We start from the raw sequence: 42,554 nt of genomic DNA on the forward strand, positions 1-42,554 counted from the left end.
CGCGGGCGCGCTTGGCGTAGAAGCTGATGATCTTGTAGCGCCCGCCCTTCCAGTCCTCAAAGGCCACGTTGAGGAGCCGACCCTTGAGCTTGGCCGGCTTGACCGACTTGAAGTATTCCTCGGACGCCAGATTGACCAGCACCGGCTCGCGGCCGGCGTCGGCCTCGGCGGCCAGCAGGCGGTTGAGGGCGTCGGTCTGGGTCATGCCCCAGAAGGCATAGAGATCCTTGCCGCGGCCGTTCCGGAAGCGGGTGCCCATCTCGAGGCGGTAGGCCTGCATCAGATCCAGCGGACGCAACAGGCCGTACAGCCCGGAGAGGATGCGCAGATGGCGCTGGGCGTAATCGAGCTGGGCCTCGGTGAGGGTGCGGGCGTCGAGGCCGTCGTACACGTCGCCGTTGAAAGCGAGCACCGCCGGGCGGGCGTTGTCGGGCGAGAACGGGCGCGACCACTCGGCGTAGCGGGCAACGTTGAGGGCGGCGAGCTGATCCGACAGGCTCATCAGCTCGGCCACCTGGGCGTGGGAGAGCTCACGCAGGCCGGCGATCAGCTCGGCGGCATCGTCGAGGTAGTCGGGCTGGGTGTGACGGGGCGTGGCGAGGGGCGACTCGTAATCGAGGGCCTTGGCGGGGGACAACACGAAAATCATGATGCAGGCGCAACCAGTTGAATTCAGGGAAGAGGTTCGAGGTGGGTCGTCACCTCGGTGCCGGGCAACACCCCGGCAAGGGCGGATTCTATTTCGTCCAGCAGCGAATGGCCTTCGCGCACCGTCCATTCGCCCGGCACCAGCACCGTGAGCTGCACGAAGGCCGACACGCCGGCCCGCCGGGTTCGCAGATTTCGGTAGCTCACGCCGCGGGCGCGAAAGTCTTCGAGCACGGCCTCGGCGCGGGCCAGCGCTTCGGGTTCGAGGCTGCGGTCCATCAGCCCATCGACGGATTCGCGCACCAGCCGCACGGCCTCGCGGGTGATGTTGAGGCCCACCGCAATGGCGATCAGCGGGTCGAGGATCAGCCAGCCAGTTAAAGCCACCAGCCCCACGCCGGCGATCACGCCGACGGAGGTCCATACGTCGGTCATCAAATGGCGCGAATCAGCCTTGAGGGCGATGGAGTTGAAGCGCTCGCCGGCCCGCCCGAGCACCCGGGCGACCACCAGATTGACCGCCGTCGCCACCGCCGACCACGCCAGGCCCCAGCCCGGCGATTCGATGTCCTTGGGCTGGATCAGCCTTTCGGCGCCCGCCCAGATGATGCCGACCGAGGCGCCGAGGATCAGGATGCCCTCGAAGCCGCTTGAAAAGTATTCGGCCTTGCCATGGCCGAACGGGTGCCGCCGGTCCGCCGGCGCCCGGGTGACGATGATCATCCACAGCGCAAACGACGCGCCGGCCAGATTGACGAAGGATTCCAGCGCATCCGACAGCAGCCCGACCGAGCCGGTGATCCACCACGCAAAGGCCTTGAAGGCGATGGTCGAGATGGCCGCCGCGATCGACAGCCACGCGAAGTGGTGGCGGTCCATGCCGGTGCTGCCGGTCATCGCTCAGCCGCGCTCCACGTCGGTCACGCCCTTCACTTCGCGGATCAGGGTGAGCGCCCGCTGAATCTGCTGCACGCCCTGCACTTCGAGGGTGAAGCGCATCCGCGCCGAGCCCTTGCGGCTGAGGGTGTTCACGGCGATCACGTTGAGCTTCTCCTTCGAGAGCACCTCGGAGATGTCGCGCAGGAGGCCCTGACGGTCCATCGCGTGCACCAGGATATCCACCGGGAACACGGCGTCCTTGGCGGCGCCAGCCCGGCCGGTGCCGCCCCACTCGGCGCTCACCAGACGCTCCGGATGGCGCTTGACGAGGGACTGGAAGTCGCGGCAGTCGACCCGGTGGATCGACACGCCGCGGCCACGGGTGACGTAACCCTGGATCGCGTCCGGTGGCGCCGGCTTGCAGCAGCGGCCCAGCGACGTCATCAGCTTGCCGACGCCGACGATGAGGATGGTGTCGCCCGCATCGCCCGCGTGGCTCTTGCCGATGACGACCTCGGGTTCTTCAGCCGCGATCTCATCCGCGTCAGCGCCGCGCAGGGCGGTCTGGATCGCCCGCGGGCCCACCTCTCCCCGCCCGGCGGCGATGAACAGCGCCTCGGCGTTCTTGAAGCCCAGGCGCGTGGCAAGCTCATCAATGTTGGCCTGGCCGTGGCCTTCGCGCTGGATTTCCTTGACCAGCACGCTGCGCCCGCGGACCAGCATCTCCTCTTCTTCGAGGGCGCTGAAGTACTGCTTGATCTTCTGCTTGGCCCGGGGCGTGGCCACGTAGCCCTGCTGGGGATTGAGCCAGTCGCGGGAAGGCCCGCCTTCCTTGGTGGACATGATCTCCACCGTCTGGCCGTTCTCGAGGGGCGTGTTGAGGGTGACCAGCTGGCCATTGACCTTGGCGCCCCGGCAGCGGTGGCCCAGATCGGTGTGCACCCGGTAGGCGAAGTCGATGGGCGTGGCGCCGCGGGGCATGTCGATCACGCGGCCCTGGGGCGTCAGCACGTAGATCGTGTCGTCCAGCGAGGCGCGCTTGAACTGCTCGACCCAGTCGGCCGCGTCGGTCACCTCGTCGCGCCACGACAGCAGGCTGCGCAGCAGCGCGATCTTCTCGTCGTAGTCGGCGTTGGTGGCGTTGCCGCTGCCTTCCTTGTAGCGCCAGTGGGCCGCCACGCCCAGCTCCGCATGGTTGTGCATGCCGTGGGTGCGGATCTGGACTTCCAGCGAGCGGCCGTCGGCGGCATACACCGCGGTGTGCAGCGACTGGTAGTTGTTGCCCTTGGGCATCGAGATGTAGTCGTCGAACTCCTTGGGGATCGGCGTCCAGATCTGATGCACGATGCCCAGCACGGCGTAGCAGTCCTTCACCTCCTGGACCAGCACGCGCAGCGCACGCACGTCGAAGATCTGCGAGAAATCCAGCCGTTTGGCGCGCATCTTGTTGTAGATGCTGTAGATGTGCTTGGGCCGGCCATAGACGTCGGCCTTGATGCCGATGGCGGCGATCTCGTTCTTGAGGCGCGCCACCGAATCGACGATGAACTGCTCGCGCTCCACCCGCCGCTCGTCGAGCATCCGGGCGATGCGCTTGTAGGTTTCGGGCTCGAGGAAGCGGAAGGACAGATCCTCCAGCTCCCACTTGAGCTGCCAGATGCCCAGCCGGTTGGCCAGCGGCGCGTAGATGTCGAGGCTCTCGCGGGCGATGGATTCGCGGATCACGCCCGGGTGATCGGTGAAGTAGCGCAGGGTTTGCGTGCGCGACGCCACCCGCAGCAGCACCACGCGGATATCCTCGACCATCGCCAGCAGCATCTTGCGCAACACCTCGCTCTGGGCGCGGATCTCCGGCGCACTGGTAGAGGTGTTCATGCGGGTGATGACACGCAGGCCGTTGAGACGGCGCAGGCCATCCACCAGCCGCGCGACGGTATCGCCAAACCGCAGCGTGATCTCGTCGGTGGGATGGAGCAGCACGTCACCCACCGCAAAGCACAGCGCGGCGATCCGCGCGTCGGCGTCGAGGCGCAGGGACGCCACGATGAGCGCCGTGCCGAGGGCGTGGGGCCACACGGGCTCGCGGGTGCCAAGGCTGCGATCGGCATACAGCGCCTGGGCCCACTCGTGGGCGTCGGCAACCCGGCGGACGTCTTCGGGGAGCAACCCTTCGCTCAGCAGCGCGAGGGCGGAGGATGGGGATGCGGACTGGGAAATCGAATGCGTAACGGCGACCATGCCGACATTATCCTATAGGCTGCCGTTGCAGCGTTTGATCTTGATCGTACCGGCGGTGACGGGCGGCACGCCCTTCCCGCCGAAAGCCAGCCCTTCGACCAGCGATTTCCCCCGATGTTCTCAGCCTTCCGAAAATGGCGCCGGCGCCGCGCCGCCAGCCGCATGCAGGTTCCGCCCAAGCAGTGGAACCGCGTCGAAGCCCGCCTGCCCTTCCTCGCCTACCTGCCGCCCGACGAGCGCCCCCGGCTGCGCCAGATGGCGCTGGAGTTCCTGACCGAAAAGGAAGTCCACGGCGCCGAGGGCCTCGTCGTCACCGACGACATGCTCCTCTCCATCGCCCTGCAGGCCTGCCTGCCGGTGCTGCACATCGGCCTCGACGCCTACGTCGGCTGGGTCGGGATCGTGGTGTATCCGGGCGATTTCGTGATCCCCCGCAGCATCGTCGACGAAGACGGCGTGGTGCACGAATACGACGACGAAGTGCTGGGCGAAGCCTGGGAAGGCGGGCCGGTGATCCTTTCGTGGTCCGAAGATACGGGCGCCATCGACGGCATCAACGTGGTGATCCACGAATTCGCCCACAAGCTCGACATGGGCAACGGCGAGGTGGACGGCTTCCCCGCCCTGCCCCCCGACATGAGCCCCGAAGCCTGGGCCGCGGCCTTCCAGCCGGCCTACGACGACTTCTGCCAGCGGGTGGACGACGGAGAGGACACCGCCCTCGACCCCTACGGCGCCGATCATCCGTCGGAGTTCTTCGCCGTGATGAGCGAGGCCTTCTTCGAGACGCCGGGCCTGCTCCGCCACGAATATCCGGACGTCTACGCCCAGCTTTCCCGTTATTACCGCCAGGAGCCAGCGACCCGCGAAGGGCAGCCCGGATCAGGTGAATAGCATTGCCGAAACAATTCTTTGCTAGTTGGCCGGGCGCTGTCTAAAGTGACTAGGCCGCTGTGGCATTTCCGACTATGTGGAGAGTGATTCATGGCCATTACGTGGATTCTGGTAGCCAACGCAAGCCTCGCCCGACTGTATGCAAACTTCGGTCCCAAGCAGGGACTCAAGCTCGTAAAGGAACTCGTCCATCCCGAAAGCCGCATGAAAAATGCCGAACTGTCGTCCGATCGCGCCGGCCAGATGCAGGCCAGCGGCAGCGGCCACGGCGCCCGGGAACAGCAGACCCCACCCAAGCTCAACGCCGCCAAGCAGTTTGCCCAGGCCCTGGCCAAGGAGCTCTACCTCGGCCGCAGCCGCAACGAATTCGCCCGCGCGATCCTCGTCGCGCCGCCGTCGTTCATGGGCATGATCAACGCCAATCTCGATGGCCCCACCGCCCAGATGATCACCGACCGCCTCGAGAAGGATTACACCAAAACCTCCGAACCCGACCTGCGTGGTCACCTCGGCAACTGCATGCTCGTTTGACCTCCCCGCGTGCTCCCTCGGGCTCCGGTGGCGTGACGCACCCCGGAACGCGCTTTTCAGCCTGAGGGAAACACCGCGCTTTCAGGCGGATGTGATACCCGTCGCATCCGCCTGTTCTTTGCCCCAAACCCACCCGTAATCCGTGAGGAAGTGCCGCAGTCATTGCCTGCCGCACACCTATTCTCGCCGCCATCCCATCCAGTTTGGTGTGCATCATGAGAAAGAACTTCCTCGCCGGCCTCGCCGTCACCTGTGCCCTCGCCGCCCCGTTTTCCGCTTCCGCCGCCAGCGTGACGATCGACGGCAACTTCACCGACTGGGGGATCACCAACAACGGCACCACCGCCGGCTGGACGCCCAAGACCGGCATCAACTACGCCGTCGAAGACCAGAGCGACGCCATGAGCGGCTTCCTCAGCCCCGGCTGGGGCGGCCAGGCCTACGACGCCGAAGCCATCTACGTCACCTGGCAGACCAAGGCCGACGGCAAGACCTACCTCGACGTGGGCGTCGTCACCGGCCACGACCCCAACACCGCCACCACCAGCAACAGCTACGGTCGTGGCGACATCGCCATCGACTTCGGCAAGAACGGCAGCTGGGATTTCGGCATCCTCACCGCCAACCGCAGCGCCACCCTGCTGCGCGGCGACGTGGTCGCCACCACCAACGCCAACTGGTCCACCGGCCTGTGGAGCTCGCCCGGCGTGTTTGCGCCTGAAGCCTCGCCCTACGTGACCAAGGTGGCCAGCGGCACCGACGTGGGCAACGCCAGCGTCGCAATCTCGAATGCCTTCACCAACATGGGCATCCTGGGTGGCAACCACTGGTTCTATGAAGTGGAGATTCCGGTGGATGCCTTTGGCAGCCACTGGCAGGGCATGAACCCGTCGGAAGCGTTCAGCGTCCAGTGGACGATGCTGTGCGCCAACGACATCGTGGCCCTCAACGTGGCCGCCTCGACGGTGCCCGAACCTGCGATTCCTGCCCTGGTGCTGGCCGGCCTCGCGCTGGCCGGCCTCGCCCGGCGCCGCCACAACGCATAAAAACAACGCTTGAAGAATTTGAAGCCGGCAGCCGCCGGCTTTTTTTACGCCAGCGGCCAGGCTGCAAGCTGAACGTAGGCCGGACCTTCCGGCGAGAGAGTCGACGCCACCAGCGCAAAACCGGCCACCGGCCAGTCGATGGGCGCGAAGTCCGGCAGCGCGGCAGACGGATGGGAATTGCGCAGCAGGGTGAGATGGGGAACGAAAGCCGCCTCGCCCGCGTGGGCAAAGCCGGCACCGGCCAGCGCCTCGCGCACGTCGGCGACCAGCCGCAGGAACTGCGGCGGCGTGCTGGAACAACCGCCCCACACGATGTGGTTGTGGGGCCAGTAACCGAGGCGGTCGATGCGCAGCGGAAACACCTCGCCCCGCACCGCCGCCATCGCCGCACACAACGCGGGAAGGCGACTTTCGGCCACGTCGCCGAGGAAAGCCAGAGTCAGGTGCAGTGTGTCGCGGCGCATCTGCCGCCCGCCGCAGGCCTGATGGACCTCAGCGGCAAGACCAGACAGGCGCTCCGCCACATCATCCCCCGGCCCCAGGGCCAGGAAGACGCGGCGCGTGGCTTCACCCATCCACCCGGGCGAGCAGCGCCACCGCCTGGGACGCGATGCCCTCGCCCCGGCCGGTGAAGCCGAGCTTCTCGGTGGTCTTGCCCTTCACGTTGATCGCCGCCGGCTCGACGCCCAGATCGGCGGCGATGTTGGCGATCATCGCCGGCACATGGGGCAGGATCTTCGGCGCGCGGGCGATCACGGTGGCGTCCACATTCACCGTCTGCCAGCCGGCGGCGCGGGCCGCGGCCGCAGCCTCGCGCAGCAGCACGCGGGAATCGGCGCCCTCGAAACGCGGGTCGGTGTCGGGGAAATGCCGGCCGATGTCGCCGAGGCCAGCGGCGCCGAGGATCGCGTCGGTGATGGTGTGCAGCAGCACGTCGGCGTCAGAATGGCCAAGCAGGCCGCGGGCGTAGGGAATCGTCACGCCGCCGATGATCAGCGGACGGCCGGGAACCAGGGCGTGGACATCAAAGCCCTGCCCGATGCGAAACGGAACATTCATTCTTTGCCCTCGCGGTGCTGGAGGATCCACTCGGCCAGATGCAGGTCGAGGGGATAGGTGACTTTGAGATTGGTGGGATCGCCCCGCACCAGCCGCGGGCGCAGGCCCATGGCCTCGATGGCGCTGGCCTCGTCGGTCACGTGGCGGGCGCTCTCGAGGGCGCGCTTGAGCATCACGTAACGGAACATCTGGGGCGTCTGGGCCTGCCACAGGCCGTCCCGCGCGACGGTGTCGGCGATGCGGTGGGTGCTGTCCTCGCGCTTCAGGGTGTCGGCGACGGGCACCGCCAGGATGCCGCCCACCTCGTCGTGGATGAGCTCATGCACCAGGGTTTCGATGTGCCAGGGCGCGAGGCACGGGCGGGCGGCGTCGTGCACCAACACCCAGTCGGATTCGGCGGTGTGCTCGGCGATCGCCCGGAGGCCGTTGAGCACGCTCTCGGCCCGGGACACACCGCCGCAGAACAGCGGCACCAGGCGGTCGCCGAACGGACGCCAGTCGTGGCGGTCCCATTCCTGGTCGCCCACCGACAGCACCACATAAACCCGGTCGATCACCGGCGAGGCGCACAGCACGCCGAGGGTGTGACGGATCAGGGGTTCGCCGAGCAGGGGCAGATACTGTTTGGGGTGTTCGCTCTTCATCCGGCTGCCGCTTCCGGCGGCGGGCACGATGGCGAAGCAACGGCTGGTGTGGGTTCGCATCGGCGCATTTTAACCTCAACTGCTGCCCCGCCTGCCCGGCCTGGCCCGCGACCGTGCCGGAAAACCGCATCAGGGCTTGATTCCGGGCTTCAGCTCGGGCCGTTCCTGCCGCAAAATGAAACATCGCCCCCGCCGAGGTCGCCATGCTGTTCTCCCTGCCGTTTGAACCGCGCCAGCTCGAAGCCCTCGCCCTCGCCACCGCAATCGGCCTCTTGATGGGTCTCGAGCGCGAACGCCGACCCGCAGCCCGCGCGGGCGTGCGCACCTTCGGCCTCACCGGCCTGCTCGGCGCCCTGTCGGCGCTGCTGGCCGAACTGCTGTCGACGCCCGCTTTCATCGTCGCCGGCTTTGTGCTGGTGGCGGTGATGATCATCTCCGCCAACCTCCGCCAGGCCGAGCCCGACGACGATCCCGGCACCACCTCGGTGATCGCGCTGCTGGTGTGCTACAGCCTGGGCGCGATGGTGTGGCTGGGCCACGGGCGGCTGGCGGTGATGGCTGCGGTGGGCTCGACGATGCTGCTCTATTACAAGTCGGAACTGCGCGGCGTCGCGGCCCGGCTCACCGCCCAGGACTGGCGCTCGATCCTGCAGTTTTCGGTGCTGTCGCTGATCGTGCTGCCCATCCTGCCCAACCAGGGTTTCGGCCCCTACGAGGCGATCAACCCCCATCAGGTCTGGTTGATGGTGGTGCTGATCGCCGGGGTCAGCCTGGCCGGCTATGCGGCGCTGCGCTTCGTGGGCGCCCGCTACGGCGCGCCGCTGCTGGGGCTGCTGGGCGGGCTGGTGTCGAGCACCGCCACCACGATGGTGTTCGCCCGCCACGCCCGCGAGAACCCGGCAATGGCCCCCACTGCAACGCTGGTGATCCTCCTCGCCAACCTCATCATGGTGGTGCGCATCCTCGGCATCGCCTGGGCCTTGTCCCAATCTGTGGTGCCGCTGCTCGCCGTGGGCTGCGGCCTGGCGGTTCTGATCGGAGGGGTGGTGATTGCGTTCAACTGGCGCCAGCTGGCCGGTCAGGGCGCGCTGCCGGTGCCGGAAACCCGCAACCCGACCGAACTCCGCGCCGCCCTCGGTTTCGGGCTGCTCTACGCCGGCGTGCTGCTGTGCGCCGCCTGGCTGTCGGACATCGCCGGGCGCGGCGGTCTTTACCTGCTGGCCTTCGTCTCCGGGCTCACCGACGTGGACGCCATCACCCTGTCCACCCTGCGCCTGCTGAGCGTGGGCAAGCTCGACGCTACCCCCGCCGCCGTGGCCATCCTTCTGGCGATGCTGGCCAATCTGGCGTTCAAGTCGACCCTCGCCTTCACCCTTGGCGGCAGCATCCTTGGCCGGCGCGTCGTGGGCGGGATGCTGGCCGTGGGCGCCGGAATCGCCGGTGGCATCGCATGGTTGGCGCACACCTCCCTATAATGGGATCAAGCTTCGCTCCAGCATTCAAGGCAAGAGGAAATCATGGCTCAAGCGTCACAGCGTCTGCCCGCCGTCGCCGGACTGTTCTACCCGGCCGATCCCCACAGTCTTCACGCCCAGATCTCGGGCTACCTGGCCAGCGCGATGCCCGCCGAAGTCGTGCATTCGCCCAAGGCCATCATCGTGCCCCACGCGGGCTACATCTACTCCGGCGCGGTCGCCGCCAGCGCCTACGCCGAGCTCGTCCTGCGCCGCGACGTGATACGCCGGGTGCTGATCCTCTGCCCCACTCACCGGGTCGCGGTGCGCGGGATGGCCGTCCCCGCCGCCCAATCCTTCGTCACGCCCCTGGGCGCCGTCGCCATCGACCGCGCCGCCTGGCTCGCCGCCCGCGAGCTGCCCGGCGTGCTGGTGGACGACCGCCCCCACGCCGAAGAGCACGCCATCGAAGTCCAGCTGCCCTTCCTGCAATCCACCCTCGATCACTTCGAGATCCTGCCGATCGCCGTCGGCCAGGTTGACCCGAACCTCGTCGCCCGGCTGCTCGAAACCCTGTGGGGTGGGCCCGAGACGCTGATCGTCATCAGCTCCGATCTCTCCCATTACCACCCCTACCGCCAGGCCCAGTGGCGCGACAAGGCCACCATCGCGATGATCGCCCAGCTCGATCCGCACCTGGACGGCGAGCAGGCCTGTGGCGCCGGCGCCATCAACGGGCTGCTGATCGCCGCCCAACGCCATCATCTCGCGCCCCACCTGCTTGATCTGCGCAACTCCGGCGACACCGCCGGTGACCGCGACCGGGTGGTTGGCTACGCATCCCTCGCCTTTGCCGAAGACCGCAACCATGCCCAGCACTGACAACCCCCTCGGCCGCGTCCTCCTCAGCCAGGCCCGCAAGGCCATCGCCGACGAACTCGGCCTACCTGCCCCGGCAACCTTCGACGATCCGCAGCTGGCCCAGCGCGGCGCCACCTTCGTCACCCTCACCATCGATGGCGAACTCCGCGGCTGCATCGGCAGCCTCAACGCCCACCGGGCGCTGGGTGTCGATGTGGTCGAGAACGCCCGCGCCGCGGCCTTCTCCGACCCGCGCTTCCCGCCCCTGTCGGCCGACGAGTTCGGCAAGGTGCGTGTCGAGGTGTCGCTCCTCAGCGCACCAGAGTTCCTCGAGTTCCGCGACGAAGCCGACGCCCTGGCCCAGATCCGCCCGGGCATCGACGGCGTGATCTTCTTCAACGGCTGCCAAAAGGCCACCTTCCTGCCCCAGGTGTGGGATCAGCTGCCCGACAAGGCCAGCTTCATGGCCGCCCTCAAGCAGAAGGCCCGGCTGCCCGTGGATTTCTGGGGGCCCAACGTGATGATCGCGGTTTATCAGGTCCAGAAGTGGTACGAGCCGCCACCCAGCCGGGAGTGACATCATGACCGACCATCCCGCCCGCTACTGGCATCCGCTGCCCGACGGCCGCCTCCAGTGCGACCTGTGTCCGCGGGATTGCCGGCTCCACGAGGGCCAGCGCGGCGCCTGCTTCGTGCGCCAGATGGTCGATGGAAAAATGGTGCTCACCACCTACGGGCGCAGCTCCGGCTTCTGCATCGACCCCATCGAAAAGAAGCCCCTCAACCACTTCTACCCGGGCAGCAGCGTGCTGTCCTTCGGCACCGCCGGCTGCAACCTGGCCTGCAAGTTCTGCCAGAACTGGGACATCTCCAAGAGCCGCGACATGGACCGGCTGATGGATTCCGCCGGCCCGGCCGACATCGCCAACGCCGCCGCCCGCCACCACTGCCGCAGCGTGGCCTACACCTACAACGACCCGGTGATCTTCGCCGAGTACGCCATCGACACCGCCCTCGCCTGCCGCGCGCAAGGCATCGCCAACGTGGCGGTCACCGCCGGCTACATCCACCCGGTCGCCCGGCGCGAGTTCTTCGCGGTGATGGACGCCGCCAACGTGGACCTCAAAGCCTTCACCGACGACTTCTACGTACACCAGTGCGGCGCGCATCTCACGCCGGTGCTCGACACCCTCGCCTGGCTGCATCACGACACCGACGTGTGGGTCGAGATCACCGCCTTACTGATCCCTGGCCTCAACGATTCCGAGGCCGAGCTCACCCAGCTCAGCCAGTGGATCGCCACCGAACTGGGCCCGGACGTGCCGCTCCACTTCACCGCCTTCCACCCGGACTACAAGCTCGACCAGATCCCCGCCACGCCGCCCGCCACCCTCACCCGCGCCCGGCGCATCGCCCGGGACGCCGGCCTGCGTTACGTCTACACCGGCAACGTGCACGACCCCGACGGCAGCTCAACCTACTGCCCCGGCTGCGGCCAGGTGGTCATCGAGCGCGACTGGTACGCCATCGGCGCTTACCGGCTCGACGCCCACGGCGCCTGTGCGGCTTGCGGCACGCCGGTCGCCGGGCGCTTTGCCGAATTCCGCGGGGCTTTCGGGCCGCGCCGTGTACCAGTGCACATCCACGCCCAGAACGGGTGACGCATTCCCTTGTCCACCGGCAAGGGCCCATGCGATCGTCCCGCCCATGATGAAACTGCGCCACACCGAACTCAGCATCCCGGCCGGCCCCGTCTGGCTGGAAGCGCTCCAGGCCCACGCGCCGGACAGCGCCGGGCTGATCGTCATCGCCCAGACCGCCGTGGGCAACCACCGGGAATCCCGCGAGGCCCACTTCGCCCAGCGCCTGCAGGACGCCGGTTACTCCACGCTGATCTTCGATCTGCTCACCCGCTACGAAGAAAACCGCGACCCGGACACCCGCTACAACACGCCGCTCCTCGGCCAGCGCATCAACGCCCTGTTTGAATGGCTGCGCCACCAGCCGCCGCTTGTCGAACTGCCCATCGGCCTCACGGCCAGCGGCACCGGCAGCGCCGCCGCCATCCGCGCCATCGCCCGCGAGCCCGAGATGATCGGCGCCTTCGTGTGCCGCGGCGGACGACCGGGCCTCGCCGGCATCACGCCGCTACGCCAGGTCGCCTGCCCGACCCTGATGATCGTCGGTAGCCACGACGAGAACCTACCCAACGTGCGCCAGGCCTTCGACCTGATCGGCGGCCGCAAGACGTGGCGCTCGATTGCCGGCACCGACGAATTCTTCCGCGAACCCGGCGCCCTCGACGCCGCAGCCACCCTGGCCATCGAGTGGTTCCGCGCCCATCTCGAACGCAAACCGGCCCAGCAGGGCGCAGCCTGAAGCCGCCGAACGCGTTGCCTTTAAAACCAAATTAGTTTTATTTGAAACAGACGATTCAAAGGCTGCGGCCCATCGTCCGGTGGGGCAAGCCGGCTTCTTCGTATTCCTCGCCTTCCGGCACGAAGCCGAAGCGCGCGTAAAAGCCCAGCGCGTGGGTCTGGGCGTTGAGCACCACCCGCGCCATGCCACGACGCTTCGCCTCGTCGATCAGCGCCTGCAGCAGCAGCGCGCCCACACCCCGACCGCGCCAGCCGGCCAGCACCGCCATCCGCCCGATGTGGCCATCGGGCAGCAGCCGGCCGGTGCCGACGGCTTCGTCGCCCGCCAGCGCCAGCGCGTGGCACGACAGCGGATCGAATTCGTCCAGTTCTAGCTCGACCGGCACCTTCTGTTCATCCACGAAAACCGTGAAGCGGATCGGCGAAGCCTGGGCCGACAGCTCGTCCCAGCTGCCCAGCCGGACCGCCAGCGCCGCGCTCACGCCAGGATCTCCACCGGCGTGCCGGCCGGCACCAGATCGAACAGCTCGGCCACCTCGCGGTTGCGCATCCGCACGCAGCCGATGGAAAGCGGCACGCCCATCGGTTCGGTATCCGGCGTGCCGTGGATGTAGATGTAGCGGCGCATGGTGTCCACGTCGCCCAGGCGGTTCACGCCCGGCTCCTTGCCCGACAGCCACAGGATGCGGGTGAGGATCCAGTCCCGCTCGGGCATCTGCGCGCCCACCTCGGGCGTCCACACCTCGCCGGTCGGGCGGCGCCCGCGGAAGGCCGCACCGATGGGCTGGCCGGCACCGATTTTGGCCCGCACCACATGCCGCCCACGGGGCGTGCGGTGGCTGCCAGTCTGCTCACCCGGGCCGTTCTTCGCGGTGGAGACCAGATAGCGGCGGACGCAGGCGCCGTCATCGCCGATGAGGTCGAGGGTCTGGGTGGGGATGTGGATTCGGATCAGCACGAGGGGGTCGCTCCCGCCGGCCGCTTGCGTCGGGCGGCAAAAAAACCGGACAAAAGTCCGCCGCAGGTGTCGGCAAGCACGCCTCCGGCCACCTCGGCGTGATGGTTTAGGCGTGTCTCACCGAAAAGATCGATTACGCTACCAGCGACACCCGTTTTGGGGTCGCTGGCGCCAAAGACCACCCGGGCGATCCGCGCATGCATAATCGCCCCTGCACACATGACACATGGTTCAAGGGTGACGTAAAGTGTGCAGCCCGGCATGCGATAGTTCGCCAGTGTCGCGGCTGCGTCGCGCAGGGCCATCACTTCCGCATGGGCCGTCGGGTCGTGCCGTCCGATCGGCTGGTTGAAACCTCGGCCGACGATCTGTCCGTCGGGCGCAACGATCACGGCGCCGACCGGCACTTCGCCGCAGCGGCCAGCCTCCTCGGCAAGATCGAGGGCAAGGCGCATGAATTGGGCGTCCGCTTCGGGACATGTAGGAGTCATGGTAAGGCTGAAACCGGCTCTCGGATCAAAAAAGACAGATTTTAAAGCACCAACGTGGAAACGCCCGCCCTGACAGCGATGACGGTAATCCCCACTGGAAAGGTCCCATGATTTCCGACCCAGGCCGCGAACCGATGCTCGACTCGCCCGCCACGCAAACCGTCGCCTCGCCGTCGGCCAGCCAGGCCGGCGGTGCGCTGCTGCGCGCCCATCCGGCCGCGCTGGCGGCACTCTACGCGGTGGCCGCCACGGTGCTGATGACCATGGCGGAGCAGCTCCTCCCTGCCAGCCTGTCGTGCTACGCAAGCGGTTTCCTGATCGGGCTCACCGCCATCCTGTTGTTCGTCCTGCACTCCCCGGCCCGGGCCACCCCTGCCCCCGCAGTCATCCAGCCGCTGGTCGCCACTGCACCGCCCCCCGCTACCGAATTCGGTGCCGGCCCCCTTCCTGCCGATCCCGACCCGCTGTTCCGCGAAGCGCTGAAGGACGTTCGGCACGTGCTTTACCGCTTCAACCCCACCCACGAGTCCTACGACTACATCTCGGACTGCGCCGAGAGCTGGCTTGGCACGCCGATCGACGCACTGTGCGCGCCGGGCGGCTGGCATCACTTCGCCCGCCGCGTACTCACCGATGACCTGGGCCGCGTCTGGGCGCAGATCGGCGACGCCCTCAAGACGCCGGGCACCGAGCCGGTCGGCATCACCGTCGAATACCGCCTCGAGACCGCCGCGGGCGAAGCCCTGTGGGTGCGCGACGCGATGACCCTGCTGCGCAAACCCGACGGCAGCCTCCGGGCCATCGTCGGCAACGCCACCGACCACACCGCCGAACGCGCCACCCACGAATACCTGCAGGTCACCCTGCGCAGCATCGGCGAGGCGGTGATCGCCACCGATCCGCAGAACCGCGTCACCCTCATGAACCCGGTGGCCGAGGCGCTCACCGGCTGGAGCGAGGGCGAAGCCCGGGGCCAGCGCCTCACCACGATCTTCCGCATCGAGGACGACGCCGATGGCCACACCCGGCTCATCAATCGCCGCGGAGAAAGCCGGCCGATCGCCCACAGCAGCGCGCCGATCCGCGTCACGCCCAACGACACCGCCGACGCCAGCCTCGGCGAGGTGCTGGTGATCCGCGACCAGGCCGCCGAACACGCAGCCCACCAGGCCGTTGTCGAGCAGCAGGCCCGCTACCGGGCGCTGGTCGAGAACGCGCCGGTGGGCATCTTCCACTACGGCAGCGACCTGCAGATCAGCTACTGCAACAACCGGCTGGCCGAAATCCTGCACTCCTCGCCCGAGCAGCTGCAGGGCGTCGATCTCCACTCCCTCGGCGACGAAGCCATCCTGTCGATCCTCCAGCGCGCCCTTACCGGCCAGCGCGGTGCCTACGACGGGCCCTTCGTCACCCCGCTGTCCACCGACGTCCATATCCTGTCGATCCGCGTCGCGCCCGAGTTCGACGCCACCGGCGAAGTGATCTTCGGCGGCGTGGGCATCGTCGAGGACCGCACCGCCTACCTCGAAGCCGAGGAGCAACTGCGCGACACCAAGGAGCGCTACGTCCTCGCCCAGCGCGGCACCAACGAAGGCCTGTGGGATTGGGACCCGAACACCCGCCACCTGTACCTGTCGTCGCGCCTGCTGTCGCTGCTGGGCCTCAAGAGCGACACCCTGCGCACCACCGGCGAGGAATGGCTCAAGCTGATCCACCCGGACGACCGCGCCCGCTACCGGGCCGACGTGGTCGCCCACCTGCGCGGCGAGACCGACCACTTCGAATCCGAATACCGGCTTGCCGACAAGGACGGCAAGTTCCACTGGGTGCTGGCCCGCGGTCTCGCCCACCGCAACCAGGAGGGCCGCGCCGTGCGCATCGTCGGCTCGATCGGCGACATCACCGCCCGCAAGCTCGCCGAGGAACAGCTCAAGGCCGAGCGCGACTTCTCCCGCGGCCTGATCGACAGCCTGCCGGCACCCTTCTTCCTGTTCGACCAGCAGGGCCGGCTGGTGCTGTGGAACCGCTTCGTCTCCGAGCTCACCGGCCTGCCCGACACCGAACTCCAGAACGCCGAGGCCGAAACCCTGGTCATCCCCGAGCAGGAGCCGGTGATGGCACACCGCATCGAATCCGCGCTGATCTCCGGCGAAGCCTCGGCCGAGGTCATGCTGCGCCGCGTCGACCGCGAGCCCGTGCCCTTCCTGGTCGTGGGCCGCCGGGTCATCCTCGACGGCAAACCGCACATCGTCGGCGTCGGCACCGATCTCACCGAGCGCAAGTTCGCCGAGCGCGCCATCAAGCGCCTCAACACCGAACTCGAACGCCGGGTGGCCGAGCGCACGTCGCAGCTCAGCGCCGCCCTCAACGAGCTCGAGAGCTTCAGCTATTCGGTGTCCCACGACTTGCGCGCCCCCCTGCGCGCCATCGAAGGCTACAGCGCCATCCTCGGCTCCGACTACGGCGACAAGCTCGACGAGGAAGCGAAGGAACTGCTCCGCCGCGTCCGCGCCGCTGTGCATCGCATGGGCCAGCTCATCGACGACCTGCTCACCCTGTCGCGGGTCAGCCGGAAGGAGCTCGAACGCCGCCCCGTTGACCTCACCCACCTCGCCCAGGTGATCTGCGAGGAACTCCGCCAGCAGGAGCCGAGCCGCGAGGTGCTCATCGACATCGCCCCCAACCTGCAGGTCGAGGGCGACCCGAGCCTGATGCGCACGGTGCTCGAAAACCTGCTGGGCAACGCCTGGAAGTTCACCGGCCGGGTCGACCACCCCGAGATCCGCTTCGAAGCCACTGTGCACGAGGGCGTCGATGCCTTCGTGGTGCGCGACAACGGCGCCGGCTTCGACATGCGCTACCGGGAGAACCTCTTCCGGCCGTTCCAGCGCCTGCATTCGGATCGGGAGTTCCCCGGCACGGGGATCGGGCTCGCCACTGTCGCCCGCATCGTCCGCCGCCACGGGGGCGAGGTGTGGGCCGAAGGCGAAGTGGGCAACGGCGCGTCGCTCTACTTCAGCATCGGCCAGACGCCGCTGCTGGGGAGCAGCTGAACCCGCCGCTGGCGGGCCGTTGCCTTAAAGCAGGATCGGGCGATCCGGCAGTTCGTTGGGATTGTCGGGCCGGGCCGGGAAAGGCCCCGCGAGCAGATCGCCCACGGCACGCACCGCTTCAACCGATCCCTCGCCAAAACGTCCGTCACGGAAGGCGGCCTCCATCGTGCGACACACGCCGTCCCAGGCCACCTGGGGCACACACCGGGCGATGCCGCGGTCGGCGACGATCTCCACCTGGCGGTCCAGCCACTGCACATAGATCAGCACGCCGGTGTTCTCTTCGGTGTCCCACACCCGAAGGCGCGAGAACACCTCCACGGCCCGCTCCCGGGCCGTGGCGTCGCGCATGAGCTCAGGCAGATCCAGCCCCGCCTCGACGGCAAAGCGGATCTCGCCCCGGTGGCGCGCTTCGGAAGCCGCAACCGCCGCGTCGATGGCAGCCATCACATCCGGCGTAAACGTACGGCCGAGCACCCATGACGGGGTGAAGAGATGACGAAGCACACGTCCGATCCGCATCACCAGCCTCCCGACGCGCCGCCGCCGCCAAAACCGCCACCACCGCCCGACCAGCCGCCGCCACCTCCGCGACCGCCAAATCCCCCGCCAAAACCACCGCCGATGGTCGGCCCGCCGCCGATACGCCCTGCTCCACCGCTACCGGCAACCAGCGAAAAGATGAACGCCAGCACCGCGCCCACCGCGCCCACCAGCAGCACGCTGGTCAGCGTCCAGGCGCCAACCCCGACGATCCCGGCCGCGATGGTCGAACCCAGCAGACGGCCAAAGATGGCCTTCAGCACGCTGCCAACGACCAGCGTAAAGATGATGCCGAGCACCAGCGCCTCCTCCAGCCCCATCTGCTGGTCATCGGCACCGGCAGCGCCGGGCGCGGGCGCCGGCAGCGCCTCGCCATTGATCCGGGCGATCAGGGCCGTAACACCGGCCTCGATGCCGCCAGGGAAATCCCCGGCCTTGAAACGCGGCGCCACCACCTCGGCGACGATCCGCTTGGCGATGGCGTCGGGCACCGCGCCTTCCAGCCCGTAGCCAACCTCCACGCGCATCCGCCGGTCGTCCCGGGCGACGACGAACAGCACGCCGTCGTCGACGCCCTTGCGCCCCAGCCGCCAGGCTTCCGCCACGCGCAGGGAGTAGGACTCGATGGGTTCGGGTCGGGTCGTGGAAACGATGAGCACCGCCAGCTGGGCGCCCTTGTCCTTTTCCAGCTGGACAAGCTGCGACTCCAGCGCCTGCCGCCGGTCTTCGGGCAACAGGCCGACGGTGTCGGTGACATGGGCGCTGAGCGCCGGAACCGGCTGCAACTCCTGGGCAAACGCCAGCCCGAAAAGCCCGAGCCACAGCCCGGCCAGCAGTCCGATCACGCGCGCCAGCGCCACGGCGGGATACGCCTTGCCGGGCTTACTGAGCCGGCTTGGCCGGAGCCGCCGGCGCGCCGAAATTGACCTTGGGCGCTTCGCTGATGGCGGCTTCGTTCTCCACCGAGAAGTTGGCCTTCGGCTTGGCGCCGACCACCATCGCGGTGAGGTTGTTGGGGAAGGTACGCACCGTCACGTTGTAATCCTGCACCGCCTTGATGTAGCGGTTGCGGGCCACGGTGATGCGGTTCTCGGTGCCTTCGAGCTGGGCCTGCAGGTCGCGGAAGTTCGCGTCGGCCTTGAGGTTGGGGTAGTTTTCGGTCACCACCAGCAGGCGCGAAAGCGCTCCGGAAAGGTCTCCCTGGGCCTTCTGGAACTTGGCCATGGCTTCCGGATCATTCACTAACTCCGGCGTCACCTTCATCCCCGCCACGTTGGCGCGGGCTTCGGTCACCTGGGTCAGCACTTCCTTTTCGTGGGAGGCGTAGCCCTGGACGACCTGCACGAGGTTCGGAATTAGATCGGCCCGACGCTTGTACTGGTTGAGCACCTCAGACCAGGACGCATTGACCTGTTCGTCGTTGATCTGGATCTGGTTGTAGCCGCAGCCCGACAGAAGCAGCAGCGAGAGGATCATCGACAGGAAAAGCTTGATACGCATGGTGTGTCCTCGTCAGGAAAAAGTGTCTGAAGCCAAAGCTCGATCAACCATTCTAGCGACTCGGGATAAACCCAAGGTACCGCCCATCCGACGCCATCAAATCTTGCAATCAGACTGCATCGGCCTTCAGACGTTTCATCGTTGTCCGGGCAAAACACAGGTCTTCCCACGCCTTGGCCTTGTCAGCCAGATTACGCAGCAGATAGGCCGGATGGTAGGTGACCACCACCGGAATGCCGCCGAACTCGAACAGCTTGCCCCGCGCCGCGGCGATCCGGACTTCCTGGTTGAGCAGCGCCTGGGCCGCCGGACGGCCGAGGGCGACGATCAGCCGCGGCTTGATGAGCGCAATCTGGCGCTCGAGATACGGGAAGCACGCCGCAAGCTCGTCGGTTTCCGGCGTGCGGTTGTTGGGCGGACGGCACTTGACCGCGTTGCCGATGTACACATCGTTGCCCCGTGCCAAGCCGATGCTCGCCAGCATGTTGTCGAGCAGCCGTCCGGCCTGGCCGACGAAGGGTTCGCCCCGCTCGTCCTCCTCGGCGCCCGGCCCCTCGCCCACGAAAAGCCAGTCCGCCTGCCGGTCGCCCACGCCGGGCACCGCCTGCTTGCGACGCTTGCACAGGGCGCAGGCGTCGCACTCGCGGATGCGGGCTTCGAGATCGTCCCAACCCAGCCCGGCGATGTCGCCCGGTGGCGCCGGACGTCGCGCCGGCGCCTCGACGGGCGCGTCGGTAGGCACTGCAACAGGCGGAACAAAACGCGCCAGCGGCACCGGCCTGGATGCAGGAGCCGGCGCAGAAACGGGCGCGGCGACGACCGGCTCGGGCACAGGCACCGGTGGTTCGGGTTGCGCTTCCTCGACCGGCTCGGCGCCGCGCAGCCGCCACAGGGGCGCCAGCCCCATCTCCCGGAGGATCGCGTCGCGGCGTCGGGTCACAGGGGCAGCCTCATCACCAGCGCGTCCTCGCGACCGCCGGCCGCCGGGTAGTAGCCCTTGCGGCGTCCGATGGTCTCGAAACCGGCCCGCGCGTAGAGCGCCAGCGCCGCAGCGTTGGACGGGCGCACTTCAAGAAAGAGCTGCGTCGCGCCCGCCTCCCGGGCGGTGCTTGCCAGATGATCGAGGAGCCGCCGGCCAAGCCCGCCCCGCTGACGATCGGCCACGACGCTGATGTTGAGGATGTGGGCTTCATCGATCACCCGCATCAGCACCGCGTAGCCCACCGGCTCCGCGTCGTCGAACATCATCCAGCAGCTGTAACCGGCCGACATGGAATCGGAGAAATTGCCCTCCGACCAGGGGAACGGGTAAAGCACCCGGTCCTGGGCGGCGACCCAGTCCAGGTCGGATTCCTGCATCGGCACGAAGCGAAAATCGCCAACGGTCATGCCTTGCCACCGCGGGCGAGGCGCTCGGCCGTGGTCATCGCCACCTTGTCGCGCACGTAGAGCGGCGCAGCCAGCGCCGCGTCGATGGTCTCGCCACGGGCAAGACGCACCGCAGCCAGTCGGGCCACGCTCGAGGCGAGGGGCACCGGCGAGGCATCGAAGCCCGTCAGGCGCTCACCAACCGCCGGCACAAGGGCCTCGCCATAGGCCTTGAAGGCCGAGCCAAAACCGAACCATTCGCCTTCTGCCGGCAGCCGCACCTCGCCCGGCGCCGCACAAGCGGGCGCCATGCGCTCAGCCAGTTGGCCGTCGCGACGCTCGTAGGCGGCAAAGTAAACCTCGGACATCCGCGCATCCACGGCAACGAAGATTGCACCGGACTCGTCCGCGCACTGGCTCGCCAGCGCTTCCAGCGTGCCGACCGGGATCACCGGCTTGCCAGCGCCCATCGCCAGCCCCTGCACCACGCCGCAGGCCAGCCGCAGGCCTGTGAAGGCACCCGGGCCGGCGCCAAAGGCAATGGCGTCCAGATCGGCCAGCCGAGCGCCGGCATCGGCAAGAAGGCCAAGGATTTCGGGGAGAAGGGTTTCGGAGTGGCCGGGGCGACCGGCAACCGACCGCTCGCTGATGCGTTCGCCGTCGAGCAGAGCGACGGAAGCGGTTTCGGTGGAGGTTTCGATGGCGAGGATTCTCATGGCCCGCGCATTCTACCGTTTCCGCGACGGCGAGCCGCGGCGGCGTTGCGCGATCTAAGCTCAGTCGCGCCGGCGCATCGGGCCGTAAACATCACGGCCGGCTTCATGTACATCGTGACGCAGCTGACGGCGCTCCTCGGACGACCAGCGCCGCGGATTGCGGCTGTCCTCGGCCTCGGGACGGCGCTGCTGGGCATCGGGGACGAGCCCCTGCGCATCGCGGATCTGCCCCTGCCGGTCGTAAGGGCCTGCGTAGGAACGCAACCACGCACCCGCCCGCTCGACACCCTCGGCCGACGCGGCGCTGCCAGCGCCCAGCCCGATGGCGCCTGCCACGAGAAGGCCGAGTGCACGCAGTGTCGACAATGTCTTCTGACGTTCCATGGGGCTGAATCCTAACCTGACCAATTGGATTCTGGCAGTCCCCTCCGAGAATGGAATCAACCTTTGTAAGAGGATGTTAGACCCCCTTCACGGCTTACGTTTGCTTACCCGCCCTCACCCGCCCGTCTGGCGGCCGGACGGGCGAGGCGCTAGGATTCGGGTCATGGAAAAAGAGAGCTATCGCATTCTGGTCGTCGATGACGACCTCCGCCTCCGGGATCTGCTGAAGCGCTACCTGAGCGAGCAGGGCTTTGCCGTCAAGACGGTGAGCGACGCCGCCCAGATGGATCGCGCGATCCTGCGCGAGCATTTCGACCTGATGGTCCTCGACCTGATGCTTCCTGGCGAGGATGGCCTGTCGATCTGCCGGCGCCTGCGGGGCACCAACAACCCGATCCCCATCGTGATGCTCACCGCCAAGGGCGACGACGTGGACCGCATCGTCGGCCTCGAGATGGGCGCCGACGATTACCTTCCAAAGCCCTTCAACCCCCGCGAGCTCGTCGCCCGCATCCACGCGGTGCTGCGCCGTCAGCCGCAAACCCCGCCGGGCGCCCCCGCCACCGAAGACGAAGACGTGCGCTTTGGCCAGATCGTCGTGCAGCTGGGCTCTCGCGTGCTTGTCCGCAACGGCGAGGAGACCCTCCTCACCACCGGCGAATTCGCGCTCCTCAAGGTGCTGCTCCAGCATCCGCGCCAGCCGCTCTCTCGCGACCGCCTGATGGAGCTCGCCCGGGGCCGCGAGTACGACGTCTTCGACCGCTCCATCGACGTGCAGATCTCCCGCCTGCGCAAGCTGATCGAGGAAGACCCCGGCAAGCCCCGCTACATCCAGACGGTGTGGGGCTTCGGCTACGTCTTCGTGCCCGACGGCAACAAGCACACCGCCCAATAACGCCTATCCGTGTCGACGCTTCACCCCCGCGCCCTCCTGCCCGGCTCGCTGCTGTGGCGAATCTTCCTGTTGGTGGCGGTGCTGATGCTCGCCTCGGTCACGGTGTGGTCCGTCATCTTCAGCCACTTCGACCAGCAGAACCGGGCGCGGCAGACGGCCCAGACCGTCGTCAGCATCATCAACCTCACCCGCACCGCGCTGCTCAACGCCGATCCGGCCCTGCGCAAGGATCTGCTGCTGGATCTGGCCACCCTCGAAGGCATCCGCATCTACCCGGCCGAGCCCCAGGACAAGATCGCCCCGCTTGAAGACACCGCGGTACTGCGTCAGGTGATGACTGACGTGCGCCTGCAGCTCGGCGCCGAAACCCGCTTCGCCTCATCGTGGGAAGGCCTGCCGGGCTTCTGGGTGAGCTTCCGGATCGAGGCCGACGACCCGGCCGACCACGCGGATTTCTGGGTGATGCTGCCCGCCGAGCGGATCATCCGCCCCCACGCCCGTGAGTGGATGTGGTGGGGCCTGGCCGCGCTCAGCCTGGCGATGCTCGGCGCCTACATGATCGTCTCGCGGCTCAACCGCCCGCTGCGCGCGATGGCCGCCGCTGCTCGCACCGTTGGCCGGGGCGAGATCCCGCCTCGGCTCTCAGAGAGCGGCCCCGCCGAAGTCGCCGATCTCGCCCATGCCTTCAACCAGATGTCCAACGACCTCCAGCAGCTCGACGCCGACCGGGCGCTGATCCTCGCCGGCGTCTCCCACGACCTGCGCACCCCCCTCGCCCGCCTGCGCCTGGGCGTCGAGATGTGCGGCGCCGATCCAACCGACGTGGACGCGATGGTCTCCGACATCGAGGACATGGACCGGATCATCGGCCAGTTCCTGGAGTTCTCCCGCATCGACGGCGGCGAAACCCTCGCTGCCGTCGATCTCGGCGAACTCGCCGACGAACTTGCCGGCGTGTATGCCCGGCGCGGCTTCCCGATCGACCTCCGGCGCAGCAGCGCCCCCCCTGCGCTGGCCCGGCCCCAGGCCCTGCGCCGGGCCGTCACCAACCTGATCGAGAACGCCCTCAACTACGCCGGCGGGCCACCCGAACTCGAAACCGGCGTGATCAACGGCCGACCGGTGCTCCACGTACTCGACCGCGGCCCGGGCATCCCGGCCTCGGAAACCGAGCGCGTCAAGCGCCCGTTCACGCGCCTGGAGGCCGCCCGCAGCAACACCAAGGGGTCAGGCCTCGGGCTCGCCATCGTTGACCGCATCATCCGCGGGCAATTTGGCGAATTCCAGCTGGCATCCCGCCCCGGCGGCGGGCTGGATGCCCACATCCTGCTCCAGGCCGCGCCCAAGGACCCGAGTTAAAGCTAGAATCGGAGCAATCCCCTTTATGGCGCAAAACCCATGATTCTGTTCCGCCAGTTCTTCGACGACGCCAGCTCGACGCTGACCTATCTGCTCGCCGATCCCGTCACCGGCGACGCCATCATCATCGATTCGGTCAAGGCCCACCTGGGCGCCTACCTCAGCTTCCTGCAGGAACAGGAGCTGCAGCTCGACTGGGTGCTGGAAACCCACATCCACGCCGACCACATCACCGGCTCAGCCGGCCTGTGCGAGCTTACCGGCGCCCGCAGCGCCATGGGCCGGGCCGGTGCCGCCGGCTGCGCCGATCGGCTGCTCGGCGACGGCGACACCATCGTCTTCGGCAACCAGGTGATCCGCGTCATCCCCACCCCGGGCCACACCCCGGGCTGCGTGACCTACCAATGGCGCGACCGCATCTTCACCGGCGATGCGCTGCTCATCGGCGGCTGCGGCCGCACCGATTTCCAGGGTGGCGACGCCGGCCAGCTCTACGACAGCGTCACGGAGCGGCTGTTCACGCTGCCCGACGAAACCCTGGTCTACCCCGGCCACGATTACCGCGGCGCCCGGGTGTCGTGCATCGCCCAGGAAAAACTGGGCAACCCCCGTTTCAGCGGTCACAACCGCCAGAGCTTCATCGAACAGATGGCGGCGCTCCAGCTGCCCCGCCCCGAGATGATGGACGAAGCCCTGCCCGCCAACCTCAACTGCGGTCGCAGCCGCTCGCTGGATGTCCATGGCGCCTGAGCAAACCACCACTGCCTACGCCCAGCTTGGCGGCGAAGACGCTCTTCGCCGCCTCGTGCATCGCTTCTACGCCCTGATGGACACCCTGCCGGAAGCCTGGGAACTGCGCCAGATGCACCCGGAGGATCTCTCCGGCTCGGAAGAAAAACTCTTCATGTACCTGAGCGGCTGGCTCGGCGGCCCCCCGCTGTACGAGCAGGCCAACGGTCATCCGCGCCTGCGTGCCCGCCACCTGCCCTTCACCATCACCAGCGCCGAGCGCGACCAGTGGCTGATGTGCATGAACCTGGCCCTTGACGAGGTCCTTCCCGACCACCCGCTGCGGCCACGCCTGTGGGGCGCCATCGAAGGCCTCGCCGATCACATGCGCAACAAGGCCGACCCACCGGGCGCTCGTGAATAAATCGTTCGCCGATCCCTGCCGGGTGCTTCCAGCGCCGGCTGTAATTCAGTACAGTACGCCCGTTTGCGACCCGGACCGTCCGGCCCTGCCGGCCCTTCCGTCGCCATTCCTGCGTCCTGCCGAGCCGTCTCCCAGCGTCCTGCGATGAAATTCCTCTTCGACCTGTTCCCGATCATCCTGTTTTTTGTCGCGTACAAGTTTGCCGGCATCTTTGCCGCCACTGCCGTGGCCATCGCCGCCACCATCGGGCAGATCGCCTGGGTGTGGTTCCGGCACCGCAAGGTCGACACGATGCTGTGGGTCAGCCTGGCGATCGTCACCATCTTCGGCGGTGCCACGCTGATCTTCCAGAACCCCACCTTCATCAAGTGGAAGCCCACCGTGCTCTACTGGTTCTTTGCCGTGGCGCTGCTGTTCTCGGCCCACGTCCTCAAGAAGAACCTCATCCGCACGATGCTCGAAGCCCAGCTCAAGCTGCCCGAGCACCTGTGGCAGACGGTCAACCTCGCCTGGGCCAGTTTTTTTGCACTGATGGGGGTGTTGAACATCTTCATCGCCTACAATTTTTCCGAAGACACCTGGGTCAACTTCAAGCTCTTCGGCGGCATGGGTCTGATGCTCGTGTTCGTGCTGGCCCAGGGAATGCTGCTGTCCCGCTACATTGAAGAGGAACCCAAGTAATGCTGTATGTCCTGATCGGCGAAGATGCCCCCGGCTCCCTGGACAAGCGTCTCGCCGCGCGTCCCGAACACGTCGCCCGCCTGCAGGCGCTGCAGGCCGAAGGCCGGCTGGTCCTGGCGGGCCCCTGCCCTGCCGTGGATTCACCGGACCCCGGCCCTGCCGGCTTCACCGGCAGCGTGATCATCGCCGAGTTCCCTTCCCTCGCCGACGCCGAAGCCTGGGCCGCGGCCGATCCCTACATGACCACCGGCGTGTTCACCCGCTGTACCGTCAAGCCGTTCCGGAAAACCCTGCCGTGAGCGTCATGGACGAGATCCGCCAGCGGCTGGCCGTGCTGGCGCCGGTCAAGGTCGAGCTCATCGACGACAGCGCCCTGCACGCCGGCCATGCGGGCGCCCGCTCGGGCGGCGGGCATTACCGGCTGTCCATTGTCTCGGCGGCGTTCGCCGGCAAGAACACCGTTTTCCGTCACCGGATGATTTACGATGCGCTCGGCGACATGATGCGTAAGGAAATCCACGCCCTTGCCATCCAGGCAGAAACCCCGGAAGACCTTTAAATCTCCACCCCCTACACCACGCAAGGAAAACTGATGAAAACCCTCCCGAGCCGTCTGGTCGTTTCCCTCTTCGCAGCCTTCGTTGCGCTGCCCGCCTTTGCCCAGACTGTTGCCACCGTCAACGGCACCGCCATCCCCCAGGCGCGCGCCGACGTGATGATCTCCGAGCAGAAGTCCCAGGGTGCCCCTGAATCCGAGCAGCTACGCAACGCCGTCAAGGAAGAACTGGTCCGCCGCGAGATCCTCTCCCAGGAAGCCCGCAAGAAGGGTTTCGAAAAGAACGGCAGCGTCCAGGCCCAGATGGAACTGGCCCGCCAGGCCGTGCTGATCCGCGCCTACCTGCAGGATTTCGTGAAGACCCACCCCGTCACCGACGCCGATGTGAAGTCCGAATACGACAAGATCAAGGCCCAGCTCGGCGACAAGGAATACAAGGCCCGCCACATCCTCGTCGAGAAGGAAGAGGACGCTAAGGCCATCATCGCCAAGCTCGAAAAGGGCGAGAAGTTTGAAGATCTGGCCAAGCAGTCCAAGGATCCCGGCTCCCGCGAAAAGGGTGGCGATCTGGGCTGGGCCAACCCGGCCGGCTTCGTGAAGCCTTTCGCCGAAGCGCTGACCAAGCTCGAGAAGGGCAAGATCACCACCACCCCGGTGAAGACCGACTTCGGCTACCACGTCATCAAGCTCGAAGACAGCCGCGCCCTCAAGGCCCCGGCTTTTGACGAGGTCAAGGGTCAGCTCAAGCAACGTCTTGAGCAGCAGAGTGTCGAACGCCATATCGCCGACCTGCGCACCAAGGCTGCCGTCAAGTAATTCGATCGACCGGCTCCAGCCTGAAAGCCGACGCGTCAGCGTCGGCTTTTTTGCTTCTGGGGCCCGCCTCGCCGGCGACACGGCATACGGACAGGGCGGACTTCCACCTCGACGGGAGGCCAGGATGGACAGGACACCACCGCCGTGCCAGGAACCCTTCTGGCACCTCCTCTACCGCTATCTGTGGCCCTTCGCGTGCTTTCGCGACGTAACCCAGGGCAGCCTCATCGAACGCCGGCAGAACTACCGCCACAACCGGCAGATGGGCGTCCACCTCCCGGGATTCATGGCCAAGTGGGCCTGCCTCACGCTGGTGTTCTTCCTGCTCGGGCTGGCCTTCGAGGAACTGCTGGAAGTAATGCTCCCCGCCGCCTGCTGCTATGTCACGAGCACCTGGGCCCTGACGATCTGCGTCCAGCTCTGCGTCGCCTGGCTATGGCTACGGCGCTTTCCAGAGCTCCATTGACCTGAGGCGCGGCAAGCTGAGCCAGCCACTCATACACTGCTGGCGGGTAATGGCATGACCAGTAGAAGAGCCGCCGGCGGCACCCCAATCTGGACATGACGAGCGGGCGCTCAAGCAAAACGACTACCCACATTGATTTTAACCATACAATGTGTATACACTTACAGGCATTACATCATTCACATTGAATGCCTGCAATGCCATCCGCGGTCGCGATGGAAGATAGTGCGGGCATCCCTGATGCCCCATGACACTCAGCCCATCCCATCCACAGCACCTCGCCCCAACGAGCCTCGGCAACGCCCATTCCCGCCAAACCTGCGACATCACCGCCAACGGCAGCCGCGATCACCAAGCTATTGACGGTCGCCCCCAGCTCGACTGCCACTACGGCGAATCCCGAAACGGCCAGACCCGGCTCCCCCAGCTGCTCCACCGCGATTCCGGCACCAAGACCTGTGCCATCCTCAAAACCAGAGGCCGCCAGTCCGGCGACACCATTGACGACCCCGAAGTCGTCATCAGGCGCCACAGCATGCCCGGCGGGACAGCCGGCCACGGCCCCCGTGCCTCCACCATTCGCGCGCCCCTCGCTGCCCTCGCCGCCCCCACCTGCACCACGTTTGGCATCCGCAGCAACGCTTGCCTCCTGAACCACAACGTTTTCGCCGGCCCACCCTCGTCTCGGTCGCCCGACTTCCAGACGCCCATCGCCCTGATGGGCTTCGCCATCGGCCTGACCTGCCAACCCCTGGCCATCTCCCCTGAATCGGGCTTCTGACCATGAACCGACTGTGTTTCCGCCTCGTCTTCAACTCCACCCGCGGCATCCCGATGGCTGTCGCCGAAAACGCCCGCAGCCATCCGAAGGGCAGTACCCCTGGACGCAGCGCATCGCCCGGCCGCTCCGTGCGCGCGCCCTGCCAGACGCACCTTCGGGCCCTCAGCGCGGGGGTCATGCTCATCACCGGGAGCCTGCTATGGCCCGCCCAGGTCAGCGCGCAGATCGTCGCCGATGGCCGCGCTCCCGGCAGCCAACGCCCGACCATCCTCACCGCCCCGAACGGCGTCCCCCTCGTCAACATCCAGACCCCCAGCGCTGCCGGCGTATCGCGCAACACCTACAGCCAGTTCGACGTCCGTGCTGCCGGCACCATCCTCAACAACGCCCGCAACAGCGCCACCACCCGCCTCGGCGGACTCGTGCAAGGCAACCCCTGGCTCGCCACGGGCAGTGCAAGAGTCATCCTCAACGAAGTCAATGCCGCCAACCCCAGCCAGCTGCTCGGCTACCTCGAAGTCGGAGGCGCCCGTGCGGAAGTCATCATCGCCAACCCGGCCGGAATCCTCTGCAATGGCTGCGGCTTCATCAACGCGAGCCGCGCCACCCTCACCACGGGCACGCCAGTCGTCACCGACGGCCGCCTCGATGGCTACCGCGTCGGCACGGGTACGCTCGTCGTCGATGGCCTCGGGCTCGACGCGCGGGACACCGACTTCACCCAGCTCATCGCGCGGGCAATCCGGCTGAATGCCGGCGTGTGGGCCCCGGATCTGCAAGCCATAACCGGCGCCGCCGACGTCACGGCAGACGGCAGCACCGCGACACCACGCCCCCCGGCCGGCTCGGTACCGGCGTTCGCCCTCGACGTCGCAGTGCTGGGCGGCATGTACGCCGGCAAGATTCACCTCATCGGCACCGAAGCCGGCGTAGGCTTCCGCAACACCGGCCAGATCGGAGCTTCAGCCGGAGAAGTGCGCATCGACCAGCGTGGCTGGATCGACAACAGCGGGCAGATCGACAGCGCCACCCGGCTGACCATCACCACGCCCGAAACCCTCAGCAGCAGCGGGGCGCTGCGCGCCGGCACTGACGCCGTACTGAGCGGCCACGCAGGGCTCAGCATTGATGGCAGCGCCGTTGCCGGTGGCGACCTCAGTCTGTCCGCCAGCGCCCCTGGCGCGCGTCTGACCAGCGGCGCCGACGCCTGGCTCGTCGCCGGCTACGGCAACGCTGGCGGCACGCTCAGCCTCAGCGCCGCCGGCCCCCTGGCGGCGCACGGCACCCTTATCGGTGGCGCCGCCATCGAAACAAGCGCTGCCAGTCTCGACCACTCGACGGCCCGATTCACTGCGCCAGCCGTTCAGCTGCGCGCCACCCAGGGCGACCTGAATCTCTCGGCAAGCCGGCTCCACACCGAGGGCCGCCTCACCGCCAGTACGCCTGGCATGCTTCGCAGCGCGACTGCCAACATTTCTGCCGGCCAGCTCGCGCTGGCAGCCCACGACCTCGACAACACAGGTGGCGTACTCCTCCATCTGGGCACGGACCCGCTGCAGCTTGTATTTGCCGGCACCTTCAACAACAGCAGCGGACGCCTTGCCAGCAACGCCGTCGCGATCAATCTCGGCGCTGCCACGCTGTTCAATCGAGGCGGGCAGATCGAACACCGGGGCAACGGCACCCTCAGCCTCCGCGCCGACACCTTCAGCGGTAGCGACGGGCAACTCATTACCCAGGGCCAGCTCGACCTCACCGCGGGCCATCTCGACCTCGATCGCGCCCAGACCCAGGCCACGCATCTCACGATCACCGCCGCCGAGTTCGCCCACCGCCAGGGCACCCTCCTCCAGACCGGCAGTGCTCCGGCCTCGCTCACCATCAGCGGCCAGCTCCGTAACCAGGACGGGCACATCGGTACCAACGCCGACCTCGCCCTCACCGTCGGCAGCCTGAACAACGACGGTGGCCGCCTTGAGGCACAGCACGGCAGCCTCGCCATTGGTGCTGACTTCATCAGCAACACCCGCGGTCAGCTCTACACCACGGGCGATCTGCGCGTCATCGCAGGCACCCTCACCAATCACGACGGCAGCGCCTACGCCATGCGCGATGTGACCATCACGCTCGCGGATGGCCTCGAGAACAGCGGCACGCTCGCTGCCGCCCGTCATCTGGGCGTCAGCGCGGCATGGATCCAGGCCAGCCCCGGCAGCCACCTCGCCGCTGGCCTGCAGCCCGACGGCCGACTTGAGGGCGACGGTGCGCTCACTCTCCAAGCCCGCTCAGCCCTCGCCGCCCACGGCCAGAACCTTGCCGCGGGCGCGCTCAGCATCGCCGCAAGCAGTCTCGACCTCTCCGGCAGCACAACCCGTGCCCGCAACCTCACCCTCGGCGCCAACCTGCTCGACGCCCACGCCGCCCGCCTCGTGGCCACCGGACAACTGCAAGCGCAGATCGGCGGCCACCTCGACAGCCGCGACGCCTATCTGAGCGCCGACCACCTCGACCTGAGCGCCGCCAGTCTCGACAACCGCGGCGGCGCCCTCATCAGCAGCGGCACCCGCGCCGTACACCTGCAAGTACACGACGAATTCACCAACCGCGGCGGGCAGATCGCCAGCAACGCCGACCTCACCCTCAATGCAGCCACCCTCGACAACCGGGGAGGCAGCATCGTTGCCACGCAAGACGCCCAACTCGGCGTCCGCATCGCCGGCTTGCTGGACAACACCGCCGGGCTCATTGCCGGCAACCACGGCCTCACCCTTGGCGCCGCCCGCCTCGCCAACGCTGGCGGGCAGATCGAAGCCGCCACGGGTTCCGCCCATCTCAGCACCGACTTCTTCGACAACGCCAGTGGCCGCCTCTTTGCCGCCACCAACTTCACCCTGCTGGGCGGCGAGCTGTCAAATGGCAGCGGCAGCCTCTACGCCGGACGCGACGCCACCCTGGCCCTTTCCGGCGCGCTCCTGCACGACGGGGTGATCGCCGCCGCCCGCCACCTGGATGTCAGCGCCGCACGGATCAACGCCAGCTCCGGCAGTCTTGTCGCCGCCGGCATGCAAATCGACGGCCACCTTGCCGACGCCGGCTCGCTCAACGTGCAGGCCAGCTCAGCCATCACTGCCCACGGCCAGCACCTCGCCGCAGGCGCCCTTTCCCTCAGCGCACCCGCTCTCGACCTCGGCAGCAGCCTCAACGCCGCCGATGCCATCCGCCTTGCGGCCGACACGCTAAGCCTGTCCGGCGCCAACGTGCGTGCCGAAACCACCCTCAACGCCCAAGCCGGCGACCTCCTCGACACCCGAGCCGCCCATGTCAGCGCAGCTGAACTCAGCCTTCATGCCCGGCGCCTCGACAACACCGGTGGCGACTTGCGCCAGACCGGCAGTGGTGCCCTGCACATCGCACTCCCCGGCGCCCTCACCAACACCGGCGGGCAAATCCACAGCAACGGCGACAACCTGCACCTCAGCGCTGCCGGCATGGACAACCGCAACGGTTTCATCGGCCATGCCGGCGGCGGCACCCTGACAATCGACACCACCAACTTCACCGGCAGCGGCGGTCAGATCATCAGCAACGGCCACCTGAACCTGAGCACCCAGCGCCTTGTGCTCGACAACGCCACCTCCCAGGCCGACACCTGGCACATCAGCGCCAACACCCTTGACCACCTGCACGGCAAACTGCTGCAGACCGGCAGTGGTACGAGCACCCTGAGCGTCGCCGCACAGTTCGACAACCACGCTGGACGCATCTCCAGCAACGGGGGCCTCGCTGTTGCGGCCGGCCAACTGGACAACCTGGGCGGCACCCTCCTCGCCACCCTCGACCTCAATCTCCAGGCTGCCAACCTCAACAACCCGGATGGCACCCTGTACGCTGGCCGCAACGTCACCCTCGCTGTCGCCGACACCCTCACCCACGGCGGTGTGCTTGGCGCGGGGCGCGACCTCGGCATCACCGCCGGCACCGTCGCTGCGGGCGCCGGCAGCCTCCTGGCCGCCGGCCTCCAGGCAGACGGACGCCTCGCCGGCAACGGCAGCCTCTCGCTCAGCGCCCAGCGTCAGCTCGACGCCCATGGCCGCCAGCTCGCCGCCGGCAGCCTCATGTTCGACGCAGCCCAGCTCGAGCTTTCCGCCAGCCAGAGCGCCGCCGCCTCCATCCAGCTCACCGCACGCAGTGGCGATCTCCGCGCAACCGGCGCCGACATCAGCGCGAGCAACGGGCTACAAACCCAGGTTGCCGGCCTCCTCGACACCCGCCTGGCCCATCTCAATGCCGCAGCCCTCACACTGCGCGCTTCCGCCCTCGACAACACCGACGGCGAGATCGTACAAACCGGCAGCAGTGATCAGCACCTCGAACTACCCGGCACCCTCGTCAATACCCGTGGCCGCATCGCCAGCAACGGCAACGCCTTGAGCCTTGCAGCAGGCACCCTCGACAACACGGCCGGGCGTATCGAGCACACTGCCACCGGCCAGCTGAGTATCCGAGCAGCCACGCTCCTCGGCGACGGCGGCCAGATCGCCAGTGCCGGCAACCTCGATCTCGTCGCCCACCGCGTCGAGCTTGCCGGCGCCTCCACCCAGGCCGTCGGCCTGGCCCTCAGCGCAGACAGCCTGAACAACCAGGGTGGCACCATCTGGCAGACCGGCACCAGCGAAACCCACATCAACGTCGCCAGCATCCTCGACAACCGCGACGGTCAGATCGCCAGCAACGGCGCACTCAAGCTCGCTGCCAACGTTGTCGACAACCGCCACGGCGAGATTGCCAGCATCAGGGCCCTCAACCTTGCTGCCACCAGTCTGCTCGACAACCGCGACGGCGGACGCGTCTCCGCCGGCCATGACGGCCTGATCACTACCTCGGCGCTTGCCAACACCAATGGTGAAATCACTGCTGGCACCCGCCTTGACGTCACCGCAACCACCATCGGCAACGCCTCCGGCCTCATCGCAGCCGGCACCGATCTGAACCTGACCGGCGCCGAGATGGACAACCGCAGCGGATCCCTCGCAGCCATCGCGGGTGGTCTCACACTCACCGCCAGCGGGCTCACCACCAATGTTGGCGGGCACATCGCAGCCGCCCGTAGCCTCACCCTCGCAAGCGGCCAACTCGACAACACCCGCGGCACGCTCGTCGCCAGCAGCGCCACCGTAACCAGCCGTGGTTCCCTTGCGAACCGCGACGGACACATCGTCGCCTCCGGCAGCCAGGACGCCGGCACCCTTGCCATCACCAGCGGCCCCCTCGACAACCAGGGAGGTCTGATCCAGGCCAGCGGTCACCTGCTCATTGACACCCGCGGCGCCGATCTCGTCAATCGCGCGACCCGCACAACCGGCGGCATCCTCGGTGGCTCCGACGTTGCGCTCCGCAGCGGTCTTCTCGACAACCAGGCAGGCTACATTGGCGCCGGCCGCCTTGAAGTCCTCGCCGACAAAATCGACAACACCATCGGCGGTACCGTTGCCAGCCTCGGCGTCACCATCGTCACGGCAACGGCGCTGCACAATGCCGACGGGCGTATCCACAGCGCAGGCGATCTCAGCCTCACGGTCGCCAGCAGCATCGACAACACGCACGGCGCGATCCAATCCGCCCAACACGCCCAACTCAGCGCCGCCGCCATCCTGAACAACAACACGCGGGGCGCCGGCCTGGGCATTCAGGGCCGCACCGTCGAGCTCGTCACGCCACGGCTCGACAATCGCGACGGCCTGCTCGCCGCCGATGACAGCCTGCGCGTCACCAGCACCGGTCACATCGACAACACCCGCGGCCTTTTGAGCGCCCTCGGCAGCGTCTTGCTCCACGACCCTAACCCGCGGCCAACCCTCGCAATCATCAACAGCGGTGGCGAACTCCTCGCCGGCCGGCAACTCTCGGTCTCCGCCGCCTCACTCGGTGGCGACGGGCGCCTGCTCAGCTGGGGCGATCTCGACCTGCACCTTGCTGGCGATTTCGGCAACAACGGTGAAATTCGCGCCAACGGCAACGCCAGGGTTGCGCTGCCGGGCACCTTTACCAACAGCGCCAGCCTCGCCGCTGGCGGCCACCTCGACGTACAGGTCGCAGCCCTCGATAACCGGGCCACTGGCGAAATGCAGGCCGGCTCGGCACTCCTCGCCAGCTCCACCCTGGTGAACCGCGGCCTCATCGATGCCAGCGACGCGCGCCTCGAAAGTGCCCTCCTTGACAACCTAGGTAGTGGCCGCATCTACGGGGACCACCTGGCAATCCAGGCCGCCACCCTCACCAACGCCGCAGAAGACGGCAGCGCGCCGGTGATCGCCGCGCGGAAGCGCCTCGACATGGGCATCGGCAATCTCATCAACAGTGAGCACGGCCTGTTATTCAGCGCTGGCGATCTCGTCATCGGCGGTGGACTCGACACCGCCAGCCACGCCAGCGGCCAAGCCCACACCGTGACCAACCGCAGCGCCACCATCGAAGCCCTCGGCAACCTCACCCTCGCCGCAGAGCGCATCGAGAATCTGGACACGCACTTTGCCACCGAGGTGGTTCGCACCTCGGTCACGCCGCATCGGGAGTTCTCGTTCAAGGGCCAACCGGAGCGCTATGACGTGTCGGAAGTCCATTTCACCTACAGGCACGCTGACGACGGGGTGCGAACCCTTGTGCTGAATGAGCCGTACGACGACGGTCGTCAGACTTCAGGCGAGTCATTCACTGAATACGCCTTTACCCGTACCGTGGACGAGACACGCCTGCTCGCCAGCGACCCGGCACGAATACTGGCCGGTGGCCATCTGCACGTCACCAGCGCAACGCTCACCAACGACATGAGCCAGATCGTCGCCGGCCGGCAACTCCAGCTTGAGCTCGCCACACTGGATAACCGCACGGCCACCGGCACGCGCACCATCACCGACATCGGGACCGCGATCAGCATCAAGCGCGACAAAAAGGACGGACGAGACCGAGAAGAGGCAAAGTCTGCCGACTACATCCCCGCCCCGACCATCCAGACCTACGCGCTAGCCACCCCGGTCCTCGCCGAGAACGCCGAGGTAGCAGGAAGCGGAACCCACATCGCGCATCGCGCGGTCGACGCCGTCGCCACCACCGCAACCGGCAGCCACGCAAGCACACCCACCCTCCGTGGTCCGGCGCTCATCGAAGTGCGCCGCACCATCGACGCCGGCACCCCAATCAGCGGCAACACCATTGGCACCGCAAGCGCCACCCCCGTCGCACGGGATACCGGCGCGGCCCCGGGGAGCCCGGACGTGGTCGTCAACACGCTGGCACAAGCCCACACGACAGACAGCCCCACGCACACCACAGCCCAAAACGCCCCGGCGTCCCGTGATGCGGCTACCGCAGCCGAGAGCGCCGCCCCTCGCACCCCGGCGATCCCCACCGGCAAGACCATCGCCAGCGGCGAGCAGACCATGGTGCGGACCATCGCGCCATCCTTCACCCTACCCACCAGCAGCCTCTTCCGCCTCCACGCCGACAGCAGCGCCCGCTACCTCATCGAGACCGACCCGCGCTTCACCGATGCGCGCCTTTGGCTTAGCTCCGACTACCTCCTGGGCCAGCTCGCCAGCGACCCGAACGCAGTGCAGAAGCGCCTCGGCGACGGCTTTTACGAACAACGCCTCGTGCGCGAGCAGGTCGCCCAGCTCACCGGCCAGCGCTTCCTAGACGGCTACGCCGACGACGAGACCCAGTTTGCCGCGCTGATGACTGCCGGAGCCCGCTTCGCGCAAGCGTGGCAACTCCGCCCAGGCGTCGCCCTCAGTGCCGAACAGATGGCAGCGCTCACCACCGACATCGTCTGGCTTGTGAGCACCCCCATCACGCTCGCCGACGGCAGCGTGACTCACGTGCTTGTACCTCAGGTCTATGCCGTCGTTCGCGATGGCGACATCGACGGCGCCGGGGGCCTGCTCTCTGGCGCCAGCCTCTCCCTCGCTGCGCAAGGCAACGTGACGAACAGCGGCACCCTCGCCGCGCGTGAGCGCCTGGACCTTACCGCCGACACCCTGCGCAATGCGGGCGGTCGTATCGTTGGCAACACAGTGGACGCCCGGGCGCTGGGCGATCTGGAGAACATCGGCGGCCGCATCGAAGCCTCGCGCGCGCTGACACTCCTCGCCGGACGCGATCTCACGGTGGCCAGCACCACTGCATCCACCCAATCCCGCCAGGGCAGCCGCACCGCCGTCGACCGGACCGCCACCGTCTATGTCGGGGGCGGCGATCTCACCCTCGAAGCCGGCCGTGATCTCCACCTCGACGCCAGCCAGCTCATCAACCTCGCCCCCACCGGGGCCGGCCCGGCGGGCACCACGACCCTCGTCGCTGGCCGCAATCTGGATCTCGGCACGCAGACCGAAAGCCGTCGCCAGGAGATCGTCTGGAACGCCCGAAACTATCGCCGAGACGGGGAGGACCGCGAAATCGGCTCCACGATCCACACCACCGGCGACCTGCAACTGCAAGCCGGCCAGGACATCACCGCCCGCGCCGCCCAGCTCACCAGCGACCAGGGCGCCCTGACGGTCACGGCCGGGCGCGACCTCACCCTCATGGCCGGCACCCAGCGTCAGCTTCTCGATGAGGCCCACCAGTACAAACAACGCAGCCTGCTATCCAGCAAAACCATCACCACCCGCGATACGCTTGACAGCACTACTGCCCTCGCCAGCACCCTGAGCGGCGACACCACCGCCCTGTATGCCGGCCAGGACATCCGGGTCATGGGCAGCAATGTGGTGAGCACCCAACTTACAAGCTTGGGCGCCGGACGCGATCTGCGGATAGAAGCGAGCACCGAAGTACTCAACGAGAACCACATCCGCACCGAGAAGAATTCCGGCCTGTTTAGCGGCGGCGGTCTGGGCGTCACCCTTGGCACACAACGGCAACAAACCGATCACGACACCCAGAGCAGACGTGCAGCTGCGTCCACCATAGGGGGCACCGACGGCAACATCGCACTGTGGGCAGGGCGCAGCTATGCCCAGCATGGCAGCGACGTGCTTGCCACGAACGGCGATATCACCCTCGCCGCCCAGCAGATTGACATTCTCGAGGCCCGGGAAACCCAACGCAGCCAGACCGACACCCGCTTCACGCAAAGCGGCCTGACGCTGGCGCTGAGCGGCCCGGTGATCAACGCCGTTCAAACTACCTTGCAGATGAAGGATGCGAGCAGCCGCACCACGGACAGTCGCATGAAAGCACTGGCGGCCGCCAATGCCGGGATGTCCACCTATGACGCCACGCAAGCCATCAACCAAGGGCAGGGTCAAACTATCGACGGCAAGCCCGGCCAGATCGTCACGGGCACCGACGACAAAGGCAACGCCACCACCCGCGACGCAAATGCCGCAGACAAAGTTGGTGGTTTATCCCTGACCCTGAGTGTCGGAGGAAGCCGCAGCCAGGGACAGGTCATCCAGACCACCGAAAGCAGCCGCAGTAGTAACGTGTCAGCCGGTCACGATGTCCTCATCATGGCTTCCGGTAACGGGCCCCAGAGCACACTGACCATTCAGGGCAGCCGAGTGGCAGCCGGAGCGAACGCAAACCTCGTTGCTGAGAATGCGATCCAGCTTCTCGCCGCCCGCAACACCGCTGATCAGCATTCAACCAACCACAGCAGCAGCGGTTCGATCGGCGTCACCGTCGGAAACAACGGCATCGGCGTGACTGCAAGTGCCAGCACTGCACGTGGCGGGGCAGACGGCGACGATGTCACTCACACCCAAAGCCACGTAGATGCGGGCCAGAAGCTCACGCTCAACGCCGGTGGAGACACAACAGTAAAAGGAGCGCTCGCCAAGGCCCGGCAGATCGAGGCCACCATTGGAGGCGATCTACTCGTCGAGAGCGTGCAGGACACCAGCACGTACAAGAGTCGCCAGCGCAGCCTGGGTGGCAGTGCCACCGTCGGCGCAGGCGGATCGGCAAGCGTGAATGCCAGTTTGAGCCAGATCGACAGCGACTTCGCCAGCGTGATGGAGCAGACCGGACTTAAGGCCGGCGACGGCGGATTTCAGGTCTCCGTTGGCGGCAACACCAGGCTGACCGGCGGTGCAATCACCAGCACCCAGGCGGCCATAGAGCACGCAGCGAACCACTTCGGTACAGAAGGCGCCCTCACCCTGAACGACATTCACAACCACGCCAGTTACCAAGCCACCAGCGTAGGCATCAACATCGGAACCAGCCAAGCGACCGACGGTATGTTCAAGCCGATGGGCAACAGTGCGGGGTTCGGGCAGTCCAGCGACAAATCGAGTAGCACCACACGGGCCGCGATCAGCGGGATCGCTGGCCAAAGCGAAGCACGCACGGGCGATGCCGAAACAGGCATCACCAGAATCTTCGATTCCGGAAAGGTGCAGGAGGACATCAACGCCCAGGTACTCATCACTCAAACCTTTGGCGCACAAGCCAGTAAGGCTATCGGCGACTACGCCAATAAGGAGATCGAGGCCGCAGAGCAGCTTAGGGCAGATGCCGAAGTCGAAACAGATCCACAGCGCAAGCGGGAGTTTGAGTACAAAGCCCTGAAAATTGAACAAGAATGGGGAGATAGCGGAACCCAACGTTTGCTGGCTCACACCCTTGTCGGCGGACTTACCGGTGGCTTATCCGGCGCCGCAGGTAGCGCAGCAGGAACACTGTCCGCCCCTATCGTTGCAGATACGCTGAAAGACGCAGGTCTTAAGGGCCCACTCACCGACACCATTACCGCAACGGTCAGCACCGCAGCCGGCATTGCTGTAGGTGGCTCCGCCGGTGCTGCGGGGGCATTCAACGAAGTCGCGAACAATTACCTTTCGCATCAAGAGAACGAAGCTCGCTACAAAGCCAGGAAAGCCTGTGCAGAAACCAGCGACGCGGAAGCCTGCAGTACAGCCGCGCAACTGCAGATGCTGGACCAGCAACGTGACGCCGCATTCCACGGGGCTTGCGACGGCTTGCTGAAGACCACCCCAGCCTGCGCAGAACTAACGCGCGACCTTTACAATATGATGTATACGTATTCCGAAACAGACGCCCGAAAGGCAGCAATCTCCGACAAGGCCAGCGATCTCACACGAGCGCACAAGGATGAACTCCAGAGCTACCTCGAACTGATAAAAACGTCGCATCCAGACGTAAAGAGCAGCACGGAAGACAAGGTTGAATCACCAAAGACACCAGGATACAGCGCCGACCCTTATGGCGTGATCGACAAAAGGAACAAAAGAGACGCCTACCTCATCATGAAATTCGGCACAAAAGCTTTGGCGATCGCAAATACGCGTGAGGAAAAAAAGTACTGGTTTACGGAGTTTGCCGCAAGAAACGGAATGGACAATAAGTCCGACTACGCAGCAGCGCTGATGCTGACTCATGTGGACGCAGCGGCAAGAAAAAAACAAGCGGTTATAAATACTCAAACTGGTGACAATACGCCATACACGCCCGTTGATAGGTACACTTTGTCCTATGCGCCAACGCAAGGTTTCGTTATCGACGTGTGGAGCGCCCTCATGACAAAAATTGGGGTCGAATCAGAGTCGGTAGTCGGTCTTCGCAACCAGTTGGAGTACATTCAGACGAGCGGGCAGCAAGTAAATTGGGTGACTCATAGTCGTGGTGGAGCTGAATTTGTGCAAGCAGCATCGGGATCAAGTGCAAAAGCCTTAAATAACAACGCCGTCGTTTTTCATGCAGGAGCGAATACAATGCAGACAACCAACCTTATGATGAAAGAGAAAAATATTGGCGATATAATTAATGAAAAAAATCGCTACCGTGACGCCCCCAATGACCTTGTCCCACAGATAGTCGGCCTCCGTTCACTTTCATCACCACTAAACCTAGTATCAGCGCTCCTAAGCTCACTATGCCTATCGGACTTATTTTGCACTATTGAAAAAAGCCCACACACACTCCCGTACCAGTGGTCAAGCTTAAAGAAGGATGAAAAATAAGCGTGCTTATTAAAACTAGATCATTGATTATATTATTCATAATAATTATTGGATTTTCGGAAAGAGCATTGACTATAGAAGTCACTAACAAAGACAACTTAAAAATATTCAACAGCCAGCGCGAATCAATTTACCAACACATGCGTCGATACGGCATTAATCGGGACGACATAGTCGCGCTTCGGCGTCTATATGAGACATATCCCCCACACTTTTTTCCACACGTAAACATAGCATCAGAAAAACTACTAAATCCGGGGGAGCACTATCGGATAGAGGTAGATAGTTTCGTTATAACCATGATTGTTCCAGACGCACCAGCCAACGTTGGAAGCTGGATATGGCCTTACACGGAAACTATTAAACCCGACATGGATATGCAGAAATTAATCTTGAGAGAGAACGGAAAACTAAAATTAGCAGACCTCAGCTGGAATCAATGCAAGAGCACATTTCAACTTAATTTTCTCAAAGATTGCAAAACACATGGACTTAGCATCATATACCGTATCCTAAAACCCCAAGAACAACTGGAGTTTTCAACACCCGAAAAGCTCCGCCAACTCTCACGAAAAATTATGCGAGATCAGATAATCCCAGCCGAAAAGGTCGAAGATGCAATCCGCTCTGGACAAATTCTTAACGGATCAGACTACAAAATTTATCTTGACTCAGAGATCATCGTCATCAACGGCCGAGTCTGGGTTCGCGATGCGATGGATAGCGATTCGGACAGAATTTTCTATTACAAGACCCGGCTATCTAAAGATCGAATGCTCGGATTGAGTTTTGGGCTGCCCACTTACAACTACAACGCCAATCCTGAACCCTCTAATCACCCTGCTGCCATCAAACGTGCGGCGGCATTGATGGAAGAGCTGATCTCTTCTTTGCGCATAGCAAGGGTAGATAACGACAACACCCCTGATCCTTTCGTGATTGAACGAGTGGCGCCTGCTCCCCTACCAGTTCGAGAAGCACTTCCATCCAATCAGTAACTTGCAATTTATATAAAAAAACCCAAATTCTAATGAAGTATCGAAAAATGGAAATCGAGAAAAATATCATGAAGACGAATTATGAAAACTACAAAGCACTACCCGGACCTTTTACCGGCAACTCTTCAATCAAGAACGGACTCTACCAAGCGTAATTTATGGGTCAGCACAGGGCGACGCCTGACTTGATCAACTTGAACATCTACACCGGCGATTGGAGAGCAGAGTGAAATGAACTTTTCAAAACGCATCTTGCTGCTCTCTTGGGTCCTGACCACGGTAGTATCAGGCTGCACCATCAAGCCACCCCAAGCCCGGATTGATCAGCCCTTGCCATCATCACCTCGCGCCCCACGCGAATTGACTCTCAAGTACTACAAGCTCAACCTGTTCGAAGAGTACCGCGTTTCTCACGCCTACCTCGACGGAGTCAATATCGGCGTGTGCTACAACGGTGCGGAACCGAGCAACGTCCGATTCACCACAGTGAGGTATACCAGTGGTGCGGCGAACACCCCGAGGCTGCCAGTACCTGGTTACATCCTAAATCGACGTGATTATCAACCTCCACACCCGGGAAGAAGCGCAGCATCCCAGCTGCTCGGCACGAAGCGCAGAAATGCCTACTTCGGCTATGACTTCATGACTTTCGATGAATTCTGTGGTGACTGGACCGCCGGGGGCGCGGTCACGCTAGGTATCCGGGATCGGCGCGCCGAGTCGATCGAGCATCTCATTTTGGATAAGGAAACATGGACCCGCGACTACAACGAAAGAAAGATTGCCGAAGGCACGCATTTCAGAGCGTTCCTGGAGCCCACCGAATACGTGGTGCGCAACGGTAACCGCTGGGTACATCTGCGCGAGAGAAGCCCTACCGTACCGGGCATGGACGAAAACGACGTCTGGCTGCTCCCGGTAGGCGATTCGAACTATTACTTCTACCTGGCGTTCGGCCATATGTACGGAGCGCGAATCGACCAAAACGCCGAGTACGTGAAAGTCCAGAATCTGGTCGATCGGATCATCGATTCTTTCGTCGTGGAGAAACTGGAAGCTGGAAAGTAGTTTTTCGTCTGCAATCTCGGCTGGACCGGCGATTGGAGGGTCGAACGAAATGAGCCGCCCTAAAACGCATGTCCCGGCGATCCACGACAAGAACTTCGTAAGCGTCCAGCCAAGTCATCTCCTCAGTCGCTCGTAATCCCCTGACGATCATG

38 protein-coding genes are annotated in these 42,554 nt (G+C 65.7%); 22 read left to right on the forward strand and 16 right to left on the reverse strand.

The features are described 5' to 3' along the window. From yaaA to Q0672_RS16455, 3 genes are all read right to left on the reverse strand, one after another. The coding region (gene yaaA, locus Q0672_RS16445) for a peroxide stress protein YaaA (protein WP_298623965.1) at positions 1 to 649 on the reverse strand (649 nt) is incomplete at its 3' end. A gap of 23 nt (positions 650 to 672) precedes the next feature. Beyond that, on the reverse strand, positions 673 to 1,545 hold the full coding sequence (locus Q0672_RS16450; RefSeq protein WP_298623967.1) for a cation diffusion facilitator family transporter: 873 nt from the start codon (positions 1,543 to 1,545) through the stop codon (positions 673 to 675). A 3-nt stretch (positions 1,546 to 1,548) separates the two neighbouring features. Then, complete coding sequence (locus Q0672_RS16455) at positions 1,549 to 3,765, reverse strand: bifunctional (p)ppGpp synthetase/guanosine-3',5'-bis(diphosphate) 3'-pyrophosphohydrolase (protein WP_298623969.1); 2,217 nt, start codon at positions 3,763 to 3,765, stop codon at positions 1,549 to 1,551. 114 nt (positions 3,766 to 3,879) lie between these two features. Between Q0672_RS16455 and Q0672_RS16460 the strand changes: the two genes are divergently transcribed. The 3 genes from Q0672_RS16460 (at position 3,880) to Q0672_RS16470 (ending at position 6,236) form a co-directional block, all read left to right on the forward strand. Next, a complete protein-coding gene (locus tag Q0672_RS16460) occupies positions 3,880 to 4,659 on the forward strand; it encodes a zinc-dependent peptidase (protein WP_298623971.1) in 780 nt (259 codons plus the stop codon). A gap of 90 nt (positions 4,660 to 4,749) precedes the next feature. After that, a complete protein-coding gene (locus Q0672_RS16465) occupies positions 4,750 to 5,190 on the forward strand; it encodes a host attachment protein (protein WP_284186870.1) in 441 nt (146 codons plus the stop codon). 215 nt (positions 5,191 to 5,405) lie between these two features. Continuing rightward, positions 5,406 to 6,236: a PEP-CTERM sorting domain-containing protein gene (locus tag Q0672_RS16470; RefSeq protein WP_298623974.1), complete on the forward strand. Its 831-nt coding sequence runs from the start codon at positions 5,406 to 5,408 to the stop codon at positions 6,234 to 6,236. Between the two features lie 44 nt (positions 6,237 to 6,280). Here Q0672_RS16470 and thpR read toward each other — a convergent pair whose 3' ends face one another. The 3 genes from thpR to ispD are packed head-to-tail and all read right to left on the reverse strand — an operon-like array spanning position 6,281 to position 7,999. Continuing rightward, on the reverse strand, positions 6,281 to 6,811 hold the full coding sequence (gene thpR, locus Q0672_RS16475; RefSeq protein ID WP_298623976.1) for an RNA 2',3'-cyclic phosphodiesterase: 531 nt from the start codon (positions 6,809 to 6,811) through the stop codon (positions 6,281 to 6,283). Next, entirely contained in the window at positions 6,804 to 7,295 is a 492-nt protein-coding gene (ispF, locus tag Q0672_RS16480; RefSeq protein WP_298623978.1) for a 2-C-methyl-D-erythritol 2,4-cyclodiphosphate synthase, read from the reverse strand. The genes thpR and ispF overlap by 8 nt, the downstream gene beginning before the upstream one ends. Next, positions 7,292 to 7,999, reverse strand: a complete 708-nt coding sequence (gene ispD / locus Q0672_RS16485; RefSeq protein ID WP_298623980.1) for a 2-C-methyl-D-erythritol 4-phosphate cytidylyltransferase — start codon at positions 7,997 to 7,999, stop codon at positions 7,292 to 7,294. The genes ispF and ispD overlap by 4 nt, the downstream gene beginning before the upstream one ends. Before the next feature lie 143 nt (positions 8,000 to 8,142). Between ispD and Q0672_RS16490 the strand changes: the two genes are divergently transcribed. The 5 genes from Q0672_RS16490 to Q0672_RS16510 are packed head-to-tail and all read left to right on the forward strand — an operon-like array spanning position 8,143 to position 12,633. After that, complete coding sequence (locus Q0672_RS16490; RefSeq protein ID WP_298623982.1) at positions 8,143 to 9,414, forward strand: MgtC/SapB family protein; 1,272 nt, start codon at positions 8,143 to 8,145, stop codon at positions 9,412 to 9,414. A gap of 42 nt (positions 9,415 to 9,456) precedes the next feature. After that, a complete protein-coding gene (gene amrB / locus Q0672_RS16495) occupies positions 9,457 to 10,275 on the forward strand; it encodes an AmmeMemoRadiSam system protein B (RefSeq protein ID WP_298623984.1) in 819 nt (272 codons plus the stop codon). Next, positions 10,262 to 10,831 (forward strand): AmmeMemoRadiSam system protein A, encoded by a 570-nt coding sequence (amrA, locus tag Q0672_RS16500; RefSeq protein ID WP_298623986.1) that lies wholly within the window; start codon positions 10,262 to 10,264, stop codon positions 10,829 to 10,831. Before amrB ends, amrA begins: the two co-directional genes overlap by 14 nt. A 4-nt stretch (positions 10,832 to 10,835) precedes the next feature. Beyond that, positions 10,836 to 11,915 (forward strand): AmmeMemoRadiSam system radical SAM enzyme, encoded by a 1,080-nt coding sequence (gene amrS, locus Q0672_RS16505; RefSeq protein WP_298623988.1) that lies wholly within the window; start codon positions 10,836 to 10,838, stop codon positions 11,913 to 11,915. A gap of 46 nt (positions 11,916 to 11,961) precedes the next feature. Further along, positions 11,962 to 12,633, forward strand: a complete 672-nt coding sequence (locus Q0672_RS16510) for a dienelactone hydrolase family protein (RefSeq protein WP_298623990.1) — start codon at positions 11,962 to 11,964, stop codon at positions 12,631 to 12,633. 55 nt (positions 12,634 to 12,688) lie between these two features. On the opposite strand, the gene Q0672_RS16515 is transcribed toward Q0672_RS16510, so the two are convergent. From Q0672_RS16515 to tadA, 3 genes are read right to left on the reverse strand one after another with little or no spacing between them, the layout of a single operon-like run. Next, positions 12,689 to 13,114, reverse strand: a complete 426-nt coding sequence (locus Q0672_RS16515; RefSeq protein WP_298623992.1) for a GNAT family N-acetyltransferase — start codon at positions 13,112 to 13,114, stop codon at positions 12,689 to 12,691. Beyond that, positions 13,111 to 13,590 carry a L,D-transpeptidase gene (locus Q0672_RS16520; RefSeq protein ID WP_153159475.1) on the reverse strand — a complete coding sequence of 160 codons (480 nt, stop codon included), beginning with the start codon at positions 13,588 to 13,590 and terminating at the stop codon, positions 13,111 to 13,113. The genes Q0672_RS16515 and Q0672_RS16520 overlap by 4 nt, the downstream gene beginning before the upstream one ends. Beyond that, a complete protein-coding gene (tadA, locus tag Q0672_RS16525; RefSeq protein ID WP_298623995.1) occupies positions 13,584 to 14,081 on the reverse strand; it encodes a tRNA adenosine(34) deaminase TadA in 498 nt (165 codons plus the stop codon). The genes Q0672_RS16520 and tadA overlap by 7 nt, the downstream gene beginning before the upstream one ends. A 107-nt stretch (positions 14,082 to 14,188) precedes the next feature. Between tadA and Q0672_RS16530 the strand changes: the two genes are divergently transcribed. Continuing rightward, positions 14,189 to 17,134, forward strand: coding sequence for a PAS domain S-box protein (locus Q0672_RS16530; RefSeq protein ID WP_298623997.1), 2,946 nt, complete (start codon positions 14,189 to 14,191; stop codon positions 17,132 to 17,134). A 24-nt stretch (positions 17,135 to 17,158) separates the two neighbouring features. Here Q0672_RS16530 and Q0672_RS16535 read toward each other — a convergent pair whose 3' ends face one another. From Q0672_RS16535 to Q0672_RS16565, 7 genes are all read right to left on the reverse strand, one after another. Then, on the reverse strand, positions 17,159 to 17,641 hold the full coding sequence (locus tag Q0672_RS16535; protein WP_298623998.1) for a TPM domain-containing protein: 483 nt from the start codon (positions 17,639 to 17,641) through the stop codon (positions 17,159 to 17,161). Positions 17,642 to 17,655: 14 nt separating this feature from the next. Beyond that, a complete protein-coding gene (locus Q0672_RS16540; protein WP_298624000.1) occupies positions 17,656 to 18,537 on the reverse strand; it encodes a TPM domain-containing protein in 882 nt (293 codons plus the stop codon). 22 nt (positions 18,538 to 18,559) lie between these two features. Further along, complete coding sequence (locus Q0672_RS16545) at positions 18,560 to 19,177, reverse strand: LemA family protein (protein ID WP_153159479.1); 618 nt, start codon at positions 19,175 to 19,177, stop codon at positions 18,560 to 18,562. Between the two features lie 109 nt (positions 19,178 to 19,286). Further along, positions 19,287 to 20,084 carry a uracil-DNA glycosylase gene (locus tag Q0672_RS16550; RefSeq protein WP_298624030.1) on the reverse strand — a complete coding sequence of 266 codons (798 nt, stop codon included), beginning with the start codon at positions 20,082 to 20,084 and terminating at the stop codon, positions 19,287 to 19,289. 29 nt (positions 20,085 to 20,113) lie between these two features. Next, positions 20,114 to 20,566 carry a ribosomal protein S18-alanine N-acetyltransferase gene (gene rimI / locus Q0672_RS16555; protein ID WP_153159480.1) on the reverse strand — a complete coding sequence of 151 codons (453 nt, stop codon included), beginning with the start codon at positions 20,564 to 20,566 and terminating at the stop codon, positions 20,114 to 20,116. Beyond that, positions 20,563 to 21,261, reverse strand: coding sequence for a tRNA (adenosine(37)-N6)-threonylcarbamoyltransferase complex dimerization subunit type 1 TsaB (gene tsaB / locus Q0672_RS16560; RefSeq protein WP_298624005.1), 699 nt, complete (start codon positions 21,259 to 21,261; stop codon positions 20,563 to 20,565). Before tsaB ends, rimI begins: the two co-directional genes overlap by 4 nt. A gap of 60 nt (positions 21,262 to 21,321) precedes the next feature. After that, positions 21,322 to 21,645: a hypothetical protein gene (locus tag Q0672_RS16565; RefSeq protein WP_153159482.1), complete on the reverse strand. Its 324-nt coding sequence runs from the start codon at positions 21,643 to 21,645 to the stop codon at positions 21,322 to 21,324. 163 nt (positions 21,646 to 21,808) lie between these two features. Here Q0672_RS16565 and ompR point away from each other — a divergent pair, with 163 nt between their 5' ends. From ompR to Q0672_RS16630, 13 genes are all read left to right on the forward strand, one after another. Then, on the forward strand, positions 21,809 to 22,540 hold the full coding sequence (ompR, locus tag Q0672_RS16570) for a two-component system response regulator OmpR (RefSeq protein ID WP_153159483.1): 732 nt from the start codon (positions 21,809 to 21,811) through the stop codon (positions 22,538 to 22,540). Between the two features lie 9 nt (positions 22,541 to 22,549). Then, complete coding sequence (locus tag Q0672_RS16575) at positions 22,550 to 23,899, forward strand: ATP-binding protein (RefSeq protein WP_298624008.1); 1,350 nt, start codon at positions 22,550 to 22,552, stop codon at positions 23,897 to 23,899. Positions 23,900 to 23,938: 39 nt separating this feature from the next. Next, positions 23,939 to 24,649: an MBL fold metallo-hydrolase gene (locus tag Q0672_RS16580; protein ID WP_228111725.1), complete on the forward strand. Its 711-nt coding sequence runs from the start codon at positions 23,939 to 23,941 to the stop codon at positions 24,647 to 24,649. Further along, entirely contained in the window at positions 24,639 to 25,052 is a 414-nt protein-coding gene (locus tag Q0672_RS16585; protein ID WP_298624011.1) for a group II truncated hemoglobin, read from the forward strand. Before Q0672_RS16580 ends, Q0672_RS16585 begins: the two co-directional genes overlap by 11 nt. A 144-nt stretch (positions 25,053 to 25,196) precedes the next feature. Next, on the forward strand, positions 25,197 to 25,733 hold the full coding sequence (locus Q0672_RS16590) for a septation protein A (protein ID WP_298624013.1): 537 nt from the start codon (positions 25,197 to 25,199) through the stop codon (positions 25,731 to 25,733). Beyond that, a complete protein-coding gene (locus tag Q0672_RS16595) occupies positions 25,733 to 26,032 on the forward strand; it encodes a YciI family protein (protein WP_153159486.1) in 300 nt (99 codons plus the stop codon). The genes Q0672_RS16590 and Q0672_RS16595 overlap by 1 nt, the downstream gene beginning before the upstream one ends. Positions 26,033 to 26,037: 5 nt before the next feature. After that, complete coding sequence (locus tag Q0672_RS16600; protein ID WP_298624016.1) at positions 26,038 to 26,292, forward strand: BolA family transcriptional regulator; 255 nt, start codon at positions 26,038 to 26,040, stop codon at positions 26,290 to 26,292. 33 nt (positions 26,293 to 26,325) lie between these two features. Next, positions 26,326 to 27,105, forward strand: a complete 780-nt coding sequence (locus Q0672_RS16605) for a peptidylprolyl isomerase (protein WP_298624018.1) — start codon at positions 26,326 to 26,328, stop codon at positions 27,103 to 27,105. 124 nt (positions 27,106 to 27,229) lie between these two features. Then, positions 27,230 to 27,571: a hypothetical protein gene (locus Q0672_RS16610; protein WP_298624020.1), complete on the forward strand. Its 342-nt coding sequence runs from the start codon at positions 27,230 to 27,232 to the stop codon at positions 27,569 to 27,571. A gap of 247 nt (positions 27,572 to 27,818) precedes the next feature. Next, complete coding sequence (locus Q0672_RS16615) at positions 27,819 to 28,352, forward strand: ShlB/FhaC/HecB family hemolysin secretion/activation protein (RefSeq protein WP_298624022.1); 534 nt, start codon at positions 27,819 to 27,821, stop codon at positions 28,350 to 28,352. 2 nt (positions 28,353 to 28,354) lie between these two features. Next, entirely contained in the window at positions 28,355 to 40,336 is an 11,982-nt protein-coding gene (locus Q0672_RS16620) for a hemagglutinin repeat-containing protein (RefSeq protein ID WP_298624024.1), read from the forward strand. Positions 40,337 to 40,635: 299 nt separating this feature from the next. Continuing rightward, positions 40,636 to 41,334 carry a hypothetical protein gene (locus Q0672_RS16625; protein ID WP_298624026.1) on the forward strand — a complete coding sequence of 233 codons (699 nt, stop codon included), beginning with the start codon at positions 40,636 to 40,638 and terminating at the stop codon, positions 41,332 to 41,334. Positions 41,335 to 41,565: 231 nt separating this feature from the next. Then, positions 41,566 to 42,402, forward strand: a complete 837-nt coding sequence (locus Q0672_RS16630) for a DUF769 domain-containing protein (RefSeq protein ID WP_298624028.1) — start codon at positions 41,566 to 41,568, stop codon at positions 42,400 to 42,402. The last annotated feature ends 152 nt before the right edge of the window (positions 42,403 to 42,554 follow it).

Source organism: uncultured Zoogloea sp. (genome assembly GCF_937894855.1).
GTDB classification, from domain to species: domain Bacteria; phylum Pseudomonadota; class Gammaproteobacteria; order Burkholderiales; family Rhodocyclaceae; genus Zoogloea; species Zoogloea oryzae.

What these genes read in the sequence shown, in the direction of transcription:
- ispD (WP_298623980.1), bottom strand. Translation starts at nt 7,999, where the DNA reads ATGCGAACCCACACCAGCCGTTGCTTCGCCATCGTGCCCGCCGCCGGA.
- ompR (WP_153159483.1), top strand. Translation starts at nt 21,809, where the DNA reads ATGGAAAAAGAGAGCTATCGCATTCTGGTCGTCGATGACGACCTCCGC.
- Q0672_RS16580 (WP_228111725.1), top strand. Translation starts at nt 23,939, where the DNA reads ATGATTCTGTTCCGCCAGTTCTTCGACGACGCCAGCTCGACGCTGACC.
- Q0672_RS16610 (WP_298624020.1), top strand. Translation starts at nt 27,230, where the DNA reads ATGGACAGGACACCACCGCCGTGCCAGGAACCCTTCTGGCACCTCCTC.
- tsaB (WP_298624005.1), bottom strand. Translation starts at nt 21,261, where the DNA reads ATGAGAATCCTCGCCATCGAAACCTCCACCGAAACCGCTTCCGTCGCT.
- Q0672_RS16455 (WP_298623969.1), bottom strand. Translation starts at nt 3,765, where the DNA reads ATGGTCGCCGTTACGCATTCGATTTCCCAGTCCGCATCCCCATCCTCC.
- Q0672_RS16590 (WP_298624013.1), top strand. Translation starts at nt 25,197, where the DNA reads ATGAAATTCCTCTTCGACCTGTTCCCGATCATCCTGTTTTTTGTCGCG.
- amrS (WP_298623988.1), top strand. Translation starts at nt 10,836, where the DNA reads ATGACCGACCATCCCGCCCGCTACTGGCATCCGCTGCCCGACGGCCGC.
- amrA (WP_298623986.1), top strand. Translation starts at nt 10,262, where the DNA reads ATGCCCAGCACTGACAACCCCCTCGGCCGCGTCCTCCTCAGCCAGGCC.
- Q0672_RS16545 (WP_153159479.1), bottom strand. Translation starts at nt 19,177, where the DNA reads ATGCGTATCAAGCTTTTCCTGTCGATGATCCTCTCGCTGCTGCTTCTG.
- Q0672_RS16585 (WP_298624011.1), top strand. Translation starts at nt 24,639, where the DNA reads ATGGCGCCTGAGCAAACCACCACTGCCTACGCCCAGCTTGGCGGCGAA.
- Q0672_RS16530 (WP_298623997.1), top strand. Translation starts at nt 14,189, where the DNA reads ATGATTTCCGACCCAGGCCGCGAACCGATGCTCGACTCGCCCGCCACG.
- Q0672_RS16465 (WP_284186870.1), top strand. Translation starts at nt 4,750, where the DNA reads ATGGCCATTACGTGGATTCTGGTAGCCAACGCAAGCCTCGCCCGACTG.
- Q0672_RS16605 (WP_298624018.1), top strand. Translation starts at nt 26,326, where the DNA reads ATGAAAACCCTCCCGAGCCGTCTGGTCGTTTCCCTCTTCGCAGCCTTC.
- ispF (WP_298623978.1), bottom strand. Translation starts at nt 7,295, where the DNA reads ATGAATGTTCCGTTTCGCATCGGGCAGGGCTTTGATGTCCACGCCCTG.
- Q0672_RS16620 (WP_298624024.1), top strand. Translation starts at nt 28,355, where the DNA reads ATGAACCGACTGTGTTTCCGCCTCGTCTTCAACTCCACCCGCGGCATC.
- Q0672_RS16450 (WP_298623967.1), bottom strand. Translation starts at nt 1,545, where the DNA reads ATGACCGGCAGCACCGGCATGGACCGCCACCACTTCGCGTGGCTGTCG.
- Q0672_RS16615 (WP_298624022.1), top strand. Translation starts at nt 27,819, where the DNA reads ATGACACTCAGCCCATCCCATCCACAGCACCTCGCCCCAACGAGCCTC.
- amrB (WP_298623984.1), top strand. Translation starts at nt 9,457, where the DNA reads ATGGCTCAAGCGTCACAGCGTCTGCCCGCCGTCGCCGGACTGTTCTAC.
- Q0672_RS16630 (WP_298624028.1), top strand. Translation starts at nt 41,566, where the DNA reads ATGAACTTTTCAAAACGCATCTTGCTGCTCTCTTGGGTCCTGACCACG.
- rimI (WP_153159480.1), bottom strand. Translation starts at nt 20,566, where the DNA reads ATGACCGTTGGCGATTTTCGCTTCGTGCCGATGCAGGAATCCGACCTG.
- tadA (WP_298623995.1), bottom strand. Translation starts at nt 14,081, where the DNA reads ATGACTCCTACATGTCCCGAAGCGGACGCCCAATTCATGCGCCTTGCC.
- Q0672_RS16550 (WP_298624030.1), bottom strand. Translation starts at nt 20,084, where the DNA reads ATGGGGCTGGCGCCCCTGTGGCGGCTGCGCGGCGCCGAGCCGGTCGAG.
- Q0672_RS16565 (WP_153159482.1), bottom strand. Translation starts at nt 21,645, where the DNA reads ATGGAACGTCAGAAGACATTGTCGACACTGCGTGCACTCGGCCTTCTC.
- Q0672_RS16625 (WP_298624026.1), top strand. Translation starts at nt 40,636, where the DNA reads ATGATTGTTCCAGACGCACCAGCCAACGTTGGAAGCTGGATATGGCCT.
- Q0672_RS16595 (WP_153159486.1), top strand. Translation starts at nt 25,733, where the DNA reads ATGCTGTATGTCCTGATCGGCGAAGATGCCCCCGGCTCCCTGGACAAG.
- Q0672_RS16470 (WP_298623974.1), top strand. Translation starts at nt 5,406, where the DNA reads ATGAGAAAGAACTTCCTCGCCGGCCTCGCCGTCACCTGTGCCCTCGCC.
- Q0672_RS16460 (WP_298623971.1), top strand. Translation starts at nt 3,880, where the DNA reads ATGTTCTCAGCCTTCCGAAAATGGCGCCGGCGCCGCGCCGCCAGCCGC.
- Q0672_RS16510 (WP_298623990.1), top strand. Translation starts at nt 11,962, where the DNA reads ATGATGAAACTGCGCCACACCGAACTCAGCATCCCGGCCGGCCCCGTC.
- Q0672_RS16490 (WP_298623982.1), top strand. Translation starts at nt 8,143, where the DNA reads ATGCTGTTCTCCCTGCCGTTTGAACCGCGCCAGCTCGAAGCCCTCGCC.
- Q0672_RS16600 (WP_298624016.1), top strand. Translation starts at nt 26,038, where the DNA reads ATGGACGAGATCCGCCAGCGGCTGGCCGTGCTGGCGCCGGTCAAGGTC.
- thpR (WP_298623976.1), bottom strand. Translation starts at nt 6,811, where the DNA reads ATGGGTGAAGCCACGCGCCGCGTCTTCCTGGCCCTGGGGCCGGGGGAT.